Here is a 57325-nt window from a genome sequence, read left to right as displayed (position 1 = left end):
GGGTGCCCGACGAGCGGCACCTGGACTATCTGGCCTTTCCGCGCGCCTGCGCTCTCGCCGAGGTCCTGTGGTCGGGTGGTGTCCCCGACCCTGCCGACTTCGACGCCAGGCTCGTACGCCACCTGCGGCGGCTCGACGCGATGGGCGTGGAGTACCGGCCGATCGCCGGTCCCCACCCGTGGCAGACCGGCGGCACCGGCGTATGGAAACGCTCCGAGCCCGGCAGAATCGCGGAGACCCGCAAGTGGCTCGACTCGATCTCCAACCAGCCGTGAGCGACCACCAGCCCGGAGGGATCCCCGTGACGAAGATCCTTGTCAGCCACATCGGCTACAACACGGCCGCCTCCAAGGGCGCGATCGTCATGCTCAACTCCCCGCAGGGGAGCGGCGAGCCGGCCGCCACGGCCACACTGGTCGGCGAGGGCACCCGGCGGGAACTTCCGGTCGGTCCGGTGGAGCGCGTCGACCGCTGGTCCATCGGCTCCTTCCGCCGAATCGACTTCTCCGATCTGCGCAAAGCGGGCGTGTACCGCATCGAGTACGGCACCGAGCGCTCCGCCGACTTCCGCGTCGACGCGACTCTCCTCCAGCGGAGCACGCTCTCGGACGTCCTGTACTACTTCCGCTCGGTGCGCTCCAGCGGCGCCATCGACCGCAAGGACCGCCACGCCCGCTTCTACGGGGACGACTCCGGCCGCACGGTCGACGCACGCGGCGGATGGCTCGACGCCTCGGGCGACTTCAGCAAGTTCCTCAGCCATCTCAACTACACGCGCATGATGAACCCGCAGCAACTCCCCCTCTGTGCCTGGGCGTTCATGGAGGTCAGCGACACTCTTGCGGACCGTCACCCGCGCCTGCACCGGGCACTCGGCGACCGCCTGCGTGACGAGGCGCTGTTCGGGGCCGACTTCCTGGTCCGCTTTCAGTCGCCGGAAGGCTACTTCTACACCGCGATCTTCGACGCCCTCACCAAGGACCTCGACGAACGCGTCATCAACGCCCCGCTCCAGGAGTGCGTGCGCACCCAGCGCTGGCAGGCGGCCTACCGTCAGGGAGGCGGCCTCGCGATCGCCGCCCTGGCCCGCGCCGCCACTCTGAACGACCATGGCGACTTCGACAGCTCCGCGTACCTGACCGCCGCCCGCCGGGGATTCGAGCATCTTGAGCTGCACAACAAGGAATACCTGTACGACGGCGAGGAGTCCGTCATCGACGACTACTGTGCGCTGCTCGCGGCCGTGGAGCTGCTGCGGGCCGGCGCCGGGGAGCCCGATCCCGTCGTCCTGGCCGCCGCCGAGCGCCGTACAGCCGCACTCACCGACCGCTACACCGACTCGGGCCACGGATTCGGTTATCTCCTGGGCGATGTGACAGGGCGTCCGTTCTTCCACGCCGCTGAATCCGGCCTCCCGGCCGTCGCCCTCCTGCGCTTCGCCGGCCTCTGCCCCGACTCCCCGCTCGCCCCGACCGCCCGTACGACGGCACTCTCCCTGATGCGCGACGCGGCCGCTCTCGCGGACGAGGTGGCCAACCCCTTCGGCTGTGTACGCCAGTATGTGCAGCCGACGGAATCCGCCCCGCGCACCAGCTTCTTCTACCCGCACGACAACGAGACCGGCTACTGGTGGCAGGGCGAGAACGCCAACATCTGCTCGGTGGCCTATGCGGCCCAACTCGCTGCCGAACTCCCCGACTGCCCAACCGAGTTGCGTTCCCGACTGCTGCGCCTGGCGGAGGACCAGCTGCACTGGGTGACCGGCCTCAACCCCTTCGACTCCTCCATGATCAAGGGAATCGGGCGGAACACTGTCGAATACCACCCGGACTATCCCAACGTCCCCGGAGGCATCCTCAACGGCATCACCTCCGGCTTCGAGGACGAGCACGACATCGCATTCATGCCCGACCACCACAAGGACACCGGCAACAGCTGGCGCTGGACCGAACAGTGGATCCCGCATTCGGCCTGGTTCCTGCTGGCCGCGGCGGCGGCCCGGTGACCGCTGCCGTGCCCTCCTCCGGTCCAGCCGTCGTACGCCCTTTTCATCCGGCCGACCTGCCCGGCATGTACCGGGTGTGCCTCAGGACCGGTGACTCGGGACGGGACGCGACACCGCTCTACCGCGACCCCGATCTGCTCGGCCACATCTATACCGCGCCCTATCCGGCCGCGGACCCCGCACTCACCTTTGTCGCCACCGACGACCTGGGCCCCCTCGGGTTCATCGTCGCCACCGCCGACACGTACTCCTTCGAGATGTGGCAGGAAGAGAACTGGTGGCCCGGTCTGCGCGCTCGTTACCCTTCCGCGCTCGCCGTGGATCCGGGGGACGGCACTCATGACTGGCGCCGCGTGGACCATCTCCACCGCACCCGGCCGCACCGTGACGACCTTTACGTCCGCCACCCGGCGCACCTGCACATCGACATTCTCCCCCGCGGACAGGGCAGCGGACTCGGTCGCCGTCTGATGAGCACGCTGACCGCAGCCCTGCGTGACAGGGGCGTACCAGGGCTGCACCTCGGCGTGGGCAGCGGGAACCCCGGGGCACGCGCCTTCTACCTGGCGGTCGGCTTCACCGAGCTCAGCCGCCAGGAGTGGGGCTCGCAGATGGTGATGACGCTGGACTGAACGGTGTGGCTGTGCACCGTGACGGCCCGCGTGTGGCCCTTCCTTCGGACCCGCGTTCCATCGAGATTCTGGCTACGAGCACGACCGCGGCCAGGATCTCCCGTTCACCATGACTCCACTCGACAGTTACGCAAAATCACGTACAGCGAACGGATCGTTGCGTCAGGCGTAGGAGTTGAACAGAATTCCCGAAGGCAACGCGTAGGCGAGGTTCTCGTAGAACGGGCCGTCCTTGATTTTGATCGTGGCGTCGCCGAAATTGGCGCCGCTCCACAGCGCGCCGCCTGGGAGACGAAGGCGTCGTGGAGTTCGAGGCGTCGTTCCCGTCGGATAACGGGGCGTTTGAACTGGTGGAGGAGGGCGAGCGCCTGCTCGACGACGTAGCGGAGTTTGTGAAGCTCCGCCTGTCGTTCGTAAAGTTCAGCTGTGTGGCGTGCCTGCTACCGGTTGGCCACGAGGAAGTCCTCCAGGATCTCGACAAACCGCGCCGGCTGCTCCTCGGCCGGGTAATGGCCGCAGTCGTCGAGGACGACCCCCGTGACGTCGTCGGCCGCCAGCCGCATCGTCTGGGCGGCATTCGCACCGCTCCACAGCGCGCCGCCGAGGGCGAGCACCGGCAGCGTCAGCCGGGTCTTGCTGCGCTGCTCGTTCTGCGCGATCGTCTCGTCCAGCGCCCGGTAGTACGCGAAGCTCGCCCGCAGCGCGCGAGGATCCGCGGTGATCGCGTCGACGTAGACATCGACTGCGTACGCGGGTATCGCGGTCGGGGTGGCGGCCTTGGTGGCGAACTGCCAGCCGAAGAAGAGCCGTTCCCGTCCCCGGACCAGTGCCTCGTTGAGGTCGGTGAGCCGGTTGAAGCCGAACTGCCAGAGCTTCAGGTTGGCCGCGGCCGGGCCGAAGAACGGCGGGGACGGCGTGAGGCCGGGGATCACTGCTTCGAGGATGGCGAGCCGGCCCACCTGCTCGGGGTGATCGGCGGCGAGAGCGTATGCGGTCCACGTACCGATGTCGTGGCCGACCACGTCGAACCGGTCGTGCCCGAGCCCGGCCATCAACGCGACCAGATCGGCGGACAGCGTGCCGGCGTCGTACCCGTCGTCGGGCTTGTCGGAGAGCCCGGCCCCGCGCGAGTCGACGGCGACGACGGTGTGCTGGCGGGCGAGCGCGGGCATCACCTCCCGCCAGGCGTACCAGGTCTGGGGCCACCCGCCGATCAGCAGCAGCGCCGGGCCGTCCCCACCGGTGACCGCGTGCAGCCGCAGCCCGTTCACCTCCACGAGCCGGCTGGTGAAGGCGTCGGTGAACCCGTCGGGCAGCCGCAGCGAACTCAAGCTTGTCGTGCCGTCGGCCGTACTCATCATGGAACGATCAGTGCAACTTGTCATGCCGACGACGATACGCATCTTGAAACGATCGGTGCAAGATGTGTAAGCTGACGAACCATGGCGGGCCGCAAGCAATTCGACGTGGACGAGGCGCTACGACGCGCGATGCACGTCTTCTGGCGCTGGGGCTACTCGGAGGCCTCGATCGACCGCCTGACCGAGGGCACGGGCCTGGGCCGGAGCTCCCTCTACGGCACCTTCGGCGACAAGAGCACCCTCTTCCGGAAAAGCCTCCAACGGTACGCGCAGACCTACCACCCGCTGTACGAGAAGGCACTGTCCGGCCCCCACCCGAGCCCGGGCGCCGTTGTGGCCGCCTACCTGCAGGTCACCCTGAACCGCATCGCCGACCCGACGGTCCCGGATGGCTGCCTGCTCACGGTGTCGGCAACACAGTTCCCGGCCCTCGACGCGGAGGGCCGGGCGATAGTCCGCGCCATGATCGACGGTTTGCGGGCGATGCTGGAGCAGGCGTTGCTGACGGCGGGGGCCGGTGAGCAGGAGGCGGCAGAGCTGGCGTTGTGCACGCTGGCGACGAACAAATCTCTGGCAGTGCTGAGCCGCGCCGGCTTCTCGGGCGAAGACCTGGCAACCGTCGCGGCAGCCGCCGCAAAGAATGCCAAGGCTCCGCCGAACCGGCCGGCCGAACCGTCGGGGCCGCGATAGGCGGGAACGACTCCGTCGCCAATGGATCTGCAGAGACCTTGGGGCAGCCGGCGGCTCGGCAGGAAGTGACTCGGCCCAGCTGTAGCCGCCCCGCTGCCCGACGATGCTCAGGTCACGAGCACAACGGCTTCATTGATGTCCATCGAACGTGTCTCCTTGCCTTTCTCAGAGGTCTTCCTTGTGTGAAGCATGCGCCCGCAGGAGGGGAGGAGCGGCAAGCTGACGCTCACCGGCCGCCGCCGGGCAGCCATTCGACCGCGACCGGCTCCTGCGGCCCAAAACAGACCTCGGGAACGCAACGGGACCACTGCCGTTCGAACCGTGAACCTCGCGACCCGTCCCGCGTGAACGGACCGCGTTTCCCCCGAGTGCCCGCGGCCGGACAGAGGACACACCGCCGGTTCGGTGATTCCTCATGCGGCCGGTCAAGGCCTGAGGGCACGGGGAGCGGGGTGAGCTCGTAGCACCGCCCGTCGCGTAGGAGCGCCCAGAGGGCGTAGACGCGGCGACGGACCAGCGCGAGGACGGCCTGGGTGCGAAGCCGCGATCGACCGGTGCCCGCGCTGCGGACACGCAGTTGGCGCGCTCACAGACGCCGTAGATGTCCCGGGTGACCTTGTTGTACGTCTGCTAGGGCGCAAGTGGTGTCGTGCTCCCTTCCCGGACGGACCGGTGAGACCCAGATCGGCCAGCCGTCCGAGGTGGCGATGACCTGTACGTCCCCACCGTGATGCTTGTGTTTTCCGGACCACCAGAGGTCTGCGCCGTTGAGGCCGGGGGCGGCGACGCGGTCGGTGTGGATGACGGTGCCGTCGCGGTTCAGGTGCGTCAGTCCGGCCGCTTTCGCGCGCCTCAGCGCGGTCGCGAGGTCCGGCGCCCCAGCCGCCAGAACGGTCAGCCCCTCGTGGAGGTAGCGGTAGGCGGTGGAGGTGGACAGGCGGTTGTCGCGGGCGAGTTGGGACATGCGGGTGCCGTCGCTGAACCAGCGCAGGATGAGCACCGCCTGGCGCAAGCAGCCCAGCGCGCGCCTGCCCTTGCGGGTTTTGGCCGCGATGCAGTGATCGCGCAGCAGTCGGGCCAGGTGCTCGGCGGTGGACCGCTTCACATCGAACGCGGCGGTGTATGTGACGCTGGTCGACACGTGAGGCCCCCGGTCGGATCTTTCCGTCGCAAGATCGTTCCTACCAGGGGCCGTACGACTGCCCTGACTTGGGGATCGCACGGGTCGCAGCCCCGAGGTGACGATCACAGCGACCGATGCGCGCTTACCGGGAAGGACTCAGCCTATGAATTTCTTTTGTGGGTACGCTTTGCAGCTGAGGCGTATGTCGTAGCTTGGGCACCAGCTCCACAGGTTTTAAGGCGCATTTCTGCCGTTCCCTCAGCGGGCGAGCCCGTTCTGCCCTCACCCCCTGAACCCCTGCCGGGTAACGCGTCGACCGCGAAGCGACGCCGCCCGTCGCACCGGGCGCAGGCCACGCCGAGGAGTGGCCTGGCCCACATGGGCCAGGATGCTCGTCAGCGAGATGCGCCTCAGTGGCACGCGGGCCCCTCGCCGTGCCCGCGTCCGTTGCTGCTGCGCGGCACGTCCAGGGTGGGATTGCGGTCGAAGAAGCCGACCGGCTTGAGCGTGAAGCCCGTGTAGTCGACGGGCATGACGGGCCAGTCCTCGGGGCGCGGGAAGTGAGTGAGCCCGAAGGTGTGCCAGAGCACGATGTCCTCGCCGTCCACGCTGCGGTCGGCTGCCGTCCAGGACGGCAGACCGGCGCCGCCCGGGTGCTGGTTGACGAGGTCGCCGGCCGGGTAGCGCTCGTCGTCGGCATGCCGGGTGACCCAGAGGTGCTTGGTCGCGAAGGCCGCGCGCAGAGTGACGGACGCCGAGTCGTCGGCGAGCAGGTTGGGCAGGGCTTCGGGCACAAGGGCGTAACCGACCGGCTGGCCCAGGCGGTTGGTTACCTCAGGGTTGACGATGTGCCAGACCCGGCCCTTGCTGCCGTCCGCCTGCCGCTGGGCCTGGCTCTCTCCGGTGAGGCGGGTGACCTGGCGGGCGAAGGCGTTGCCGTACGGGTTCTTCTCGCTGATGGGGATACGGACGGCGTCGACCTCGTCGACCGCGTTGCGCTGCCCGTCGACCGCCATGTCGAGGCGGGCCGAGAAGAGGTGCTGGTGGAAGGGGGCGCCAAGGCCGGGGGCGATCTCGGTGGCGAACTCCCGTCCCTCCTCGGAGTATCCGGAGGTGAAGACGACGCCGGTCGCCTTGGCCTCGCACTCGATGGTGCCGTCCAGGTAGAGGTACCAGTAGAAGCCGTAGTCGTAGTTGCCGACGGTGGTGAAGAAGGAGATGACCATTCGGCGTTGGCGACGGGTCTCGTTGGAACCCGCGAAGAGGTCGCTGTGCTTCCACAGCACCCCGTAGTCCTCCTCGTGCATGCAGATCGCGTTGCGGATGACGGAGGGCTCGCCGAGCTCGTCGGCGATGGTCACATCCGTGTAGTGGATCTCGCCCAGACAGTCGCAGCCCAGCTCCAGGGAGTTGGTGTAGCGGCCGAAGAGGTACTCGCCCTGGTCGAAGTAGTTCTGCCAGAACCGGACGGGTGAGGCGTCGGCGTACGGGACCACCATCTCGGCGATCGAGGCACGGTGCACCACGGAGCGATCTCGCCCCAACTCCCGGTCGTAGAAGGAGATCTGGTGAAGCGTCAGTCCTTCGCGGACGTTGAACCCGATGCGCAGCGACCAGTTCTCCCACCGCAGCAGCCCGTCCTCGACCGTGAAGGACGCGCCCTCGGGCTGGGTGATCTCGATGGGCTTGAGGGTGGTGCGGGCGGGGCCGGTGTACTCCGGGTCCTGGAAGTTCCCCGACTCCCGTGGCACGGCGAGGAGTTCGTGGTCGATGATCTCCATGACGGTGCGCGCGGTGAGGTCGACGTACGCCACCAGACCGTCCACGGGGTGGGCCCACGGGTGGTCCCGCTCATGGTCCTGGTGGAAGCCGAAGCTGCGGACGATCCGCCGGCCCGCCTCACCCTCGTATCCGTAGTGACCGGCCGAGAGCGGGCACGCACGCACGCTCTCCGGGACAAGCCCGCGCCGGGCGAGCGCCGCCCGCCACCCCTCGTCGGCGTCGAGGATCTCCTGACAGGTCTCGAATTCCGAGTCGAGGATAGGGAGTTGACCGGCGACAGACGTGTCGATCTTCTCGAAGGTGTCGATGGTCTCGCGGGTCACCGAAACGGTCAGGTCGTACGAGTCGCCGTTCGCCCGGTCGAGCAACATCACCCGCAGCCGCCGGTCGACGGGGCCACCCGGGGTGAACCCGAGCAGCTCGGCCTTGGCCGGCTCCTCGGGGCCGACAAAGACGAACCGTATGTCGCCGCCGAGATGTCCGGCCTCCTCCAGTACGGCACGGGCGGTGCGTATCTCCTCGGCGGTGAGCATCGCGAGGGGGTGGGTGGGCGTCATGTGCGTACTCCTCGAACGGGGACCCGGAAACAGCGGATCAGGCGGAGGCGGGCAGTTCGGCAGTCGCGGGCACGCGGTGCCTGCGAACCCAGCCGAGGACGAAAGCGGCGGGGAGCAGACCGAGCAGCAGCGTGGCGAGAGCCGCCGAACCACCGATCAGCAAAGGGAAGTTGAGTACGGTCAACACCAGCAGCGTGATCAGTCCGAGGCCGCCGAGCGCCGGCGCCCAGAGCGTCTGCCAGGAGCGGGTGTCGCCGGCGGAGCGCCGGAAGAAGACCAGGACGGCCGCGCAGGTCAGCAGCATCAGCACATCGACACCCGCGCTGGCGAGGCCGCCCATCCAGGTGAAGACCTCGGTGATCGGGTCCAGCCCCGCGAGGGCGAACAACGTGATCAGCACGGCCGCGCTTACCGACTGGGCCAGGGACGCGAGGTGCGGCGAGTGGTGGCGGGCATGGGCACGGCCGAGGCCAGCGGGCAGCGCGCCGCGGTCGGCGAGCGAGTGCAGATAGCGGGCGATCACCTGGTGGAAGGAGAGGACGCAGGCGAACAGGCTGGTCACGAAGAGCACTTGGGCGAGGTGTTCGGCGGACGAGCCGAGGTATCGGTGCACGGTGGCCATCAGCATGTTCTCCGGATCGCGTCCCGCCTCGGCGACGGCCTCCTCGTCTCCCCAGGCGGAGATCAGCGCCCAGCTGGACAGCGCGTAGAAGGCTCCGACGAGGACGAGGGCAAGATAGGTGGCGCGCGGGATGGTGCGGTCCGGGTCGCGGGCCTCGTCGCGGAAGACGGCGGTGGCCTCGAAGCCCAGGAACCCGGCGATGGCGAAGGTGACGGCGAGTCCCGGTGCTCCCGAGGTGAGCCGGTCGGGGCTGACCAGTGCGGTGGACAGGCCGTGGTCCCCACCGCGCACCAGGACCGCCGCGTTGAGCACGAGGACGATTCCGACCTCGCCGACCATCAGCACGCCGAGGACCTTCCCGCTGAGGTCCACCTGGCGCCAGCCGAGCACTCCGACCACCACGACGACCGCTCCGGCCCAGGTCCACCAGGGCAGATGAGGCCCGCCGTACGACTGGACGAGGCTGTCGAGCGCCACCCCGATGTATCCGTACACCGCCGCCTGGATCGCGGTGTACGTGACCAGCGCGAGGTAGGCGGACCCGAGCCCCGCGCGTCGGCCGAGGCCCTTGTCGACGTACGCGTAGAACGCTCCCGCTTCCTTGACGTACCGCGCCATCGCGCAGAAGCCGACCGCGAAGAGCAGCAGGACCACGCAGCAGACGACGAAGGCGGCGGGGAAGGCGGCACCATTGCCGAGAGCGATGCCGAGCGGAACGCTGCCACCGACGACGGACAGCGGGGCGGCGGCGGCGAGAACCATCAGCACGATGGAAGCCGTGCCGAGGGAACCGCGGAGGGCGGGCGGGGCGGTCGTGGTGGGCGGGCTCGCCGTGCTGGTCATCGCGGGCTCCTCTGCGATCGCGGTAGCCGGAAGCGGCCTGTGCCGCAGTCTCAACAGCGCGCGTTGCCGAGCCGTCACGCGTCGGTGAAAGCCCCCGGCGCGCCGAACGGGAGAGCTCCCCGCCCGCTTTCCCGTTCGGGAACACGCCCCGGCGATCTGCCGCTCATCCGGCCGAAACAGAGCGGTCCTACCGTGCGGTTCGGCACCACGGGTACGGAAGGGGCGGTTGATGAGCGTCCAGGGCACGGCTCCTTCTCCCCTCCTGCGCGGCCACTCCCCCGTCGGCGGCCTTGACCGGCGTTCCCTCGGCCCGCTGCCGGTGCTCGCCCAGTCCGTCTCCGCCGTCGCGCCGACCGCCGCGATGGCCACCACGCCAGGCCTGGTCAGGGCGGACACAGGGGTCTTCGCTGTGTGGTCGGTGGCGCTGGCGACGGTTCTCGCGCTGCTGGTGGCCACGTGCGTACGGACCTTCTCGCGCCGGATGGCTGCGCCGGGCGCCCTCTACTCCTTCACCGCCAAGGGGCTCGGCCCGGCCGCCGCGTTCTGCTGCGGTTGTGCGCTTCTGATCGGGTACGGGGTCCTCGCCATGGGCGCGCTGACCGGCTCGGGCCTGTACGCACAACAGTTCCTGGCCCGTCTGGACCTGTCACTCGGGCCACCCCAACTCACAGTGGCGGCGGTGGTGTTGGCAACGGGGACTCTCGTCGCGTACTTCCTCCTACGGGGAGTGCGGCTGTCCGCCGGGCTGACGCTGTGCCTGGAGGCGGCGTCGATCCTCCTGGCACTGACGTTCTTCGTGGTACTGCTGGTGCGACACGGCGCCCGTCCCGATATGCGGCAGCTCACCCCGCCGACCTCCGCGCTCGGCCCGGTGATGGCCGGTGCACTGCCCGCCTTCGCCGCCTTCATCGGCTTCGAGAGCGCCGCCGCGCTCGGCGCCGAGACCCGGCGGCCCTTCCTGACCGTGGGGCGGGCAGTGCGGTGGACCGTGGTCTGCTCCGCCGCACTGTTCCTGCTCGCCGTCTACGCCCAGGTCCTCCCCACGGCCGGGTCGACCTCCGTCCGGCTGCCCGCCCTGCTCGATCTGGGCGTCTCCCTCTCCTTCTTCGCCTGCGCCCTTGCGTCGGGCACCGCGCTCGTGCGGCTGCTGTTCTCGATGGGACGCGAACGGATGACCCCGCACCGCCTGGGCCGTACCCATCCCACCCACCGCACCCCGCACATCGCCGTCGCCCTGGTGCTTCCGGTACTTGTCCTCGTCCCGCTGGCACTGATCGCGGCAGGGACGGCGCCGCACGTGCTGTTCGCGCGCCTGGTGAACCTCTGTGTGTACGGATTCCTCACCGCGTACGCCCTGGTGTGCCTGGCCGCCCCTGTCTTCCTGCACCGCATCGGCGAGCTGACTCACGGTCCGGTGGCCGTCGCGGTGCTCTGCGTGCCGTCGCTGCTCGCCGTCCTGCTCGCCCATGCGGCGACCGGCGGTGCCCTCATCCCCTCACTCTTCGTGGCACTGATGGCGGCGGGCACGGCCTGGTTCCTTTGGATGAGCAGACGCGATCCGGCGAGCGTCGGGGCGATCGGCGTCTATGACGAGACGAGCGCCGCCGACGTGTTCCCCGGACCGCCACGGTGAGCGGAGAGGCGCTGCCACTCAGCGGCCGCCAACCCCGCGCCGTACGCAACGCGCTTTCGGTGCTCCAGCAGGTGGCACAGGCCGGGCCCGGAGTCACCGCGAAGGAGATCTCGGCGAGGCTGCGACTCGCACCCGCCACGACCTACCGGCTGCTGAATGTGCTCGTCGAGGAGGAGTACTTGGTGCGGATGCCGGATCTGCGGGGTTTCGCGCTGGGCCGCAGGGTCTCAAGCCTGGCGCCACCTCGCCCTGTACCACCCGAAGTCCCCGCCGCCGCGCATGCCGTGGTCGCCCGGCTGCGGGACCGGGTGCGCTTCGGCGTCCACCTGGCAGGTCTCACGGATGGCCGGGTCCACCTCACCGACCCGGATCCGGACCATCCGCCGGCCGACAACGGGCTGCTGAGGGAGCTGGCACGCATACGCGACGACGACGGAGCGGTCGTACGCCGCTTCGCGCTGGGCCCGCACCAGGCGTGTCTGGTTCGCCCGGTCCACAGCGCCGCGAACGGACGGCTGGCCGCCGCGCTCGCGGTGTGCGGGACGGCCGGCCGCATCGAAGCGCCCGACGACGTGCTCATCCACCACCTGAACGGCTCCGCAGAGGAGTTGACGCTCCTCGTGGTGTGAATCCCCCGACGTCTCGATCAGCAAAGTCCGGCGCAGCTTCTCCCTTGCCCGCAAAGGGAGTTGAAGCCGCTCGGCACGGCCGTCCGGCAGGAGGGCATCTCGCCGCCTGGACCTGTATGCCAAGAGCGGTCCAGCCTTCACGAATCAAGCACAAGCACCCCTGCCAGCAACGCCATGCCTTCACTATCTGAAGATATCCAACTCCCTTGAGCCACAATGATGTTCAATGGTGCAGACCTATTGACTGGACTCCTTCAAGTCCCGAAACATAGCGTCCTGATACCGGCCGCGTCCTTCCGGCCGGAAGCTGCAGGTGCGGGCTTCGCCGGCGAACGCCGACTGGCACACGCCGCCTGGGCCCGCCCGCGTTTCAGGAAGGCATCCCCCCACATGAATCACCGTAAGCATCTGCTAATTCATCGCCCGGACGGACATACGGACACCCCACGTCACCGTATGCGCCACCGCACTCGGTGGACGGCGCTCGCCGTGGCGGTCGCGGCATCCGCGACCGGCATGACCGCGGCCGCCTGGGCCGACGGCACAGACGGGAGCCCAGCAGCCGCGGCGGCCCCCGCCGCGGTCGCCCCCTACCTGTACAACGGCTGGGGCAGTCCCCCCGACCCCGCCGAGGTCATGGACGCCACGGGCGTCAGCTGGTTCACGCTCGCCTTCGTCCTCGACGCCGGCGGCTGCTCCCCGCAGTGGGACGGCAGCCGCCCCCTCACCGGCGGAGTCGACGAACAGACCGTGGACGCGATTCGTGCCAAGGGCGGCGACGTCGTCCCGTCGTTCGGAGGTGCGAGCGGCGCCAAGCTGGAACAGTCCTGCGCCGACGCCACGGCTCTGGCGGGCGCATACCAGAAGGTGATCGACGCCTACGGCCTCAAGGCGATCGACATCGACATCGAGGGCGACGCCTACAACGATCCGGCCACCCAGCAGAAGACCATCGACGCCTTGAAGCAGGTCAAGGCCGACAATCCGGGGTTCCTCACCTACGTCACCTTCCCCAGCAATCAGAGCGGCCCCGACGGCAGCATGATCCAGCTCGCCGCCGACTCCGGTCTGGAAGTGGACGGTTGGACGATCATGCCGTTCGACTTCGGCGGCGCCGGACAGGACATGGGCCAACTGACCATCCAGGCCACCGACGGACTCAAGAACGCCGTCAAGACCGCCTACGGCTACAGCGACGACGCCGCCTACCGGCACAGCGGCCTCTCCTCGATGAACGGCATCACCGACGTCAACGAGACCGTCAGCACAGGGGACTTCGAGACGATCCTCTCCTACGCCTCCGAACACCACCTGGCACGGCTCGCCTTCTGGTCCGTCAACCGGGACCGTCCATGCCCGGGTGCCTACCCCAACGACGACACCTGCTCCGGAGTCGCCCAGGAGCCCTGGCAGTTCACCGGCATCTTCGCCCGGTTCACGGGATGAAGGGGAGTACGACGATGTTCTTCGGCAGGAATCACGGGCCTCGCACCGGACACCGCAGAAGCCGACGCACCGCACGTTTCGCCCTCGCCCTGGCCGTCCTCGCGGGAACGGGCACTGCGGCATTCGCCCTGCAGAGCGCCGGTGCGGCCGCGGCCGAGCCCGACCTCGGCCCCAACGTCCAGATCTTCGACCCGTCGATGTCCAGCAGCGACATCCAGGGCAAGCTCGACTCGGTCTTCAGCCAGCAGGAGACCAACCAGTTCGGCGAGGCCCGGCAGGCGCTGCTCTTCAAGCCCGGCTCGTACGACGTCGACGCCAACGTCGGCTTCTACACCCAGGTCGCGGGGCTCGGCCTGTCCCCCGACGACGTCACCATCAACGGCGCCGTGCACGCGGAGGCCGACTGGTTCCAGGGCAACGCCACCCAGAACTTCTGGCGATCGGCGGAGAACCTCGCCGTCAATCCCACGGGCGGCGCGGACCGTTGGGCGGTCTCGCAGGCAGCCCCGTACCGCCGCATACACCTGAAGGGAGACCTGCAGCTCGACGACGGCGGCTGGTCCAGCGGTGGTCTGCTCGCCGACACCAAGGTCGACGGACAGGTCAAGTCCGGCTCGCAGCAGCAGTGGCTGTCCCGCAACTCCGAGTGGGGCAGCTGGAGCGGCTCCAACTGGAACATGGTGTACGTCGGCGACCAGAACGCCCCCGCCAACAGCTTCCCCAGCCCGCCGTACACCACGGTCGACCAGACGCCCGTTTCCCGGGAGAAGCCGTTCCTGTACATCGACGACCAGGGCGCCTACAAGGTGTTCGTGCCCGCGCTGCGCAAGGACTCCAGCGGCACGTCCTGGTCGTCCGGCACCCCAGACGGTACGTCGATCACGCTGGACGACTTCTTCATCGCCAAACCGGGCACGACGGCCGCCGAGATGAACGTGGCGCTGGACGCGGGCAAGCACCTCCTCATCACCCCGGGCGTCTACCATCTCGACGAGACGCTGAAGGTGACGAAGCCCGACACCGTCGTCCTCGGTCTGGGCCTGGCAACCCTCATACCCGACAACGGAGTTACGGCGATGTCCGTGGCGGACGTCGACGGGGTCAAGCTCGCCGGGCTGCTCGTCGACGCGGGCACGCAGAACTCCGCCACACTGATGGAGGTCGGCCCGCAGGGGGCGTCCGCCTCGCACTCCGCCGATCCGACGTCCTTGCACGACGTGTACTTCCGCGTGGGCGGCGCCGCCGTGGGCAAGGCGTCACAGAGCCTCGTGGTCAACAGCTCCGACGTGATCGGCGACCACCTGTGGATCTGGCGGGCCGACCACGGCGACGGTGTCGGCTGGGACACCAACACGGCCGACACCGGACTGGTCGTCAACGGCGACGACGTCACCATGTACGGCCTGTTCGTCGAGCACTACCAGAAGAACCAGACCATCTGGAACGGCGAGAACGGCCGCACGTACTTCTACCAGAACGAAATGCCCTACGACCCACCCAACCAGGACGCCTGGATGAACGGCTCGACCCAGGGCTACGCCGCCTACAAGGTCGCCGACTCCGTTCAGCACCACGAGGCATGGGGACTCGGCAGCTACTGCTTCTTCAGTGCCAACAACTCCATAGCCGCCGAACACGCCTTCGAGGTGCCGCAGACAGCCGGGGTGACGTTCCACGACATGGTCACCGTCTCACTCGGAGGCACCGGCACGATCCGCCACGTCATCAATGACACAGGAGGCCCCTCGAACTCGTCGAGCAATGTCGCCAATCTGGTCAACTATCCCTGAACAACGGTGAGTTGAAGGGGAAGTTCAGCGCCGGAGGGCGGGCGGGGCGAGGATCGCCCCGCCCGCCCTCTGCCGCACGAGCACAGAGCGCGAGTCCACGACGTCGCAGGACGCCCTCTGCGAACTCGTAGAGGAACCCCACCTTGCGAAACCGTTCGAATCCGTCGGCCTCGGCCACCGACCGCCGGGTCACCGAGCTCTTGCAGAGTGGCCACTGATCGGGTGATGATCACCCGGTAGTCAATCGGCATCCGCTTGACCAGCAGGACATCCATGATGAACCTCGACCGATCCCGCGCCCGACTTCGCCTCGACGCCGCAATGGATGGCCTGTCAGTCACCTTCCAGGGATGACCGCCCACCCCGACGAGCACAACTGCGAATGCCACTGGGGCAGCACGGAAGATCTTGCCCAGCTCAAGGTGGCGGACACAGCGAGGTCTACGACGGGACGGTCTCGCACAGAACCCGCAGGTCGTCGGCACCGTGGCCCCGGCGATCTCCAGACGTCCCAGGACCTCACCACGTATGCTCGGCCGATGACCGAACAGAAGATCACACAGGGGAGCCACGAGGGCCTGCTGGCAGGGCAGGTGGCGATGATCACGGGGGCGTCCAGCGGTATCGGTGAGGCCGCTGCACGGCTGTTCGCGCAGGAAGGCGCCGCGGTCGTCCTGATGGCGCGCCGTGGAGACCGGCTGCGAGCTCTCGCCGAGGAGATCACCGGCGCGGGCGGCCACGCACTGGCTGTCCCGGGTGATGTCACTCAGTCCGGTGATGTCCGCCGGGTGGTCGAGGCGAGCGTGGAGCGGTTCGGGAGCCTCGACTGCGCCTTCAACAATGCCGGTTACGCCACCGTCGAGGCTTCGCTCCACGAGACCGACGACGAGGTCTACGACCGCACGATGGACATCAACGTCCGTGGTGTCTGGAACTGCATGAAGCACCAACTGCCCGTGATGCTGGCCTCGGGCAAGGGCGGCTCCATCGTCAACACCAGCAGTACGGCAGGCCGTTACGCGACGGGCGCCTCGGTTCCCTACGTCGCCGCCAAACACGCCGTCCTCGGCATCACCCGTGCGTCGGCAGCCGAGTACGGGGACAAGGGCATCCGCGTGAACGCACTCGTCGTCGGCACCACCCGCAGCGAGATGATCGACGGAGCCGTGGCTCAGTTCCCGCACCTGGAGCAGGCGTTCATCGCCCCGCAGATCCAGAAGCGCATGGCGGCACCGCGGGAGATCGCGGAAGCCGCGGCCTGGCTGTGCAGCCCCCGCGCGTCCTTCGTCACAGGGGTGGCCATGCCGGTCGACGGAGGCATATCCGCTCAGGCGAAAGCCGGCTGAGCCGGACACAGACACCGTTGACCACCCGATCGCTCCCCGCAACCCACAAGAACAGCCGCTACAGACCTCACGGCAGCCCAGAGAGGTGGAGTAGCGTTGGCGGGCGACGGCTCCGGTCTCACATGGCGCCACGGAGCGCGGCGCGGGCGCGGCTCCCTAGTAGAGCTAGCCACGCGCGACGCTGCGCCTCGGTCAGCGGGAACCGAGCGCCGGCGACCGACCACAGGCCGACGTCCGTCGAGGATGCGATCCCCGATGCAAACGCCATCACCGACGGCCAGCGCCAGCCGAGCGGTGTTGCGAGCCGGGCTTATTCGAATAGAGCCTCGGCGCATTCGTCGACGAACGCGCAAAGCCGGCGAATAAGACTCAAGTAGAAGGGGGTGGGGTCCGACTCGCCCTGCATGTGAGGTGCATCCCTGAAGCCACTGCTGCCACAGGCCACCCGGTTCCCGGAAGCGGTCGGCTTGACCACCCCCAAGGTTCAGGTCGATGAACTGGAGAGCGCCCATGACGACGGTCTGGTCGTATCCGAGGTCAGGGCGACGGAGGTAGCGATCAAGGTAGGCAGCGAGCAGATAAGCGTCGCGCGTCGTTCCGAAACTGGCCAGGGCCACGCAATAGGCCAGCCCAGCACAGCAGACCTCGCTAGCCAGCAGGAGTTCCCCGAGGCGCTCACGGAACTCGGTCCGGCGGGAGACAGCTACGAGCCAAGCCGCAGTTCGTCGTTCACGCCAGCCGCCCTCAAGAAGCTTGGCGATCTCATCTGCGGTGATGAGTCCCGCGTCCTCAGGGAGATCTCGCATGAATCGGTCGCACGCAGGACTTCGCATGCGCAGCAAGCTGGCGCCGAGCTTCAGATAACGCCGCTCGGGCGTAACATAGCGGCGAACCAGAGCCAGCAACTCGGCATCGTCACGAGGATCGCGTATCACACGGCTGATCTTGCCTTGCTGGTGCAAAACGAGGCCATCCCATTCTTGCGCTCCTAGTCCGCCGCCCTCACCGGCACCAGCGCGACGGACTGGACGAAATTCGTCAAGCGCGACTGGACCGGGCCGCATCAGCAGCCCGCGAAGTGACAGCTGAGAAGTCGGTTTCCCTCGGGGGTGAGCCCCGGCATCATGGTCGTCGGTAAGTCCATACGCGAGAGGGGCGAGTGCGGCGGGTGCCTGGAGACGGGCAGGCAGATTTGACGGAGCTGTGGCAGCAGAGTTGGCCTAGTTGCCCTCCGGTTGGGTACAAGCTCCGTGACCCGTATCGGGACGTTTGGGTACGTTTTCACAGCTTGCCAGAGTCGAAGCGGTACGCGGACGACGAGAGCGAGTACACCGTCGTCCTGGAGCGCTACAACACCGTCCTCGATGAGTTGTTCGCTGGTGCGGACGTGTATGTGATCACTCCGCTCTGGACAACCGAAGCCGAGGTTCCGTCATCGCAACCCGTCACGGGCTATTGGCAGAGCTTGCTGGTGGAGGACGATCCTGACCCTGAGTTCCGCACGTACTGCCACCTCTTCGCCGCCCGCCGGCCCTGGCGGCGAGGCTGCATCGACGAGTCGCTCCGAGACATCGCCGACGACAAGGTGGCGGGCGTTCTCATCACCGACACCCGGATGCAGCGCATCCATCACCCCTACGACGGTGGCGCCGACGTCTTCCTCGCCACGTCCGAGGAACGGGACCGGGTGCGCGATCGGCATGCCGACTGGCTTTCCCGTCATCCGTCGGGTCTCTGACCGGTTCGGATCACTGCTCCACTCGAAATGGTCCTCACCGCAAGTACCGGGTTGAGAGGCTCCACGAGTTCCTTGGTGGCGACGGCCACGAGGCGCGCGGGCGCATCACCGTCCAGCAGGGCGCTCACGTACTCGATGGCCTCCGCAGGCGAGAGCATCGGCAGCCTCTGGCGCAGTGTCCGCACAGCGTGCATGCGTCCGTGTGTAGTGGCGACTACGCAGAGCGCATCGTGCAGGTCGTCCACTGCAGTGTGGACCGGCAGCCCACGTATTCGGGTCCGGTAGTCGTTCTCCCACTCCCCGGTTACCGCGGAGACGACGCCGATCTGGTGTAGTCCCCCGTCGACGCGGTCGACCAGGTAAGGCCCATTGCCGACCAGCATGTACTTCGAGTTCCGATTGCTTGCGAACTCCTCGGACTGCCAGGAGACGATCCACACCAGCTCGTGCTCCTCGACACGGACCACAGCCATCCTCACCGCGTCCGTGCTCACAGCCCGCCATTGCTGATAGTCGCGCTCCAGCTGTTCTTCGACAGCCCGAACGGCGGCTTCTCGCTCGATCACGCGTGCAGCATCCCGTACGGGCCCGGTTTCGACCAGCGAATTCCCACGGCTCAGGGCCACGCAGAAGGGGCCAACGAACCTTCTCGCCCAGGAATACGGCAGCTGCGGAACAAGTGCTCTGCGCCAGTACGACGACGGACAGCGCGTACAGCACCCGCAGCCGCCGCAGCTGCAACTCCCCCGCTCCTGAAAGGGAGGAATCGCTCGGTGCCGCGCCACGGTGGCCAGTCCCGGAAAGCCGGGCTCCACGCTTCGTGCCGAGGTCGACGTACGACTCTCCCTGACCTCCCTTGCGTTCCGCGTGACTTCCCCGGGCGCGGCGCCCGGCTGAACCTCCGGAGCCGGTGTTGCGTATCAATTCCAGAGGGACAGCTCAGGTCTCTACCACGGGACGGAAGGACAGCACCGTGCCCACACCGCCCGCGTCCGACTCACCGGACGACCGCCCCGTGCTGGAGCCCATCCGCGTGCTGCGCCCGCGCCGCACCGACGCGCTGGCCCAGTTGCTCGAAGACATACGCCAGGACAAGAACTACCGCAGCCACGAGGCTGTGGCCGCGCCCGTCCCCCACACCTGGACCGACGGGGAGACAGAGGAACTTCCGCCTGTCCCCGACGACAGGACGGAGCAACTCCCCGCGCCCGGCGGCGACGCCCGCCCGCCGCGCCCCGGCGGCCGCCCGCGCCTCGGGCCCGGACAGCGCCGGACGGCCGCGCCGATCGCGGTCGTCGCGGCGGCCGTTGCCGGCTTCGGCTGCTCTCTGCTGATCCCCAGCCCTACCGACGCCACCCCGGCCGCGCCCCCGCCGATCGCCTCTGCCGCTCCGACGCCGGTCGCTCCGGGCGCGGTCGGGGCCGCCGACGTCCTGACCAACCCCGGCTTCGAGTCGGGCAGCCTCTCGCCCTGGAGCTGCACCGGCAACCCGGGCTCGATCGTCTCCTCCCCCGTCCACGGAGGGTCCAAGGCCCTCCAGGGGACGGTGAATTCGAGCGACACCGCGCAGTGCAATCAGACCGTCGCGGTACGGCCGAACACCACCTACTCACTCAGCGGCTGGTTCCGCGGCTCCAACGTCTACCTGGGCGTGAACGGCGGTGCCTCCACCTGGACCACTTCCCCCTCCCAATACAGCCCACTGACCGTCTCCTTCACCACAGGCCCTTCCCAGACCAACGCCACGATCTACGTCCACGGCTGGTACGCACAGGGCACCTACTACGCCGACGACATCACCCTGGACGAGCCCGGCGGCAGCGGCGGTGGCGGTGGCGGTGGCGGCGCCTAGAACTGGTCGTCAAGTGATCTTGCGAGTCGGATCATGATCGGGTGCTACGTCGCCATGAACTGTCCTATAAGGTCCGCCAGTTCCAGGTCACCCCGCACCTCGCTCGGCGCGGCACCGGGCACGGCTCCGGCCTGGGCGTCTACCGCTAGCTCGTGGAAGGAGCGGTCGCGCTGCTGCACTGGTTCCGCCGCCTGCGCATCCGCTGGGAGATGCGCGACGACATCCACCCCACCACGCGTTCGTCGCCCTCGCCTGCGGCGTAATCCGCTGAGCGACGACTCCGCACCGCATTTTGTCCGGATCGAGCACAGGCGATGAGCTTGAGCAGATGGACTGCTCGACGCGCCAGAACGCACCCGTAGCAGTCGGGCCCGCGCAGGCTCACATCCGGGACCTCAGCACGTCGACCTCACAGCCCGGTGCGAACGGGTCGAAGCCATGCTCGCTCAGCCAGCGAACTATCAGCAGGCTTCGCAACGACCACCACGCGTGGATCACGTCGAGGTCGATATCGGTGCCATAGCCGGCGACGACGTCGGCGAGGTGCTCCTCGTGTCCGAGCGTGAAGGTGGCGAGGTCGTACAGGGCATCGCCCTGACCCGCCTCGGACCAGTCGATGATGCCCGTGACCTCATCGCCGTCGACGAAGACGTGCGCGATCTGCAGATCGCCGTGTGTGAACGCCGGAGTCCACGGCCGAAGCGCGGCCTCGGCGACCTGACGGTTGCGGGTGATCAGGTCGGCGGGCAGAACGCCGTTCGTCACGAGCAACTCGCACTCGTCGTCGAGTTCCGCCGCCAGCGCGACGATGCTCCTGCCGGCCTGGCCCGGCAGGGGCGGCAGCGGCGCGTCGTGCAACCTCCGGATGGCGGCGCCCGCCGCGGCCCATGCCGCCGACGACCCGGTCGACGGCCCGCCGAGGCGCCCAAGCGTCCTCCCCGGGACCGCGGCGATCGCAAGCACGGGCGGCTTGCACCACAGGACCTCCGGGGTCGGGACCGGCGCGAGGGACATCATCTCGACCTCGACGTCGATGCGCGCCTGATCGGCGTCCACCTTCAAGAACACGTCACCGACGCGCAGAGTCGCGCGCTCGGAATGGGCGACGACGACTTTGACCTCATCCATGGGCGACCAGTATCCCGGGGATGATCGCCGACGTCGCCAGGTTTATCGCATGCGATTACGCGGCTTACCGCGTCCCTCTACCCACGGCCCTCGTCCACGACACCGCCCCCTGACCAGGCCGAGCGCCACTACTCCTAGTCCGGCGAGCTGGACGTATCCTTCGTACCGTGACGGCGATATACGTGCTGGACGGCACTCAGGTGAGGACCCTGGAGGACTTCTGGCGACTCATCGGCGAGGCGGTCAACGGCCCTGGAGGCTACTTCGGCAAGAACCTCGACGCCTTCGCCGACTGCCTCAGCGGTGGCTTCGGGCAGCCCGACGACGATGACTACGCTGTCGAATGGCGTGACCACCAGGCATCCCGCGAGTACCTGGGCTATCCGGAGACCGCTCGACAGCTGGAGATTCGCCTCTCACGGTGCCATCCCACGAACCGTCCTGCTGTCAGCAAGGATCTGGCTGCGGCGCGAACAGAGCACGGGCCGACCGTCTTCGAATGGCTGATCACGATCTTCGAGGATCGTGCCCCTGGCGTCCTGCGGCTTCCGTAGTCACCAATACCTCGTCTCCACCGCTCCGGCAGGCGGCATGTGATCGGTGACTCTGCGGGCCGGGTGTCAACGGTTGGCGCGAGGCTTTGTGCCGTGGGCGTTGGCCAAGGCGAGAACTGCTCAGAGCACCACGGTTGGCAGACGCCGAGGACCGCACCACCACCTACGGCGAAGGGGCGTGACTCGTGGCACCAACGGTGCAGTATGTCGACGCTGTTGAGCATGGACGCGATTTCGGTGACCCGTGGCAGAGGCGGGCGGGCCGCCGCCGCGCTGCGGGGGACGGTCGCGACGGCGGCCCTGGTGTCCGGCGGACGGGCGGGGGTTGGCCGCCGGACGTTTTGAGGGAACGGTTCAGTTGCTCGTAGGACGGCTTCGGCCGTGACGGGCAGAGCATGGATCCGGCGCCTGGTGACGTGGAAGACCGCGTTCGCGACAACGGGCGTCAAGCCGATGTGGACGGCCTCGCCGCGGCCCTTGGCGCAGATCGGATCGGCCTCGCGGGCCGCGCCGTCGAGGTAGGGGCTTGGCGGAGGGATGGGCAATCGAGTCATCGGGTTCGGCGGACATGCCCTGCCTTCGGTGGGCGGAAGGTGAGGTTGCCTGCTCCGTTCTGTGCGGGGCAGGCAACCCGCATGGGTCGTCAATGGGTCGTCAATGGGTGGACATGTGAGCGGGACTCCTCGGGCAGCGGTGTCGCGCGCGGTGTGCTGAGGTTCGTGGCCCGGGAGAGCAGGAGTTCGTCAGCCTCCGATGTACTCCTGGAGCCACGGCAGCGTCAGTGCCCGCGTGGCCTTGGTGCCGATGTCGGCGGCGACACTGTCGTAGGCGTGTTCCATGAAGGGGAGTTCGACGTAGCTGTGGGTGACACCTGCAGTCGTCAGCTTGTCCGCGAAGGCCTCGGTGTGGTCGGCGAAGACGAGGTGGTCCCGGGAGCCCTGGACGATCAGGGTCGGCGGGGCGTCCTTGCTGATCTGGTTCACGGAGTCGACGGCCTCGTAGCGCTCCGGGTACTGGGCGGGGTCACCGCCGACGTACCAGTCGCCGGACTCCTTGCCGTACGCGCCCTCGCCCACCGAGGTGGAGAGATCGACCACGGGATAGGCGCCGATCGCGGCGTTGACCTTGGGCAGTTGGTCAGCTTTACCACAACTGGGCTCCAAGGTACCCGCGTTGGCCTTGTAGGCGACATTGATGGCCAGGTTGCCGCCCGCGGATCCGCCGAAGGTGGCCACGCGGTCCATGTCCAGGCCGTATTCGGAGGCATGTGCGGTGGCCCAGGTCATGGCGCAGCCGACGTCGGCGTCGGCGGTGTTCCAGGTGTGCTCGGTGGCGGTGGCCAGCCGGTAGTCGACGTCGAGGACCGCGTATCCCTGGTCGGCCAGCCAGCTCGTATAGACGGTGGGGCCGCGGCTGCCGCTGATGAAGCCACCGCCGTGGATGCTGACGACCAGCGGGGCAGCCGACGCCGATGCGGTATCCGGCAGGTACAGATCAGCCTTCATCTGTTCGCCGCCGAGGGTGGCGTAGGTGACGGTCCGGTCGGGCTCCCGGCCGGTCGCGCTCGCGGGCGTGGCCGGCGAGAACAGGAACCACTGGCCGGTGGCACCGTGTACCGAGATGACCTGCACGGTGGTGGTGGCCAGGGCGAGCAGCAAAGCTGTTCCGCTGATCGCGGAGAGGGCGAGGGGCAGCCGTCGCCGGCCATGGCGGCGCAGTGCGAACACACCCGCGCCCAGGGCCAGGGCCGCCAGCACGAGGGCCCATGAGCCGAGCACGTCCCGGGCTATGGCGACGACGAGGAGAAAGAGCTCGATCGGCAGGACGTTCAGGAACGGCGACCACCAGCTGACCGGCAGCACCGCCTGGAGCTGGCCGAGCAGAAGGAACAGGGCGAGGAGCAGGGCGGCCACCAGGAGCGCGCCCCGGGCGATGCGACCGACGAGGCCGCCACGCGACCTCGCGCGGTCCCTCCGGCCTCGTCCTGGTACGGGGGGTGCGGCGGTGGTGGTTGCGGGACCTTCGAGGTCGTTGCGCATGGTGGATCGTGTCTCTCGTGGTGCTGATCAGGGCGGGGCTGACAGCGGATGGCTGGGGGTGATGATCAGCATGAGAGTCGACCGGTACGAGGGCAACGCGTCGTCTGTGTGCACCCCCCGAACGGGGGGTCAGCGCAGGCGTTCCGGGCAGAGGGCGACGGCCACCAGAGCAGCACGGTTGGGCACGCCGAGCTTGCGCATGCTGGAGGTGAGGCTCGACTTCACGGTTTCGGCGCCGATGCCGAGCTTCGCGGCGATCTCCCGGTTCGTCGCGCCGAGCGCGACCTCGGCCAGGATCTCCCGTTCGCGGACGGTCAGGCCCGGACGTGCCGGCCGTCGATCACCCGGCGCCGCGGCCGGATCGGGCGGTACGCCGTCGATGGCCTCGTCGGTCAAGCGCCGGACGAGGGCTTCGAGTTGCTGCCGCTGGGGTCCGTCCGGAATCGAGGACGCGATGTGTACGAGTTCCGAGCAGATGCCGACGAGCCGACGACGCTCGGCCACGCTCGCCATCGCGTCCCCGGCCGCACGCCCGCCCTCCGTGACCGTCCCTCCCACCGCTGCCCGCAGGTTCTCCAGGCGGCGGCTCACGGCCAGCTCCTCGGCCAGGTCCCGCTCCAGGGCCCGTACGACCGTCATGACGTCGCCGATGACCCGGTCGCCGAAGACGCACTCATGGCGCAGAGCACCCCAGAGAACGCCCCGAGGGCCCCGGGGCACCCGGATCGGAACGGCGAAGGAAGCGCGGATCCGTTCCCGGCGTACGGCGTCGTCGTAGTCGTGGCTGATCCCGCCAGCACTGCAGTAGTCCTGGACCTGTACCGGTTTCGCCAGGAGCGTCGCCTTGCCGCCCAGCCCCGCGCCGACGGAGACACGCAGGTCGCGCAGGCCCTCGGTGGTGACGCCCACGAGCCTGTCGATGACCAAGTGGTCGGCGTCGGGGGCCATGAGAGCGCCCACGGCGAGATCGACGCCCGCCACCCGGCGCACGTCGTGGAGCAGCATGGTGAACGCTGACGACTGGGCTGCCGTGACGGCGGGATCGGACATGTCCTACGCCTCCCGGAGGACGTCGCACGCGTGCTGCGTGACTGGTTCGCCGACCGCCCGCCCGAAGGGGGTCGACGAGCATGCCCGCCCGGTGGTGGACAGCTCGGTTCGGACCCCCTTCCGGCGGACGGTCCGGTTCACGCCGTCGTGTCGTCGTGGGTGACTGTGACGACGATCTTGCCGACATGGCCGTTGACTGCCATGTAGCGGTGGGCCTCGGCGATGTCCGCGAGGTCGAACGTGCGGTCCACGACCGGAGTGAAGGATCCCGACGTGAGACCGGCGTTGACGAACGCGACGGCGCGGCGCAGGCGTTCGGGATCTGTGGTGATCTCGAAGAGAGTGTAGGTGCTGCTGGTCAGCGCCGGGTAGGACTGTGCGTTGGGCAGCGGGGTGGTGCGCTGGTCGAGGGCGCCGTAGACGACCAGGAAGCCGCCGGGGGCGATGCCCTGGGCGATGGTCTCGACGCCGGGGCCGGCGACCGGGTCGAAGGCGAGGCGGACGCCCACGCCGTCGGTGATCTCCTTGATTCGGGCGGGCAGGTCCTCGTCGTCGGTCACGATGACATGGGCCGCGCCGGCGTCCAGGAGACGCTGCTTCTTGGCTGCGCCGCGCGTGGTGGCGATCGGGATCGCGCCGACGTGGCGGGCGATCTGGATGGCGGCCAGGCCGACACTGCTGGAGGCCGCCGTGATCAGGACGTGGTCCCCGGGACGCACCCGGCCGCTCTCGGCAAGGGGGCCATAGGCGGTGATGTAGGCCATCCACACAGCCGCCGCCCGGTCGGGGGCGACGTCCGCGGCGCGCGGCACCACGGCCGAGGCCGGGACGATGACGTGATCGCCATAGGTGCCGTACTCGCTCTGCAGAAACGCCGGCACGACCGCGACCGGGTCGCCCTCGGCGAAACCGTCCACGCCCTCGCCGACCGCGTCGACCACGCCGGCGGCCTCATAGCCGAGCGAGGAAGGGAAGACCGGCTGGTCGAAGTAGCTGCCTTCGCGGAACATGATCTCGGCCCGGTTCAGGCCGATCGCGTCGACGCGGATCCGCACCTCTCCAGCGCCCGGGGCACTCACTTCTACTTCGTGGAGAGTCAGTACCTCGGGGCCGCCGAGCCGGTCGAACTGTACGAGTCGTGCCATGGCGCATCCATCCTGGGGACGGGAATGGGGGAAGTGCACCGAACTTGCCCGGTGCCGAGACTCACCTTGCCCCAAGCTTCGATGGCCGTCAAATCTCGACCGTCATCGAAATAATCATTCGGTGGAGGCGGCCATCACCGCCGACAGCAGGCCGGGGAACCGTTCCTCCATCTCGTCCGCACGCAGCGTGTTCATCTTCGACGTCCCGATGTAGTACTGCCGGACCACGCCTGCCTCGCGCAGCACGTTGAAGTGGTGCGTGAGCGTCGAGGGCGACACCGGAGCCACGAAGGTGCCGCAGCTCAGGTCCTCACCGGCCCGAACCAGCTGTGACACCACCATCCGCCGCACCGGATCCACCAGCGCCTCCAGGACCTGCTGAAGCGAGACCTCCGAAAGGTCGGGGTGCTCCACTGTCCGGACGGCGGTACGAGGGCGGGCCACGGTGACTCCTTGCGATGACGTCGATGCGCTCAGCCCATCGTACGACCGCCATCGAAAAGGACCCTTCGTCCAGGGCCCGCCCTCGGTCGGACTGCGATCGCCTACGAGCCCGATGTCGCCGGTGTCGCGCTCGGGTCCACCCCTACGACCAGGCTGCCGTGGACCCCGCGCTCGATCGCGTCCGGACGGTACGACAGATCGAGCAGGCCGTCCACGGCGCCGCCCCCGCCGTAGAACCGGTCCTCGTCGAGCGTCGTGCGCGTGAGGGTATTGGTGTTGTACGGGGCGACGTCGCCGCTGGCAAGGACCGCGTCTTCGGGGAAGTACAGCTGGCCCGTGTGGGCGACCTCTCCGCTTTCGTAGCCGTCCGGCGTCAGCTCACCGCCGACGTGCACCTTCACGTGGACGTGGACGGTACGGCCGATGTACCAACCCGGGAAGATGGTGCGGAACTCGACCTTGCCGTGGCCGTTGGTGATCTGTGAGCCCCGCAGGTACGTGAGGTCGTCGGTGGGAGGTATGTGCGCGCCGCCGGCCGGCGGTGGCGTGTCGTTGCCGATCTCGGTGTAGCCGGAGTAGACGCCCGTCGCGTCACAGCTCCATATGTCGATGGCGGCACCTCGCAGCGGCTCACAGGTGACCACGTCGATGAACGTGAGCCCGAGGGTGAACGGGATGCCGGTGCGGTCTTCCGTCAGGTCTCGCCGGAACAGGTCGTAGTCGAGGAAGTACGGGCCCTCGATGGCCTCGGGAGCGAGCGAGTAACAGGCCGGCGCGGTGGTCTCGGCCGACGCAACCGCCGAGGCCGATGCAGACGCCGAGGGCGCGGAGGCGGAGGCCGCGAGTCCGGCCACCGCGAGGCCCGCGCCGCCCGCGAGCAGCACCCGGCGCCTCGACGGGCCGAGCGGGTGGGGGGAGGAATCGGAGGACTGGGGGTGGGGTGTGTCCTGTGTCATGCGGCGGGACTGTAGTTGTCAACGGGATCAACGGGGCCTGTCCTCACGCCATTTGGTGGTCCTCGACCGCGGCATGTTTTCCCGGGTGCGACGGCGGAGCGCTTTCTGGGGCAGGGCAGCCGCAGGATCCGCGGGCGAGCAGTTCGGCGGGCAGCACGTCGCGTCCGGGCGGCAGGTCCGGGTCCCGCATCAGGCCGGTGAGTCGCATCATCGCGGTACGGGCCAGCTGTTCGACGGGCTGGCGCATCGTCGACAGGGCAGGGGTGCTGTACGCGCCGGCGGTGGTGCCGTCGAAGGAGACCACCGCGAGGTCGTCCGGGATCCGGATGCCCAGCTCGTGCGCGGCGCGCAGTACCCCGGCGGCCTGTTCGTCGGAGGTGACGAACAGCGCGTCCACCGAGCGGTCGTGAGCCAGCAGAGCGAGTGCGGCGCGGTATCCCTCCAGGCGTCCGTAGGAGCCGTGCAGCAGCGGGGCCGCGGCGGGCCGGGCCTGCCAGCCGGTGCGGCCTCCCGAGCCCGAGCCCGCCCGGAGGCCGGCCGCCTCCAGCGCGGTGCGCCAGCCGGTCACCCGGTCCGTGGTGGGGCGCAGGCCCAGCTGCCCGGCGATGCAGCCGATCCGGCGGCGTCCGTGACGGAGCAGATGCTCGGTGGCCTGATGGGCGCCACGTACGTTGTCCACCAGTACGTGGGAGATCGACGCCGCCCGTACCTCGCGGTCGACAGCCACACTGGGCACTCCGGTACGGGCGAGGCGTGCGTGCCACGGCTGGCCGCGGTGGGCCGGGGTCAGCAGCAGCCCGTCGACCTGGCGGTCCAGGAAGGTCTGGACGTATCCGGCCTCACGGTCCGCGCTGCCGGCCGAGTTGCCGACCAGCAGGGCGTATCCGGCTGCCCAGGCCTGGTCCTCAAGCGCCGTGGCCAGCTCCGCGAAGTACGAGTTGGCCAAGTCCGGGATGACCAGGCCGAGCGTCATGGTGTGGCTCAGGCGCAGTGCACGGGCCGCGCTCTTGGGACGGTAGCCGAGCTCGCGCACCGCCGCGAGGACGCGTTCCCTGGTGGCCGGCGCCACCGGGCGTGGGCCCTTGTTGAGTACGTAGCTGACGACCGAGGGGGAGACTTCGGCGAGTCGTGCCACGTCCTCGCGCGACGTCATGCGGCGTGCTCCTGACGGAACCGCCGGGCCTGTTCGACGTACCAGTCGATCACTTCGGGATTGGCCAGGGAGCCGCGGTTGACGGCGGAGTCCGGGTCGTGTCCGACGAAGAGTCTCTTCACCGGAATCTCGGTCCTCTTCTGCGCGTGGGTCACCGGCACGGCGGGCGCCACGATGATGTCGTCCGGGACGTGCCGGTGCGAAGTGCGCCCCCGGATCGTCGCGTTGACCCTCGCCTTGAGTTCGTCGGTGAGCCGGACGCTGTCGTCGAGGACCACGAAGAGCGGCATCCAGTAACCGCCGTCCGGCCGCTCCACTCCGATGACCAGGGCGTCGCGGACCTCGGGAACATGCTGCAGCGCGGCGTATATGTCGCCGCTGCCGAGGCGGACCCCTTGCCGGTTGAGGGTGGCGTCCGACCGTCCGTGCACGATGAACTCGCCCTCGGGCGTCTCGGTTATCCAGTCGCCCTGGGTCCACACGCCTGGAAACTTCTCGAAGTACGAGCCGCGGTACCGCGCGCCGTCCTCATCTCCCCAGAAGAACAGCGGCATTGAGGGCATGGGGCGGGTGACGACCATCTCCCCCACCTCTCCGACGACCCGCTCCCCTGCCTCGGACCAGGCCTCGACCGCCACACCGAGCAGCGGTCCCTGGAGCCGGCCCAGGTGCACCGGTTCCAGCGGGTTCGAGCCGATGAACCCGCTGCAGATGTCGGTACCGCCCGTGTCGGAGCCGAGGTGCACGTCGTGCTTGACGTGGTCGTGCACCCATCGCCAGGTCGAGTCCGGCAGCGGCGAACCGGTGGACAGGACGGAACGGAGCCTGGACAGGTCCCACTCCTTGCCGGGCTCCAGCGCCGCCTTCTCCACCAGGGACAGATAAGCGGCGCCGGTGGCGAACATCGTCGCGCCGGTCAGCGCGATGATCTCGAACTGCCGGTCCTTGCGGCGGAAAGTGGGCGACCCGGCGTAGGTGACCACGGAAGCGCCGGACATGAGGTTGTTGACCAGGGTGTTCCACACCATCCAGGAGGTGTTCGCGGCGACGTAGTAACGGTCGCCCGGACCCATGTCCTGGTTCAGGCCGGTCCCCTTGAGCGCCTCCAGGGTCATGCCGCCGTGTCCGTGGACGATCCCCTTGGGCGCGCCGGTGGTACCGGAGGAGAAGAGGACCCAGAGCGGGTGGTCGAAGGGCAACCGGGCGAAGTCGGGTTCGACGTCGTCCGCCACGAGGGCGGCGAAGTCCAGGTGGCCGGAGTCCGTAGCCTCGCCCTCGGGCTCCAGGTGCCGCACGAGAATGGTGTGCCGCAGACCCGGCAGCCCGGCCTCGACCTCGGCCAGGTGGTCCAGCCGGCGGAACTCCCTGCCGTTGAACCGGTAGCCGTCCACGCCGATCAGGATCTTCGGTTCAAGCTGGCGCAGCCGGTCCAGGGTGGCCTGGGCGGACAGGTCGGGCGAACTGATCGTCCAGACCGCCCCGATGCTCGCGGAGGCCAACAGCCCGACGACGGCCTCGGGCAGATTCGGCAGTACGGCCGCCACCCGGTCCCCCGGTTCGACGCCCAAGCGCTTGAGGTGTGCCGCCAACGACGCGACCTGGGAGGCGAGTTGGTGCCAGGTGAGCTCGGAGACGGTGTCGTCCTCGTCGACGGTCAGCACGGCCGTGGTGTCCGCGAGATGCGGATCGCGCGCGTGGCGCAGGACGTTCTCGGCGAAGTTCAGCCGTGCGTGCGGGTACCAGACCGCTCCGGGCATGCGTTCCTCGGCCAGCGCCGGCCCTTGGAAACCCTCGCCCACCACTCCGAAGTACTCCCGCACCGCGCCCCAGAACTCGGCCGGTTCCCGGACCGACCACCGCCAGGCCTCGCGGTAGTCCGTCAGCCGGACGTCGCGGTGCTCGGCCACCCAGGACATGAAGTCCCACAGACGGGTCAACTCCCGTTGTTGCGCGGTGGGTTGCCAGGTGATCTGTCGGTCGTCCGCCGTACTGTCATGAACCGCGTTGCCGTTGGCCGACATCGTCGCCTTCCTCTCCTGTGCTGGTCGTCCGTCCCCGGCCCTGCCGAGACGCGAGCGCGAGCAGGTCCAGTACCTCCGTCAGGCCATCCGCCACGAAGTCCGGACGCCGGTCCGGCGAGGCCGCCGCGGCGTCGGCGGCGGAACTCGTGCCGGTGGTGACCAGGAATCCCAGGGCACCGGCGGACCTGGCCATCGCGCACTCCAGGTCGAGGTCGTCGCCGATGATGAGCATCTGCTCCGGCCTGACCCGCAGCCGTCCGGCCAGCAGGTCCAGGGCTTCTCGCGACGGTTTCCCGAGGACGCGGTAGGGGCGGCCCGTGACGTGGCTGAGGCCGCTGGCGATGAACCCGGACACGCCCACGTTCAGGCGGTGTTCGGAGGCGAACGACGGAGCGTCGGACGTGCAGTAGATCGTCGCGCCGGCCAGCACGGCCTCGGCGGCCACCTGGAGCTTGTCCCGGCCGAATCCGGTGTCCCAGCCGATGACCACGGCGGCCGCGCCCGTCGGTTCCCCGGCGATGGCCCGGTCCAGGTCCACCATGGGGATGCCGCGCTGCCGGAACTCCCCTTGCACGCCGGGGCCGCCGAAGACCAGCACGGGCCGCCCGGGGTGCCGGGCCCGTATCGTCTCCGCCGCGACCACGGCCGGTGTGAGCACTTCTTCGTCGCGCACATCCAGGCCGAGCGAGCGCAGGGTCTCGGCTATCCGGCCGGTGGTCTGCATGGAGCCGTTGGTGAACACGGCCATGCTCCGTCCAGTGGCCCGCACCAGGTCGATGACCTCACGGGCGCCGCTCAGGACCCGGCCTCCGTGGCCACTGGGACCGTCGGAGAGCACCAGGCAGCCGTCGATGTCGAACATCACGCCGCGCACCTCGGCGAGCCTGGCGAGCAGCTCCGCCCGCCGCTCCTCCTGGTGCACCATGTCCATCGCGCTCACCGGTCGCCTCCGGTCCCCGTACGGCGCAGCTCCACACGCTCCGTGCCCCGGGTCACCGCGAGGTACTTCCACCGCGGGAGCCGATGCGCGGCCCTGATGAAGTCCGCGACGCCCGTCACCGGGGCGGTGGCGTGGCCGACGCCGGTCGGGGACCAGCGCAGGGCCGGTCCGGCGGCGAGCATCGCGTCCACCTGGTCCTGCGGAAGGACCAGGCGCAACAGCAGCTCCTCCTCGGGCAGTTCACGGCCGGCCCGGCGGCCGTACTCCTCGCGCAGCTCGGCCAGGGACCTCTCGGCCGGGGGCACGGCCAGCTCTTGGGTGCGGGGCAGAGCGGCGACCCTCTCAGCGACCTCCGGCGCGATCTCTCCCTGCGGAGTGCCGAAGTGACCGAGGACGAAGCGCACCACCTCGTCGGGGACACGGCTGTAGCGTTCCTGGCCGGAGCCGGTGGCCAGTACGTTCATCAGCGCCTGGCTGCCCACGAACTGGCTGAACGGCGTGACCATGATCGGATGACCGAGCTCCGCGCGGACCCGCCCGACCTCCTCGATGACGGCGGGCAGCCGGTCCAGCATGCGCAGTTCGCCGAGCTGGCGTCTGAGGGTGGACATCATCCCGCCGGGGACCTGGTGCACGTGGAAGCTCAGGTCGTACTCGGTGGGCTCCCCTGCCGCCAGCCCCTGGGAGTCGGCGATGGCGTGGAGGATCTCGGCGGCGGCGGAGGCCGCGTCGCGGTCCGCGCGCACCGGGATACCGAGGGCGTCGAGGTTGCCCAGCAGGTTCTCCAGGCTGGGCTGGGCGGTGCCGTTGGCCAGTGGCCCGAGCCCGGTATGCAGTACGTCCACGCCGAGCTCGGCGGCCGCCAGGTACAGGTGGGAGGCGGCGCCGGTGGTGCAATGGCTGTGCAGCTCAAGGGACTTGTCACCTGCGGCGCGGCGGATGTCCGGGATCAGCTGCCGGGTGCGTTCCACGGTGAGCAGTCCGCCGGGGTCCTTGACGTAGACGGAGTCGACGTACGAACTGGCTTGATACGCGCGGACGTTGCGGGCGTAGCTTTCGTCGGTGTGGACTGGGCTCTCGGTGAATGTCACCGCCGCCACCACCCGCTCCACCCCCTCCTCCTTGGCCCAACGGGCCACCCGGAGCAGGGAGTCGACGTCGTTCATAGGCTCGGCGATCTGCAGCCGACGCAGCCCGTGCCGGGCCAGCAGCCGCAGCGCCATGCGCATCACGGTCTCGGAGGCCTTCTCCCAGGACATGAAGCGCATGCCCGTCGTGATGGCCGACAACGGGGTGTCGGGCATGACCGCGCGCATGCGCGAGATGCGCTCCCAGGGGTTCTCGCGGTGGAACTTCACGCCCATGGCGAGGTGGGTCGAACTGGTGAAGTCGATCGCCTCGTACCCCACCCGGTCCAGGAAGGGGCCGACGGCCTCTACCATGCCCGTTGTCAGTCCGGTGGCGCCCCACAGGCTCTGGTTGCCGTCCCGCAGACTGGTGTCGACCAGGCGAATCGTCTTGTGCTGCCGGCCGGTCCTCGTCGCGGCCGGCGCGTCGGTGGGCGCGGTCATCGGGCGGCCTCCTTTCGCTGGTTCTGCCGCTGTTCCCAGACCGGCCCGAACCACGAGGTGCTCACCCGGCCGTGGACGAAGTCCGGGTGGGAGAGCACGAATTGATGCAGCGGCAAGGTGGTGCGCACGCCGTCAAGGACCACCGATCGCGCCGCGGAGCGCGCGGCCGCCAGCGCGGCGGGGCGGCTGTGGGCGCGGACGATCAACTTGGCCATCAGGCTGTCGTAGTACGGCGGGAAGGCGTAGCCGTCCTCGACATGGGTGTCCACACGGATGCCCGGCCCGGTGGGCCACCGCACGTGGTCGATGACTCCGGGGTTGGGCCGGAAGCCGTCGTCCGGGTCCTCGGCGTTGATGCGCAGTTCGATGGCGGTGGCCGGCGGGACCGGCGGGACGTCGGGCAACTCCGGGTCCCGGCCGAGGGCCAGGCGCAGCTGCGCCGCCACCAGGTCGATTCCGTACGCCTCTTCGGTCACCGGGTGCTCGACCTGGATACGGGCGTTCATCTCCAGGAAGACCACGTCCTCGGACTCGGTGTCCACGAGGAACTCGACGGTTCCGGCGCCCCGGTAGCGCAGGGCCCGTACCAGCGCCCGGGAGGAGTCGTGCAGCACCGCGCGCCTGGCCTCAGTGAGCCCTGGCGCGGGGCATTCCTCGATGAGCTTCTGGTGTCTGCGCTGCACCGAGCAGTCCCGGTCCCCGAAGATCTGCGCGCCGCCTCCGCCGTCCCCGAAGACCTGCACCTCGACGTGGCGGGCCGCCGGGTAGAAGCGCTCCAGATAGAGCGCGCCGTTGCCGAAGGCGGCCTGTGCCTCGGCCGCTGCCTGCGGGGCCAGCCGGGCGAGTTCGGCGTCGTCGGTCACCAGGCGGATACCGCGCCCGCCGCCGCCGTGGACGGCCTTGATCAGCAGCGGATAGCCGATGGACGCGGCGAGGTGGACCACCGCGTGCGGGTCGTCCACCTCGACGGCGGGGGCCACCGGGACACCGGCGGCCACGGCCACCTTCCGGGCGCTGCTCTTGTCCCCGACCGCGCGGAGCGTCTCGGGCCGCGGGCCGGCGAAGGCGATGCTCTCGGCGGCCAGCAGTTCGGCCAGCTCGGGCTGTTCGCTCAGGAATCCGTAGCCGGGGTGGACGACGTCCGCGCCGGCGTGCACGGCGGCCTGGGCGACGTACTCCGGCCGCAGGTAGGACTGGCCGGCCTGCGCCGGGCCGATGACGATGACGCGATCGGCCAGCCGTGCGGCACGGGAGCCGGTGTCCGCGGTGCTGGCGGCCAGCACCGGGAGGGCTCCGATACGCCGGGCGGCGGCGATGATCCGCGTCGCGATCTCACCCCGGTTGGCCACCAGGACCACGGGGGCCCGGTCGTCGCTCATGACCGGCCCGCCTCGGCGACGACGGCGAGCGGCTGGCCGAACTCGACCTGCTCCCCGTCCTTGACCAGGAAGTCGGTGAGCGTGCCGGCGACCCCGGCGGTCACCGGGTTCATCAGCTTCATCACCTCGACGATCCCGACGGTGGTGTCCGGTTCGACCGTCGTGCCGGGCTCCACGAAAGGCGGCGCGCTGGGCGAGGACGCGCGGTAGAAGACGCCGATCATCGGGGCGAGGACGGGCGTGCCCTCGACGGCGGGAGTCGGGGTCGGTTCGGCTTCGGGCGCCTGGAGTGGCGGTGCGGGCCGCTGGTCCGGCGGGAGTTCCGCCGAGCGGGACATCCGCACCCGTACGTCGCCGAACTCGACGTCGGCGAACTCGTAGCCGCCCTCGTCCAGTTGGGCCACAAGGTCCAGGATGTCCTGCCAGTTCGGTGAGGCGTCGGTACTCATCGGGCTCCTCCCTTCGCGGCGGAGGCGATGAAGCCGAGCAGGTCGGTCGTGGCCTTGGTGGTGCCGTGGCCCTTGTCCCGTTTACGTCTGCGCCAGTTGGTCTCCGGCCTGGCCTGGAGCAGCATCACCCGGCAGGTGCCGTCGGCGTCGTGTTCCAGTGCCCACTCGATATCCTGCGGACAGCCGTAGTGCCGCTCCACGCGCAATGCGATCTCCGCGAGCTGCATCAGGTCGCTCTCGCCGAGACAGGCGACCTCACGACGGGACTCCGCCACCTCGCGAAGGATCACACCGCTGCCGTCCGGGGCGGGCACGTATTCATGGAGCTTGGTGGCAATCCGGCGCTCGGTGACCTTGGGGCCGGCCTTGGTCAGCCAGTACTCGTCGGGGGTCACCTCGCCGGAGACCACCGCCTGTCCGAGCCCCCAGCTGGCGTTGACGGCAATGACCGAGCGGTCGCCGGTACGCGGACTGACCGTGAAGGTGACCCCTGCGACGTCCGCGTTCGCCATGAGCTGCACCGCGACCGAGATCCTGGACGCCTCGTTGCCGTCCGTGTCCGACATGCCGCAGCGGTAGGCGATCGCCTGGGGCGTGTACAGGCTCGCCCAGCACTCGCGCACCTTGGCGACTACGGCGTCCGCGCCCACCACCCACAGGTAGGTCTCCTGCTGACCGGCGAAGCTGGCGGCGTCGCCGTCCTCGTCGACGGAGGAGGAACGGACGGCGACCGGAGTGCGGTCCGGGTCGCCCGTGCCACGGCGACGGACGGTCTCCCGGGAGAGCTCCAGGTAGGTCGCGCGGATGTCCTCCTCGACGGCGGCCGGCAGGTCCCCCTCCAGGATCAGCACGGTGGCCCGCTCATGGGCGGCCTGCAGGGACTGCGGGCTGTCGGGGTCTGCGCCGCGGACCAGATGCTTCAGCCGCTCGCGCAGGTCGGAGGCGTCCCTGGCGTCCTCGTAGGCGTCGACCGTCACGGCGAACCCGTCCGGGACGGGCAGACCGGCCCGGACCAGCTCGCCGAGGCTCGCGCACTTGCCTCCGACCAACGACCGGTCCGCTGCGCCGAGTTGATGAAAACTTCTGGTGTACTTTCCCACTGTTCGTCCTTGTCAGCCGAAGTGCATCCCGCGGGGCCCGGGTCCTACGGGACCTCGACGGTCTCTTCCAGGACGGTCACGGTGCCGGTGTTGCCGTCGACCCGGATCAGCTGACCGGTCGTGATGGCCGTGGTGCCGAAGCCGGTGCCGACGACGGCGGGAAGCTCGTACTCGCGCGAGACGATCGCGGCGTGGCACATGATGCCGCCGATGTCGCTCACCGCTCCGCGGATCCGGCCGAACACCGGGGTCCAGCTCGGGCTGGTGACCGGGGCCACCAGGATCTCGCCGTCCTGCACGGTGTCGAGCTCGTCCGGCCGCAGTACGACACGGGCGCGGCCCTCGGCGATGCCGGGCGATCCGGCGAAGCCGGTGAGGGTGGTGCCGTTCGCGTCGCCGTCCTGGGCGGCCAGCCAGCGCTCGACGGTCTCCGGGGTGATGCCCCAGAGCATGATGGTCAGCGGCTCGTCGACCCGCTCCGGGACCGGCCCCAGGGCCGGCGGCGGGTTCCACGCGCTGAGCGCCGCGTAGATCTCCTTGCGCCGCGCGATGATCTCCGGCCAGTGGTAGCCGCCCTGCGGTCCGCCGCCGGCGCCCCAGGACATCTGCAGGTCGACGATCGCCTCTTCGACCTCGGCGCGGCGCAGGAAGAAGATGTCCTCCACGTCCTCCCACAGACCCCACTTGCGCAGCAGGGCGCTGAACTCCCGCACCTTGTTCCAGAAGTTGGTGAGGAACCAGTGCTCCACGTAGAAGTTGTGGTTCTCCACGTACGGGAAGACCGTCCGCGCCAGACCGAGCGCCTCGTCGAAGCCGGGGAGGTCCTCCTCGTCCAGCAGCGATCGGTACTGCTCGACCACGGCGTCGCGTTCCGCCTGGAGCTTCTTGATCGGGCGGACGAGGTCGTCGCCGCCGCGCAGGCGGTCGATGTAGTCCCCGATGGCGCGGATCGGCAGGGTCAGGTCATCGATCCAGCTGCGGTGGGAGTGGTACATGCCCGAGCCGTAGGAGAAGTTGAACCAGGGGTCCTTGCTCTCCTCCAGGGCGGCCAGCCACTGTCGGCCGGCGTCGCTCACGCTCAGGCCGGTGACCAGCTCCTCCTCGGTGCCGGCCGCGCGGACGACGTCCCCGACGGACAGCGCCTCGGCCTTGCGGGCCAGTGCGCGCAGCTCGTCGTCGGGGCGGAACAGCAGTACGTCGATACCGCTGACCATCCGGGAGATCGTCTGGTCGTCGATCTCGGGGAAGTGGTCCTTGCACAGGGTGAGGAACTGCAGGTAGGCGGCGTATCCGAGGTTCAGGAACTCCGAGTGCAGCGTCCAGATCCGGTCGCCGTGCTCCAGCAGCCGGTGGTAGGCGGCGAGCAATTCGTTGCCCTGGGTGGGACCGCGCTCCTCCAGTACGCGCTCGATCGGCTCGAACTCCGACAGCGGGGGCACCTTGAGGTCGCGCACGGCCCGAATGGCGTCCGTGACACGGCTCTCCCACTCCGTGTACAGCGTGTCCCAGTTCCGGAAGTAGTGGCCGGCCCGCCGGCCGAACTCCTCGGCCCGGCGCGCCTGTTCGGCCGCGTCCGGGCTGGGGATGGTGGACATGTACGTGTAGCCGTTGACGATGCGTACGTCCAGGCCCTTGGCCGGCGGCAGGGCGAACACGCGGGTGTTGGTGACGCCGGTGCCGGTGAAGGCGCCGTCGACCGTGAGCTGGTCGAAGGGGTAGGAGACCTCCGGGTAGTGCAGCGAGTTGCGGAACCAGGTCTTCGCGGAGTCCTCCGCGCGCCGGCCGTCCAGGAACCGGTTGTGGTAGGCGTACATCTCCTCCCAGCCCTCGGCGCCGTCCGGAGTGGCGATCTCGTAGGGGTCCGGGAATCCGCGCTCCGGAGCGGGCGGGCCCGAAGGCGGGCCCTGGCTCCGTTCGCCGTCCGTCGTGGTCATGGCGGCTCCTTCACGTCTTCGGGAGGGGCTGGCGGCTGGACCCCACCATGAGCGCGGGTGGCTCACACAACCAAGAGGCCTTTTCACTCAGTAAAAAGAAATGACCCCGCGGTCTCTGATCGAGCACCTCGAACCATGATCTCTTCGCGAACCTTTCCATTCAGTGAAGTGGTGGTTACGCTTGTTTTGTCGCAACGACGAGCGGTCGGGAGGAGCGATGGCGATGGACAACAGCAACCCGGGCAAGTCGGTGATCCACCGGGCCTTCGCCGTCCTCATGTCCTTCGACGCAGGCCACCGGTCCATGACGCTTTCGCAGCTTTCGCGACGCAGCGGTCTCCCGGTGGCCACCACCTTCCGGCTGCTCAACCACCTGGAGGCGATCGGCGCCGTCGAGCGTGACGCGGCGGGCCGCTACAGCATCGGCGCCAGGATCTGGGAACTGGGCATCCTGGCGCCCACCCATGACGTGATCGGCAAGGGCTCGCGCCCCCTGCTGGTCCGGCTGGCGGCCAGGACCGGCATGCTCGTGCGGGTATTCACCTACAACGGCCACAGCGCGCTGTGCGTGGAGGAGGTCCTGTCCAACGGCGCCAGCTCTCCCGGTGGCGGACCGGGACTGACGCTGCCCCCTGCCGACTCGGCCGCCGGCTGGGTTCTGCTCGCCCGTATGACGCCCGCGGCCAGGAAGTCCCTGCCGCTGACCCGGACCCAGTTCGACCAGGTGGAAAAGGGCATCGCCAGTTTCGGGAGACAGGGCTGGGTACGGTTCGTGCACTCCGACGGACAGGCCGAGTACGCCGTCTCGGTGGACGCCGTGGACCGCCCGCCCATGGCGCTCTCCGTCAGCCCGCCGCCGCCCCGGACGGCGGGAGCCACGGCCGATCCCTCACCCGCCGTGGTGAAGTGCCTGATACCGGAGCTGCACAACGCGGCTCATGCCCTCGCCACCATCCTGGCAGGACCCGCCGATCCGCCGGGATCGGAGAGTTCACCCCCGTGCACCAACTCGAAGGGCAACGCCGACCATGAGCAGTGAGTCCCCCAACCCCCCGAAGTCCGTCACCGCCAGGGCGCTCGCCGTGCTGGCGGCGTTCGACGTCGAGCATCCGCGGCTCACCCTCAGCCAGCTCGCACGGCGCTCAGGACTGCCGGTCGCCACCGTGTACCGCCTGGCCGGCGAGCTGGAGGACGGCCGCTTCCTCGAACGCGACGGCGCCGGCCGGTACGGACTCGGCGTACGTCTGTGGGAGATGGGGGTACTCACGCCCCTCCACGGCCGGCTCCGCGAGACCGCCCTGCCCTTCCTGCTCAACCTCCAGTACGACTGCCGGGAGACCGTCCAGCTCGCCGTCTGCGACGGCACGGCGGCCATCTACATCGAAAAGCTGACCTCCGAGGTGTCCGTCCCCGTGGAGAACCGCATCGGCGGCCGGATTCCGCTGCACGCCACCGGCATCGGAAAGGCGCTGCTGGCGTTCAGTCCCGAGGCCTTCACGGAGGCGATCCTGGCCATGCCCCTGCAGCGGTACACACCCGACACCGTCACGGACCGCCGCACGCTGTCCCGCCAGCTCACACAGATCAGGCAGCAGGGCCACGCCCGGACCCGGCAGGAGTACCACCCGGGCTCCGCCTCCATCGCCGCGCCGGTCCTGGTCGGCGGGACCGCCAAGGCCGCCATCGGCATCGTCAGCTACGCGCTGCGCGAGGATCTGGACCGCTATCTGCCCTCCCTCCTCCAGGCCACCAAAGGCCTGGCCAAACGGCTGGAGGAGACGGCGGGCACGGCCTATCCGAGCCTCAGCGGCCTGGACCGCGAGTGACCGCCCGCTGATCCCTTCTTTCTTCTTTCGGGCGCGCTCTGAGCCCCGTACGAGTCGGCCTCAGAGGCTTATCTCGTCGAGCACCGTTGCTGCCAGCTTGGCGGCGCCCCGGGCGATCTTGCGGTCGAGCCGTCGGAAGACCTGCTCGGCGCGGATCGCCGGCCACTGCTCGGGAAGGTGTTCGGCCGGCAGATGCGGGTCCCAGCGGACGACCTGCAGCCAGTCGGTGTGCAGGAGGATCTGGCAGGCGAGCTCGTCATCCGCCGCGGCGGGCGGCGCGCTGGTGTCCCACTGGTCCAGGAACGCCTGGTAGCGGGCGGCGATGCCGTCGATGTCGAAGGCGCGGCGGACCAGATCGGCGGAGCCGGTGAGCCCCATGGGCCGCGCCTGGAGGGTGGTGACGTGGTCGCCGAGTTCGAGGGGTTCGAGGGCCTCCGCGACGTCTTTTGTGCCCGGGGCGATCCACAGGCCTCCCTGGAGCGAGGCGAAGCCGGCCCAGGCCAGCCGGGAGCGTAGGTCGTGGCGTGCGTCTCCCCGGTCGTTGGGCAGTGAGAAGGCGACCACGGTCCAGGTTCCGTCCCAGTCCCGGTTGACCGCGCCGGTGTCCCGGACCCGTCGGCGGCCGTCCTGCAACACCTGGACGGCGCGCTCGGTGAGCCCGAAGTAGGCCTTGCGTCCCCTGCGATGCCGCGTCAGCAGGTCACGCCTGGCCATGCGGGACAGAGTGGAACGCACCGCGTCCTCGGACACCCCCAGGCGGGCGAAGACGTCGATGATGCTCCCGGAGTACACGGCCACGTCGCGGTCCAGCACGTAGATGCCCAGAAAGCTGAACATCAGCGATTGCGGCCGGGCCGAAGTTACCGCGAATTGTTCGCCCTCGTCTTCGAATGTCACGCCAAGAGGGTAGACGAGGCGAGCAATGTTGGTCACAATCCTGACGCAGAGAAAAAACCTGCCCTACATCTCGGGGACGGCCGGTCGGACACCGACGGCCGTGGCGGAGGACGACGGACACGGCTGGAGACCGGCCGGGCCTGCCGCGGCCCAGACATCCACCGGGCGTACCTCGTTGCCACTTGCTGCGAGCGCCCCGTACCGGACGGGCATCCCCGTCATCCACCACAGGAGTCACACCCCGTTTCGGGCTGACCCATCTCAGCGACAGCAAGGGAGCTCACGACATGCAGGCCGCTTCTCCAAAACAGGCAACGCAGGATCCCTCGCAGTTGCGCCGGGCGGTGACCTCCAGCTTCCTTGGGAGCGTCATCGAGTACTACGACTTCCTGCTGTACTCCACCGCATCGGCGGTGGTCTTCGCCCACGTCTTCTTCTCCAACCTCAGCCCCGTGGCCGGCACCCTCGCCAGCTTCACCACCTTCGCCACCGGCTACCTGGCCCGGCCGCTGGGCGGGATCATCTTCGGGCACTTCGGGGACCGGCTCGGCCGCAAGCGGATGCTTGTGGTGACGATGTCCCTCATGGGCGTCGCCAGCTTCCTCATCGGCGTCCTGCCCACGTACGGCCAGGCCGGCACGCTGGCACCGGTCCTGCTGCTGCTCCTGCGGATCGTCCAGGGCGTGGCGGTGGGCGGCGAGTGGGGCGGCGCCGTACTTCTCTCGGCCGAGCACGCCACCGAACGGCGAGGGCTGTGGGCGAGCTTCACCAACGCCGGGGCCCCGGCGGGCATGGCGCTCTCCACGGTCGTCCTGTCCGCGACGTCGGGGGCCGTCGGCGAAGAGGCCTTCCTCTCCTGGGGCTGGCGCATCCCCTTCCTGCTGAGCGTGGTCCTGCTGGCCGTCGGCCTGTTCGTCCGGCTGCGCGTCACCGAAACACCGGTGTTCGCCGAAGCGGAGAAGCAGGCGGAGAAGAAGCAGGAATCGACGCCGCGCCGGACCTTTCCCCTGTTCGACGTGGTCCGCAACCACCCCCGGGTGCTGCTGCTGGGCATCGGAGTCGGCCTGGCCGCGTTCGTCTTCCAGGGCACCATCACCACCTACATCATTTCGTACGCGGTCCAGGGCGGCTTCGCACGGCAGACGGTGCTCAACAGCCTGGCGGTGTCCTCGGCACTGGCGATGTTCGGCATCATCGGCTGGTCGGCGCTGTCGGACCGCCTGGGACGGCGTCCCGTGGTCATGGCGGGCGCGCTCGCGGTGGGCGCCTTCTCCTTCGCACTGTTCCCGCTCGTCGACACGGGCAGCACAGCACTGCTGGTGCTGGCGCTCGTGGTCGGGCAGTCGCTGGTGCACCCGATGATGTACGGCCCGCTCGCCGCGTTGTACACGGAACTGTTCTCCACCCGGAGCCGTTACACCGGCGCTTCCCTCGGCTACCAGATCGCGGGACTGGGGGCCGGCTTCGCCCCATTGATCTTCACCGAGGTGCAGGCCGACGCCGGTGAGGGAGCGACGCTGATCATTTCTGTGATCATCGCCGCGTTCTGCCTGGTGACAGTGGTGTGCCTCGCCCTGCTCGGGGAGACCAGCCGCACCGATCTCGCCGACGGGTCCGCGGACGCCCCGCTACGGCTGCCCGTCGAGGATCAGGCGGAGGCTGCACAGCCTTCGTGAGCTTCCGTCCACGGCATCTGATCGGGGGCCGGTCCACGGCCCCCGATCAGTGAGATCACGAACGGAAAAGTCAGGGCCGCAGGGAGCGGCCGATGATCTCCTTCATGATCTCTGTTGTGCCGGCGTACAGCGTGCTCGCGCGGGCGTCGAGGAAATCGCGGGCGACGTCGTACTCCTGCATGTAGCCGTAGCCGCCGTGCAGTTGCAGGCCGCGTGTGACGACACGCTGTTGGAGTTCGGTGGTCCACCACTTGGCCATGGCCGCGTCGACGGCGCCGAGCCGGCCGGCGACGAGTTCAATGACGCATCGGTCGACGAACACTCGGGCGACCCGCACCTCGGTGGCGATCTCGGCGAGGGTGAACCTGTTGGCCTGGAAGTCGGCGACGGACCGTCCGAACGCGGTGCGCTCCGCCGTGTACCGAAGGGTGTTCTCCAGGGTGCGTTCCATGGAGGCGACCGCGGTGGCGGCGACGCTCAGACGCTCCTGCGGAAGGTTGCGCATGAGATGGGCGAACCCGCGACCCTCGTCCCCCAGCAGGTTCGCGGCGGGCACCCGTACATCCGCGAACGACAGCTCAGCCGTGTCCTGGGCATGCAGACCGATCTTGGCGAGCTTGCGTCCCCGCTCGAAGCCGGGCATGCCGCGCTCGAGCACCAGTAGGCTGATGCCGTCGCGGCCCGCGGCCGGATCGGTGGAGACGACGGCGATGACGAGGTCGGCGAGGATGCCGTTGCTGATGAAGGTCTTGACTCCGTTGACGATGTACTCGTCCCCGTCGCGTACGGCGGTGGTCCGTACGGCCTTCAGGTCGCTGCCGGTACCGGGCTCGGTCATGGCGATGGCCGACACCTTCCTACCGCTGCACAGGTCCGGCAGCCAGCGCTGCCGCTGCTCCTCGGTGGCCAGGTCCCTCAGGTAGGGCGCCACGAGGTCGTTGAAGCCGCTCAGATTCATGGTCACCGCGGGCGCTCCGGCGCGGCACAGCTCTTCGATGACGACGAGGTTGTAGCGGAAGTCCGCGACACCGCCCCCGCCGTACGCCTCGTCGATGTCGAGCCCCAGCAGACCCACGGCACCGGCCTTCTCGTACAGTTCCCTGTCCACCTGCCCGGCCTCTTCCCATGCCGGCAGATGCGGCTGGACCTCCTTGGTGACGAAGTCCCGCACCATTGCACGGAAATCCTGGTGGGCGGTGTCGAACAGGTCGCGGTCCATGGCCGGCAGTCCTTCGGGAGACGTGAGCGGTGGTGCTCGTCAGGCGTAGTGGCGGTAGATGGCCTGCGCGACGCAGGCGGGCTTGTCGGCACCCTCGATCTCCACGGTGAAGGTGAGCCTCATCTCGACACCGTTGCCGCGGGCCTCCTCGACGGACTCCACCGTGCCGTGAAGGCGGATCTTCGCGCCGACCTTCACCGGATGGGGAAAGCGGACCTTGTCCAGGCCGTAGTTGATGCTCATGGAGGTGCCCTCGACGGCCAGCAGCTGTCCGAAGAGCGGGATGATCAGGGACAGGGTCAGGTATCCGTGGGCGATCGGCGCACCGAACGGTCCGGTGGCGGCGCGCTCGGGGTCGGTGTGGATCCACTGGTGGTCGTCAGTGGCGTCGGCGAAGGTGTTCACCCGGTCCTGGGTGATCTGCAGCCAGTCGGTGCGGCCGAGGTCCGCCCCGGCGAGGGCCTTGATCTCGTCGAGTCCGGTGGCGGTGCGGGATGCGGTCATGGCAGGTCTCCTTCAGACAGCGTGATTCAGGCAGGGGTGCCGAAGTTGTCGCGGATACGGGGCTTGAGCAGCTTCCCGGCGCCGGTGCGCGGCAGGGCATCGGTGAAGACGATCGACTTGGGGATCTTGTAGCGGGCCAGGCGCCCTTCGAGGAAGGCGAGGATGTCCTCGACGCTCGCCCGGGCGCCGGGTGCCAGGACCACGACGGCACGGGGGACCTCGCCCCACCGCTCGTCCGGGACACCGATGACGGCGCACTCGCCGACGGCGGGGTGCTCGTACAGAACGTTCTCGATCTCGGCCGGGTAGATGTTCTCGCCACCAGAGATGATCATGTCTTTGGCGCGGTCGACGATGGTGACGTACCCGTCCTCGTCGACGCCGGCGATGTCTCCTGAGCGGAACCAGCCGTCGTGGAAGGCGGCGGCCGTTTCCTCGGGGAGGTTCCAGTACCCGCTCATGACGTTCGGGCCCTCCACGAGCAGTTCGCCACGTGTGACGTCCTCGCCTGCGGGGTCGATGACGCGGATGTCGCTGAAGAAGTGGGGAAGACCGGCGCTGCCGAGCTTTTCGAGGGCGTGCTCGGCGTCCAGCAGGCACACGCCCGGCGACGCCTCGGTCATGCCGTACCCCTGGATGAAGCTCAGCCCGCGCCGCTGGTAGGTGCGGATCAGCGCTTCGGGCACCGGGGCGCCCCCGCACAACAGCATCCGCAGTGACGACAAGCCGGCGTCGGCGAACCGGGGCTCCGCGGCGATCTGCTGGAACATGGCCGGCACCCCGAACATCACCGTGACCCGGAAGCGCTCGACCAGGTCGAGGGTGCGGGCAGGCGAGAACGACTCCTCGAGGACGAGTGTTCCGCCCTTGAGAATGGTGGGCAGGCAGGTCATGTTCAGGGCGGCCGTGTGGAACAGCGGCGCGGACAGCAGGGCCACGTCTCCGGCGGCGAACTCCCCGTCGACCAAGGTGTTCAGGCTGTTCCAGATGAGGTTGCCGTGAGTGAGCACGGCGCCCTTGGCACGCCCGGTCGTCCCGGAGGTGTACATGATGACCGCGGTGTCGGCATGCGTCACAGGGACGTCGAGAGACACCGGTGTGCAGGCGGCGAGGTCCTTGTCCAGGCCGTCCCCGACGGTGACCGGGCGAAGGGCGGAGCAGGACAGGGCGAACTGCTCGAAGTCCGAGGTGTGCACCAGCACGCTCGCCCCGGCGTCCTGGAGGCAGTGCCGCAGTTCGGGTTCGGCGAGCCGGGTGTTGAGCGGCACGAATACGGCCCCGAGTTGACCGGCCGCGAAGAAGGTCTCCAGGAAGGAGGGGTGGTTGGGGCCGAGGTAGGCGACGCGGTCGCCGGGACGTACACCGAGGTGGCGCAGATGGTGGGCCAGGCGGTTGATGCGACCGTGCAGTTGGGCGTAGGTGATCAGGACACCGCCGTGAATGACGGCGGGGCGGTGGGGGTTGTTGCGGACGCGTCGTGCGATCCAGGATCCGACGCCGTGGTTGCGCATACGGATGCCGTGCCTTTCGGGATGTTCCGGTTTCGGACGCGGGCGCAGCGGAGGCCGGTACCTCCAGGAACGCGCGCATGCGCGGCAGGCAGCCGCAGAAGCCGGGCACCGCTCATGGGCTTCCCGCCGGGCCGGTCCTGGGGCCCGGCCATGGTCAGTCCTTGTCGAGACCGAGCAGGCGCGCCGCGTTGTCCTTGAGGATGCGTGGCCTGACCTCGGGCTTGATGTCCAGCTTCGCGAAGTCGCCCAGCCAGCGGTCCGGGGTGATGACCGGGTAGTCCGAGCCGAAGAGCACCTTGTCCTTGAGCAGCGTGTTGGCGTAGCGGACGAGCTGCGGCGGGAAGTATTTGGGAGACCAGCCGGAGAGGTCGATGTAGACGTTCGGCTTGTGGGTCGCCACCGCCAGTGCCTCGTCCTGCCAGGGGAAGGACGGGTGGGCCAGGATGATCCGCAGGTCGGGGAAGTCGGCCGCCACGTCGTCGATCAGCAGGGGGGCGGAGTGCTTCAGGCGGATGCCTCCGCCGCCCGGCACCCCCGCGCCGATGCCGGTCTGCCCGGTGTGGAAGAGCGCCGGCACACCGAGTTCCTCGATGGCTTCGTACAGCGGATAGGCCATCCGGTCGTCGGGCGAGAAGCCCTGCAGGCTGGGGTGGAACTTGAAGCCCTTCACGCCGTACTCCTCCACCAGCCGGCGCACCTGGCGTACCGCCGCGCGTCCGCGCCAGGGGTCGAGCGAGGCGAAGGGGATCAGGACGTCCGAGTGGGCGGCGCAGTCCTCGGCGACCTCTTCGTTCGGGATGGGCGGGTGGCCCAGGGCGTGCTCGGCGTCGACGGTGAAGACGACGGCGGCCATCCGGCGCTCGCGGTAGTACTCGGCCGTCTCGTCGATGGTGGGCTGCCGGTGGCCGTGCGCGGCGAAGTACTTCTCCGAGGCGGCCATCAGCTCCGGGCTGAGGGAGTGGTGGCCCGTGCGGGAGACCTCCGCGTGTGTGTGCACGTCGATCGCGGTCAGCCGGGCCAGGTCCATGGGGACGGGGGCGGCCATGTCAGCCTCCCACCGGCGCCTGGGGCGCGGGGATGCCGAAGGTCTCGGGTTGCGCCCCGACATCGTCACTCCAGGCGGCGGCGATCGCATCGGCGCTCCAGCCGCCGTCGCGGAAGGCGGACTTCTTCTCCTGCGGGTGGGACCACAGCGCCAGCCGGTCCCCGCCGATGCCGATCGCCTGACCGGTGACTGCGGCCGAGGCGTCGGAGCCGAGAAAGACGACCAGGCCGGCCGCGTCCTCCGCGGTGCCCAGGCCCTCCTGCTTGCGCATCCAGTCCGGCAGCGGAGCTCCGGTGCGCTCGGCCTCCTCGATGGCGGGTGCGAAGGCCGGGATCGTCCTGGTCATCTCGGTGGCCGCCACGGGGATGACGGCGTTCACCGTGATCCGCGCCCGGGCCAGTTCCAGGGCCCAGGTTCGGGCCATGGCCACGATGCCGGCCTTGGCCGCCGCATAGTTGGTCTGGCCGAAGTTTCCGCGCTGTCCGGCCGGCGACCCGACCAGGATGATGCGTCCTCCCTCGCCCTGCTCGCGCATCCGCACCGCGGCCGCCCGAACACAGGTGAAGGTGCCGCGCAGGTGGACGCGGACCACGTCGTCGAAGTCGTCGTCGGTCATCTTCCACAGGACCTTGTCCCGCAGGATGCCGGCGTTGGTCACCAGCACGTCGAGCCGGCCGAAGTGCTCCACCGCCGCCGAGATCAGCTCCTCCGCCGCGGCGGTGGTGCCGACGGCGGCGGTCACTCCGAACACCTTGCCGCCGGCCGACTCGACGCTCTCCACCGCCGCGTCGACGACCTGTTGGTCCACATCGTTGACGACAACGGATGCCCCGGCAGCGGCCAGTGCGCGGGCATAGGCGAGCCCGAGACCGCGGCCGCTGCCGGTGACGAGCGCCACCTTCCCCGACAGATCCATGGAACTCCACCCTTCATTGACAGGATTCCTGGCTATTAACGACAGTCTCACAACTATCAGGAATCCTGTCAATGGTGCGGAGCGGGCCTCGGCACGGACCGAGTCGGTCAGGCGGCGAAGGGAACGGTCACGACCGGGAGCCGTCCGGGTGCGCAAGGTCGTACGGCCGCGGGTACGAGGCGGGCCGATAGGTCACATAGCGCGGCTCGCTCGCCGGATCCGCCTGCTGCGCACGGGAGTTGAGCGTGGCCGGCGAGGAGTCCCAGCGGCCGGTGTCCAAGCGGTGCTCCAGGGTGTCCAGGGCTCCGGCGATCTCGCCCGTCGTGAAGGTGCAGTGCCCGGGGCTGTCGACGTAGGCCTGGCTCAGCAGCGCGCCCGAGCCGCCGGCGGTGGCGGCCCGGCGGTAGGCGCTCTCGGCCTCAACGGGGATCAGCGGGTCGCCGGTGGTGTGGATGTTCAGCTGGGGGTCGGTGAGCCGGCCGTTGAAGACGCTGGTGTCCTCCATCCACTGGACGGCGGCAGGGTCGGCGGAGATACGGGGTGCGCGGTCGAGCGTCTTGAGGTCGGTACTCAGCGACAGACCCGCCTCCTTGTACAGCTCCGTCACCTCCTTGAACAGCGGGGAGTCCCGGAGCATCGCCGTGTAGTCGACGCCCGTATTCCAGGACACGTTGCCTCCGGCGCGGCTCTCGGCCTCCTGCCGCCAGGTGAAAGCGGACGTCTGGAGAAGCCCTGCGACGGCGGTGTACTGGTTGGCCTGCTGGGCGTCCCAGTCGGTGGGGCCCGGCTCGGTCTGCGTGGAGCTGTTATAGCCGGGGATGTTGTACAGGGCTGCGGCAAGAGCGACGCGGGCACGACCTTCGGGGGTCTGCTGGGCTCCGGCGGTCTCGGCGGCAAGGGTCGCGGCGGCGCTCTGCGCCTGCGCCCGGTCGGCGAATCCGGTGAGCGGGATGTCCGCGTCCGGCGCCAGCAGCGCCTTGAGCGCGAACGCCGGGTCCAGCGTGCTGTTCCAGTTCGCGACACCACCCTGCACCAGACCGCACATGGCGAGCGAGCCGTCGAAACGGTCCGCGTGCTCCTCGGCCAGTGTCGTCGTGACGAATCCGCCGTACGAGGTACCCCAGGCGATGGTCCGCTTCGCCGTGCCGAACTTGTCGGTGAACAGGTCCAGGGTGGCGAGTTGGTCGGGCACGGCGTCCGTGACCGCCCAGCCGTTCGTCGCGTACGAGGACCCGATGAGTGCGTACCCCTTGCCGAGAAGGGAGTCGAGGGTGGCCTTGCTGGGCGCGTTCTGGGCGGAGTTGGGGAATCCGGCGGGGACGTAGCCGTGGCTGTAGAGGAGCACGGTGCCGTTCCAGGCGGCAGGGACGTCCACCAGGTATGCGGCGCCGGAGGCGAGGTGGCCCTCCAGGTGGGTGTCCGTGGCGGCCTGTGCGGGCAGGGGGGCCAGAGCGCACAGGCAGAGGGCCAGCAGGGCGACTGGAGTTCTCATCGTGGGGGGGGTCCTTCCGGTGTCGGTGCGACGGAGCGGGAGCGGATGGAACTGAAGGGGCGGGCGCGCGACTCGCGCGGCGAGCCCGCGCCGACGCCCGGCAGCGGGTGAACGCAGAGCCGCCACCGGCGTACGAGGCGAGCGGGCCGCGCGCGATCAGCGGGCGAATACCGCGCAGCCCTTGGCGGCCACCTCATCCGGGACGGGCGGGTGGCGCAGCGCGCACTCGGCGTCGGCGGTGGTGGCCGCCGTCTCACCGTCAGACCACGGAACTCCAGCCTCGATTGACAGGATTCCTGCTAATGGGCGACAGTCTGGCGACCAACAGGAATCCTGTCAACAGGTAGGATGGATCTATCTTCTGCGGGGCGCGCAGCCTCTGCGCGTCCCGCGGACAGCCGAATGGAGGGCACCGTGTCGGAAGCCGCCGCACAGCCGACCGGTCAAGGCGTGAAGGCGCACCCTTCATTGCTGTACATGGTCAAACGCGTCGAACTCGTCGTGCGGGCACGACTCGACGAGCTGCTCAAGCCGGCGGGTGTGACCGCTCTGCAGTACACCGCGCTGACCGTGCTGGAGCGGCATGACGGCCTCACCGCCGCGCAGCTCGCCCGTGACTCCTTCGTTACCGCCCAGTCGATGGCCGACATGGTCCGCACGCTCGAGACCCGGGGCTATGTCGTCCGCCGCCCCAACACGGCCAACCGTCGCGAGCTTCTCATCGCCCTGACCGACCTCGGGCACGAACTCCTTGCCGAGTACGCACAGCCCGTGCGGGACTTGGAGCGGCGCATGACCGACGGTCTCACCACCGGCGAGACCGTTCAGCTGCGCGGCGCGCTCGACCATGCCTGGCGGCAGCTCTCCTGACAGGAACGGCCCGCCCAGCCGCTGACGGTGCCTCACCCGGGACGGGATGACACCCGCCCTGTCGGCTCAGCGCGCCCTTTCCCAGACCGGCGGGACGCCCGGGGTCAGCACGGAGTAGTCGGGCAGCTCACGCAGCGCCTGCTCCGCACCGCCCGGCGTGTAGACCGCGATGAGGCGCAGCTGCCGCCAGCCGGTGTTGAAGGTCGAGTGCAGCGTCCCCTTCGGCACGAACACGAAGTCCCCCGCCTTCACCGGGAACTCCCCCGAATCACCGACGGTCTGGACGCCCTCGCCGTCGATGAAGTACAGGATCTCGTCGGACTCCGGGTGCACGTGCCGGTCGTGCCCCTTGGTGGGGTTGATGATCACCTCTCCCGCGGTGGTGGGCGCCCCCGCGAAGAGATCGGCACTCACACCCCACTTGATGCTTCCCCAGTCGAAGACCTCGGTCGACAGCTCCGAGGGCACGCTGTGGCCCCTCGCCTCGAATGCGTTCACGGTTCGTCTCCTCATCGGACGCTGATGGCCTTGAAGTCCTCGGTCTGCCTGCGAATACCGGTTTCCGTGGGCAGGCGTTCGATCGAACTCGCGCCGAAGAAGCCCACGACCCCATCCGTGTGGGTGAGTACGTACTGTGCGTCCGCGGGGTCCGCGATGGGGCCGCCGTGGCACAGCACGAGAATGTCCGGGTCGACCGCGACCGCGGCGTCCCGGATCGCCTGGATCCGCTCGACGCACTCGTCGAGCGTGAGCGCCGTATGCGCGCCGATGCTGCCCTTGGTGGTCAGACCCATGTGCGGGACGAGGACGTCGGCGCCGGCCTCGGCCATGGCGGTGGCCTGGGCGGCGTCGAACACGTAGGGCGCGGTCAGCAGTTCACGTTCGCGTGCGGCTGCGATCATCTCGATCTCCAGGTCGAAGCCCATCCCGGTCTCCTCCAGGTTCTGCCGGAAGACACCGTCGATCAGCCCCACCGTGGGGAAGTTCTGCACGCCGGCGAACCCGGCTTCCTTGACCTGGTCGAGGAAGCGGCCCATCACCCGGAACGGGTCGGTGCCGTTGACGCCCGCGAGCACGGGCGTGTCCCTGACCACGGGGAGCACCTCGTCCGCCATCTCCATGACGATGGCGTTCGCGTCGCCGTAGGCCAGCAGGCCCGCGAGGGATCCCCGGCCGGCCATCCGGTAGCGCCCCGAGTTGTAGACGATGAGCAGGTCGATGCCGCCCGCCTCGGCCGACTTCGCGGAGATGCCCGTTCCGGCACCGCCGCCGATGATCGGCCGGCCTGCCGCCACGGTCTTCTTCAACCGTCCGAGCGCCGTGCTCCGGTCCATGATCGCGTTCCTTTCCGCCCACTCGGGGGTGGGCATCAACTGCTCGGCCATGCAAGCCAGTTACATCGAGGCGGGCCGTCACCGAGGCGAGGTGATCAACCGGTGCAGATGCCGGGCGGCAGCACGCCCGAACCCGGGATCGTTGATGTGCTGATCCACCTCGACGATCTCGGCCGGCGAACCGGTGAGCGCACCGCGCAGCGCGGCGAACAGTTCCTCGTCGGCCGTGGCGTCCCGGAACGGGCCACCCTCCTTGTCGATGCCGCTCACCCCGCGCAGCGGAAGAAGCACCGCGACCGGCCCTCGGGCGCGGGACACCTTCACCCCGATACGCCGGCCGAGCTCGGCGTTCTCCTCCGGCGTGGTCCGCATCAGCGTGACCGTCGGATTGTGGATCAGGAAGGTCCGGTCGTCGAAACCGGCGGGCACGGTCTCCCTCGGCCCGAAGTTGACCATGTCGAGGGCGCCCAGCGAGACGACCTGGGGGATGCCCTTCTCACCGGCCGCCTCCAGCCGGTGCGGCCCGGCGCTGAGCACACCGCCCGCGAGATCGTCGGCGAGTTCCGTGGTGGTCAGGTCGAGCACTCCGACGAGCCGGCCGTCGCGCGCGAGCTTCTCCAGCGCGCGTCCGCCGGCGCCGGTGGCATGGAAGACCAGAGGTTCGTAACCAAGGCCGGACAGCTCCGCCCGCGCCTCGTCGGCGGCCGGCGTCGTCAGGCCGAACATCGTCACACCGACCAGCGGCCGCTGCTCCTCGGCCGGTGCGCCGCGGCGGGCTTCCTGCGCCCCGGCCATCGCGGCGATCGCCGCGGCGGCGTTGTCGAAGACCTGCTCGGACAGGGAGTTGATGCCGGCGACGTCGACCACCGAGTGCATGAGCGTCACGTCGCTCTCGCCGACGTAGGGCGAGACATCGCCCGAAGCCATCGTGGAGACCAGCAGCTTCGGCACCCCGACCGGCAGGGCGCGCATCGCGCGGGACGCGACCGACGAACCACCGGAGCCGCCCACGGCGAGTACGCCGTCCAGCCGGCCCTCCGCGTACAGCGCGAGCGCCACGGACGCGGCGCCGACGGCCATCGCTTCCATCGCCGCGCCCCGGTCACCCGCCTTCCGCAGCACCGTGAGATCGGCCTGTCCGGCTTCGGCGACCGTCGCGGCGGTGACGTCCGCGTCCGATTCCGAGAACACGCCGACGTCGACCGTGAGCGTGCTCGCGCCGTGGGCGCGAACCCGGTCGGCGATCCAGGCGTACTCCTCGCCCTTGGTGTCCATCGTGCCGATGAGAACGACCGTCGCCATCGTGCCTGCCTCCTGCTCTCCTTTGAGCCCTGTGCCAGGCATTGTTGTCACGCGGGAGCATCCCCGAATGGTCCACTTGGGACCGAGTGGACCAAGCGGAGAGGCGTGCGATCGATGCGGACGAGCGAGGACGCGGAGCGGGTGGCCCGACTGCTCGGTGTGTGGCGCGACGAGGCGCCCGTGAGTGTTCCCCTCCGGGACGCGCTGGCCGAACTGATCGACGGCTCGTATCTGCCCGCCGGGTGGCGCATGCCCGGCCAGCGGGCGCTGGCGACCGCGCTCGGCGTGGCCAGGGGTACGGTCTCGCGGGCGTACGCCGAGCTCACGGCGAGCGGTCGCCTGACCGCGACACGGGGTTCGGGCACCTACGTCCGCGGAGCCGTCGGCCTGGTACGGCCCGACGAAGGGCGGCTGACCTCGTTCGGTGACGGAGAGGTGGTCGTCGATCTCTCCTCCGGGGCGCTTCCAGGCTCCGAGCTGGTCGCAGGCGTGATGCCGGAGGTCGGCAGGCAGCTGCGCGAGCGCCACCTCCAGGACACCGGCTACCACCCCGCGGGCCTGCCGGAGCTGCGGGCCGCGCTCGCCGCCCGCTTCACGGCGCAGGGTCTGCCCACGCGGGCGGAGCAGGTGCTGGTCACCGGGGGTTCCCAACAGGGCGTCTGGCTGATCGCGACCGCCCTTGCCGGGCCCGGCACGTCGACCGTCGTCGAGGACCCCAGCTACCGAGGCGCCCTGGAAGCGTTTGCCGCGGCGGGCGGACGCCTGCGGGGCGTCCCTTTCACCCCGGCGGGCATGGACCTGAACCTTCTCGAGGCCGCGGTCACCGACGCGGATCTGCTCTACGTACAGACCGCACTGCACAACCCGACCGGCATCCACCTGCCGGAGGCACAGCGCAGAGTCCTCGCCGACATCGCGGCCAGGCACGGCACTCTCGTCGTCGACGACCAGTCGCAGTCGGAGCTCGGCTGGTTCCGCTCCGACCCGCTGCCGGGGCTGGAACGGATGGCCGATCCCGAACGGCTGCTGATCGTGGGCACCCTGTCGAAGCTGTTCTGGGGCGGTCTGCGCGTGGGATGGGTACGAGGCCCCCGGGAGATCATCGGACGACTCGCGGCGCTGCGCGGCAGCATCGACCTGGGCGGACCGATCGCCGACCAATTGGCGGCACTGCAGCTGCTGCCCCAGGCGGACCGGCAACGGGAACTGCGCCGCGAGTTCCTGGCACGTCAGTTCGCGGTCACCGCGGAGGTCCTCCGGGCCGCCCTGCCCGGCTGGCAGTGGAGCACCCCTGTAGGCGGCTCGGGCCTCTGGACCGACACCGGTCAGGACGCCGTGGCCCTCACGCAGCGCGCCCTGGCACGCGGAATCCGGCTCACCGCGGGCCCGGCGTTCTCTCCGCACGGCGGGCACCGCACCTTCGTACGGCTGCCGGTATGGCACCCGCAAGGCCGGTTCGCCGACGCGGCCCAGGTCATCGCCGACCTGCAGAGCACCCGGTCTCCGTGACGGTCGGGATGCTCCGCATACTCTCCGCCACTGCACCTGCAGACAAGGCTGGAGATGGTCCCCTCGCCGGCCGCGGGGCCGGCGACGCGGTACCGCGCACACCTCCCCGAGAGTTCAAGCTCCCGGCACCCGGTCCAGGTCGATGGTGGTCCTGGCCACCCAGCCCGGCTCGGCGACCAGCAGGCTGATGTCCGCCTGCCCGAGGTCGACGTCGACGACGTAGCGGAAACCGGCGGACTCCGCCGCCGCGATCTCGCTCAGCTGCCCCGCCCGCACCGCGTGGACGACGCGGCGGCAGGCGGGGTCCGCCGACTGCAGGGCAGCCGTCAGCGTGTGCAGCAGGCGGGGCAGAACGGCAACCGGACAATCGTCGGCGATTCGCACCTCCACGTCGTGTGCGCCGACGGGATAGCTGTCGCGCAGGCGTCCCGCGGCGCAGCGCTCCAGGCGTACCTCCACGGTCACATCGTCGCCGCGCACGAGAAGGTCGGCCGAGTAACGCGTGCGGGTCTCCCGGACCAACTCCCACACCGGCCCCAGGGCAAGTCCTGTGGGAATCGCGGGTATCGAGATCATGTCAGTTCGCCTCGGTCGCGAGACGTCGTACGGCGGTCTTGTCCAGCTTCCCGGAGGCGTTCCTGGGCACGCCCGGAACGAGCGTGAGCCGCCTGGGGAGCTTGTAGCGGGCCAGCTGCCGGGCCGCGTACTCACGTACGTCCTCCAGGCTGATCGTCGCGTCCTCGGCGACGGTGAGCACCGCCGTGACGGACTCGCCCCACTGTTCGTCGGCGACCCCCACCACGGCGACGTCCACAACGCCCGGCATCGAGGCGAGGACGACTTCCACCTCGGCCGGGTAGACGTTCTCACCACCACTGATGATCATGTCCTTGAGGCGGTCGACGATGTAGAGGTAGCCGTCCTCGTCGAGGTGGCCGATGTCACCCGAGTGGAACCAGCCCTCCTCGTCGAATGCGGCGGCCGTGGCCTCCGGGTTGTTCCAGTATCCGACGGTGACGTTGGGGCCGCGCACGACGATCTCGCCGAACTGCCCTGGTTTCAAAGGCTCGTTGGTGACAATGTCGACAACATGGACCTCGGTGTAAGGCATGGCGATGCCCGCCGAACCGAGCTTGTCCAGAGTGTGCTCGGCCGGCAGGTGCGTGGCGAAGGGCGCGGTCTCGGTCAGGCCCCACGCCTGTTGCAGGATCACGTCGCGCCGCGCGTAGTGCTCGATCAGGGACGGGGGTACCGGCGCACCCGCGACCACGACCGCCCGCAGATGGCTGAGGTCCTGATCGGCGAAGCCCGGGACGCGGGCCAGCGCGGCGAACATCTGCGGCACCCCGAACATCGAGTTGACCCGGTGGGTGACCAGGTCGTCGAGACACTCCTGCGGGTCGAAGGCGCGGCGTACAACAACCGTTCCGCCGCGGACGAGGGCGCGCAGCGCGAAGCTGTTGAGGGCGCCGATGTGGAAGAGCGGCGCGGCGGCGTACGTCACGTCGCCGCGACGGGTGTCCAGACGCATGTCGACGTTCACGGAGTTCCACCAGGTGTTGCCGTGGGTCACGACGACTCCCTTGGGTGTCCCTGTGGTTCCCGAGGTGAACATCAGGATCGCCGGGTCGTCGGCGTACTTCGGTGTGATGACGGGACTCGGCCGGGCGTCCGCGATGAGCGACGACCAGGGCTCCCACCCCTCGGCCTCCCCGGCCGGTGCTTCCGGGTCGTCGTCCACCAGGAGGAAACGCGTCAACGCCGTTGCCCCACGCACCTTTTCCAGGCCGGCGCGGTGGCCCTCCTCGCAGACGACCACCTCGGCACCGCTGCTCGCCAGGACGCGCTCCAGTTCGGGTTCGGCGAGGCGGAAGTTGACCGGGACGAACACGGCGCCGAGCCGGAAGGCGGCCAGCATCGTCACCAGGAACGCAGAGCTGTTGAGACCGAGATAGGCGACGCGGTCGCCGTCGGTGACGCGGCTCTGTGCGAACACGCTGGCCAGACGGGCCGATCTGTCGTCGAGTTGGGCGTAGGTCAGGTCGCCTCCCGCGTAGCGGATCACCACGCTGTCGCCCTGGTGGGAGGCGTTGCGCGCCACCGCGGCGGCCGGGTTGAGGTCCACCCGGAGGCCGGAGTTGTGCGGGTGTGGTCTCGTCACGGTCGGCTCCTCGTTGAGCAGTGGTCTGAGCGTCGGTCGTCAGAGGTCGTCGCCACCGGCCGCGTTCGCGAATCCGCGGACGCCGATACCGCCGTCGACGGAGATCGCCTGGCCGGTGATGGGGCCGCTCTGTTCGCGGGCCGCGAGCAGAACGTAAGGTCCGGTGAAGTCGCGCGGATCCGTGCTGGAGTCGTGCAGCGGAATGGGCGGGGGCGGTGTGTCCGGACCGCGCCTGGCGAACGACGCCGAGATCGTGCGGTCGCCCAGGGCCAGGGACTCGGGGCCGCGGAGGTCGGTGTTCATCCCCCCACAGGCGACGCCGTTCACACGGACCTTGGGAGCGAGTTCGTAGGCGAGTTCTCGCATGAGGCCCAGGCAGGCGTGCTTGCTCGCCGTGTAGAGGGGGCCGCCGCCATTGACGTGGAAGGAGGCGTTGGAGAGGGTCATGACGATGCTGCCCCTGCTCTTCACCAGCTCGGGCCACGCCGCCTGGGCGGCCAGCAGATAGCCCTTGACGTTGATGGAGAAGATCTCGTCGAAGGCCGTGTCGAGTTCAGCGGCGCCGAGGCGGGTCAGCCCGCGCTGGTAGTCCCACACACCGGCGTTGGCGACGAGCGTGTCCAGCTTGCCGAACCGCTCGACGGTCTCGACGACGGCACGGTGCAGGGCTTCGGAGTCGCGCACGTCGGCCGTGACGGCGTGGATGCGGGACGGGTCCGGGGCCGCGCCTGCGACGTCGTCGAGCTGCGCCTTGTCCCGGCCGAGGATCGTGACCGAGGCTCCCTCGGCGAGGAAGCGCTCGGTGACCGCCCGGCCGATGCCCGAGCCGCCCCCGGTTATCAGGACGGCGTACCCGGTCAGCCAGCCCCCGGTCACGGCTGCTCCGTGAGGAAGCCGGAGACCAGCTCTTCGAACTCGCGTCGCCGCTCCAGCTGCACCCAGTGGCCGCAGCGGCCGAACACGTGCAGTTGCACGTCGCGGATCTGCTTGAGCATCAGCTGCGCCCCGTCGAGTGTGATCGTGCGGTCGTCGCGGCCCCAGAGCAGCAGGGTGGCCGCCTTGATCTTGTGGAGGTCGCGCCAGAGCGGGTCCATGCCACCGCGCTTCGCGAAGGACGCGTTGTAGCGGTGGTAGAAGGCGATGTGGCTCTC

At 69.3% G+C, this 57325-nt stretch carries 48 protein-coding genes and 3 pseudogenes (2 of these 51 cut by a window edge); 17 read left to right on the top strand and 34 right to left on the bottom strand.

Going from position 1 to position 57325, the window contains the following annotated elements:
- The 3 genes in view from ACFVKT_RS05885 to ACFVKT_RS05875 are tightly spaced (at most 26 nt apart) and all read left to right on the top strand, a layout consistent with a single transcriptional unit that may run on beyond the window.
- A protein-coding gene (locus tag ACFVKT_RS05885) for a beta-N-acetylhexosaminidase (protein WP_385727888.1) crosses the window boundary here: on the top strand, positions 1 to 275 show its end. Its footprint begins 1402 nt before the window's first position; the window shows 275 of its 1677 coding nt (coding positions 1403-1677); its start codon lies off the left edge, out of view; its stop codon occupies positions 273 to 275.
- A 26-nt stretch (positions 276 to 301) separates the two neighbouring features.
- Entirely contained in the window at positions 302 to 2005 is a 1704-nt protein-coding gene (locus ACFVKT_RS05880; RefSeq protein ID WP_385727886.1) for a glycoside hydrolase family 9 protein, read from the top strand.
- Positions 2002 to 2637, top strand: coding sequence for a GNAT family N-acetyltransferase (locus tag ACFVKT_RS05875; protein WP_385727884.1), 636 nt, complete (start codon positions 2002 to 2004; stop codon positions 2635 to 2637). The genes ACFVKT_RS05880 and ACFVKT_RS05875 overlap by 4 nt, the downstream gene beginning before the upstream one ends.
- A gap of 440 nt (positions 2638 to 3077) precedes the next feature.
- On the opposite strand, the gene ACFVKT_RS05870 is transcribed toward ACFVKT_RS05875, so the two are convergent.
- On the bottom strand, positions 3078 to 4022 hold the full coding sequence (locus tag ACFVKT_RS05870; protein WP_385727882.1) for an alpha/beta fold hydrolase: 945 nt from the start codon (positions 4020 to 4022) through the stop codon (positions 3078 to 3080).
- A gap of 57 nt (positions 4023 to 4079) precedes the next feature.
- Between ACFVKT_RS05870 and ACFVKT_RS05865 the strand changes: the two genes are divergently transcribed.
- Positions 4080 to 4688, top strand: coding sequence for a TetR/AcrR family transcriptional regulator (locus tag ACFVKT_RS05865; protein ID WP_385727881.1), 609 nt, complete (start codon positions 4080 to 4082; stop codon positions 4686 to 4688).
- 498 nt (positions 4689 to 5186) lie between these two features.
- Here ACFVKT_RS05865 and ACFVKT_RS05860 read toward each other — a convergent pair.
- The 3 genes and pseudogenes from ACFVKT_RS05860 to ACFVKT_RS05850 form a co-directional block, all read right to left on the bottom strand.
- Positions 5187 to 5829, bottom strand: a pseudogene (locus tag ACFVKT_RS05860) (transposase family protein); the annotation flags it as partial.
- A 392-nt stretch (positions 5830 to 6221) separates the two neighbouring features.
- Complete coding sequence (locus ACFVKT_RS05855; protein ID WP_385727879.1) at positions 6222 to 8150, bottom strand: primary-amine oxidase; 1929 nt, start codon at positions 8148 to 8150, stop codon at positions 6222 to 6224.
- Positions 8151 to 8187: 37 nt separating this feature from the next.
- Positions 8188 to 9615 (bottom strand): APC family permease, encoded by a 1428-nt coding sequence (locus ACFVKT_RS05850; protein WP_385727876.1) that lies wholly within the window; start codon positions 9613 to 9615, stop codon positions 8188 to 8190.
- A 229-nt stretch (positions 9616 to 9844) separates the two neighbouring features.
- Here ACFVKT_RS05850 and ACFVKT_RS05845 point away from each other — a divergent pair, with 229 nt between their 5' ends.
- The 5 genes from ACFVKT_RS05845 (at position 9845) to ACFVKT_RS05825 (ending at position 16459) form a co-directional block, all read left to right on the top strand.
- Positions 9845 to 11248 (top strand): APC family permease, encoded by a 1404-nt coding sequence (locus ACFVKT_RS05845; protein WP_385727874.1) that lies wholly within the window; start codon positions 9845 to 9847, stop codon positions 11246 to 11248.
- Positions 11245 to 11877, top strand: a complete 633-nt coding sequence (locus ACFVKT_RS05840; protein WP_385727872.1) for a helix-turn-helix domain-containing protein — start codon at positions 11245 to 11247, stop codon at positions 11875 to 11877. Before ACFVKT_RS05845 ends, ACFVKT_RS05840 begins: the two co-directional genes overlap by 4 nt.
- A gap of 456 nt (positions 11878 to 12333) precedes the next feature.
- Entirely contained in the window at positions 12334 to 13323 is a 990-nt protein-coding gene (locus ACFVKT_RS05835) for a chitinase (protein WP_385727870.1), read from the top strand.
- Between the two features lie 14 nt (positions 13324 to 13337).
- Entirely contained in the window at positions 13338 to 15113 is a 1776-nt protein-coding gene (locus ACFVKT_RS05830) for a coagulation factor 5/8 type domain-containing protein (RefSeq protein ID WP_385727868.1), read from the top strand.
- A 539-nt stretch (positions 15114 to 15652) separates the two neighbouring features.
- Positions 15653 to 16459, top strand: coding sequence for an SDR family NAD(P)-dependent oxidoreductase (locus tag ACFVKT_RS05825; RefSeq protein WP_385727867.1), 807 nt, complete (start codon positions 15653 to 15655; stop codon positions 16457 to 16459).
- A 310-nt stretch (positions 16460 to 16769) separates the two neighbouring features.
- Here ACFVKT_RS05825 and ACFVKT_RS05820 read toward each other — a convergent pair.
- Positions 16770 to 17394: pseudogene (locus ACFVKT_RS05820) on the bottom strand (DUF6000 family protein).
- A gap of 353 nt (positions 17395 to 17747) precedes the next feature.
- On the opposite strand from ACFVKT_RS05820, the gene ACFVKT_RS05815 reads away from it, so the two are divergent.
- Positions 17748 to 18197, top strand: a complete 450-nt coding sequence (locus ACFVKT_RS05815; RefSeq protein ID WP_385727865.1) for a hypothetical protein — start codon at positions 17748 to 17750, stop codon at positions 18195 to 18197.
- On the opposite strand, the gene ACFVKT_RS05810 is transcribed toward ACFVKT_RS05815, so the two are convergent.
- Positions 18179 to 18763 (bottom strand): YrhB domain-containing protein, encoded by a 585-nt coding sequence (locus tag ACFVKT_RS05810; protein ID WP_385727863.1) that lies wholly within the window; start codon positions 18761 to 18763, stop codon positions 18179 to 18181. The two genes, ACFVKT_RS05815 and ACFVKT_RS05810, sit on opposite strands and share 19 nt — an antisense overlap.
- 839 nt (positions 18764 to 19602) lie before the next feature.
- Between ACFVKT_RS05810 and ACFVKT_RS05805 the strand changes: the two are divergent.
- Positions 19603 to 20028 (top strand): annotated as a pseudogene (locus ACFVKT_RS05805) (carbohydrate binding domain-containing protein); the annotation flags it as partial.
- Between the two features lie 402 nt (positions 20029 to 20430).
- Here ACFVKT_RS05805 and ACFVKT_RS05800 read toward each other — a convergent pair.
- Complete coding sequence (locus tag ACFVKT_RS05800; RefSeq protein ID WP_385727861.1) at positions 20431 to 21177, bottom strand: phosphotransferase family protein; 747 nt, start codon at positions 21175 to 21177, stop codon at positions 20431 to 20433.
- 167 nt (positions 21178 to 21344) lie between these two features.
- Here ACFVKT_RS05800 and ACFVKT_RS05795 point away from each other — a divergent pair, with 167 nt between their 5' ends.
- Complete coding sequence (locus ACFVKT_RS05795; protein ID WP_385727859.1) at positions 21345 to 21731, top strand: barstar family protein; 387 nt, start codon at positions 21345 to 21347, stop codon at positions 21729 to 21731.
- 743 nt (positions 21732 to 22474) lie between these two features.
- Here the strand turns inward: ACFVKT_RS05795 and ACFVKT_RS05790 are convergent.
- The 13 genes from ACFVKT_RS05790 to ACFVKT_RS05730 all read right to left on the bottom strand — a co-directional run bounded on the left by ACFVKT_RS05790 (position 22475) and on the right by ACFVKT_RS05730 (position 37912).
- Positions 22475 to 23770: an alpha/beta hydrolase fold domain-containing protein gene (locus ACFVKT_RS05790; protein WP_385727857.1), complete on the bottom strand. Its 1296-nt coding sequence runs from the start codon at positions 23768 to 23770 to the stop codon at positions 22475 to 22477.
- Between the two features lie 129 nt (positions 23771 to 23899).
- Positions 23900 to 24820: a LuxR C-terminal-related transcriptional regulator gene (locus ACFVKT_RS05785; protein WP_385727855.1), complete on the bottom strand. Its 921-nt coding sequence runs from the start codon at positions 24818 to 24820 to the stop codon at positions 23900 to 23902.
- A 137-nt stretch (positions 24821 to 24957) separates the two neighbouring features.
- Positions 24958 to 25965 carry a zinc-dependent alcohol dehydrogenase family protein gene (locus ACFVKT_RS05780; protein WP_385727853.1) on the bottom strand — a complete coding sequence of 336 codons (1008 nt, stop codon included), beginning with the start codon at positions 25963 to 25965 and terminating at the stop codon, positions 24958 to 24960.
- 114 nt (positions 25966 to 26079) lie between these two features.
- Positions 26080 to 26409, bottom strand: coding sequence for an ArsR/SmtB family transcription factor (locus tag ACFVKT_RS05775; RefSeq protein WP_385727851.1), 330 nt, complete (start codon positions 26407 to 26409; stop codon positions 26080 to 26082).
- 101 nt (positions 26410 to 26510) lie between these two features.
- Positions 26511 to 27365, bottom strand: a complete 855-nt coding sequence (locus ACFVKT_RS05770) for a dioxygenase (RefSeq protein ID WP_385727849.1) — start codon at positions 27363 to 27365, stop codon at positions 26511 to 26513.
- A gap of 43 nt (positions 27366 to 27408) precedes the next feature.
- Positions 27409 to 28518 carry a LacI family DNA-binding transcriptional regulator gene (locus ACFVKT_RS05765; RefSeq protein ID WP_385727846.1) on the bottom strand — a complete coding sequence of 370 codons (1110 nt, stop codon included), beginning with the start codon at positions 28516 to 28518 and terminating at the stop codon, positions 27409 to 27411.
- Positions 28515 to 30539, bottom strand: coding sequence for an acetoacetate--CoA ligase (locus ACFVKT_RS05760; protein WP_385727845.1), 2025 nt, complete (start codon positions 30537 to 30539; stop codon positions 28515 to 28517). Before ACFVKT_RS05760 ends, ACFVKT_RS05765 begins: the two co-directional genes overlap by 4 nt.
- Positions 30511 to 31470: an HAD-IIA family hydrolase gene (locus ACFVKT_RS05755; RefSeq protein ID WP_385728185.1), complete on the bottom strand. Its 960-nt coding sequence runs from the start codon at positions 31468 to 31470 to the stop codon at positions 30511 to 30513. Before ACFVKT_RS05755 ends, ACFVKT_RS05760 begins: the two co-directional genes overlap by 29 nt.
- A 5-nt stretch (positions 31471 to 31475) precedes the next feature.
- Entirely contained in the window at positions 31476 to 33050 is a 1575-nt protein-coding gene (locus tag ACFVKT_RS05750) for a biotin carboxyl carrier protein (protein WP_385727843.1), read from the bottom strand.
- A complete protein-coding gene (locus tag ACFVKT_RS05745; protein ID WP_385727841.1) occupies positions 33047 to 34429 on the bottom strand; it encodes a biotin carboxylase N-terminal domain-containing protein in 1383 nt (460 codons plus the stop codon). Before ACFVKT_RS05745 ends, ACFVKT_RS05750 begins: the two co-directional genes overlap by 4 nt.
- Positions 34426 to 34878, bottom strand: coding sequence for an acetyl-CoA carboxylase biotin carboxyl carrier protein (locus ACFVKT_RS05740; RefSeq protein ID WP_385727839.1), 453 nt, complete (start codon positions 34876 to 34878; stop codon positions 34426 to 34428). The genes ACFVKT_RS05745 and ACFVKT_RS05740 overlap by 4 nt, the downstream gene beginning before the upstream one ends.
- The gene (locus ACFVKT_RS05735) at positions 34875 to 35927 is read right to left on the bottom strand and encodes a PEP/pyruvate-binding domain-containing protein (RefSeq protein ID WP_385727837.1); all 1053 of its coding nucleotides are present in this window, start codon (positions 35925 to 35927) and stop codon (positions 34875 to 34877) included. The genes ACFVKT_RS05740 and ACFVKT_RS05735 overlap by 4 nt, the downstream gene beginning before the upstream one ends.
- 95 nt (positions 35928 to 36022) lie before the next feature.
- Complete coding sequence (locus ACFVKT_RS05730; protein WP_385727835.1) at positions 36023 to 37912, bottom strand: PEP-utilizing enzyme; 1890 nt, start codon at positions 37910 to 37912, stop codon at positions 36023 to 36025.
- A 223-nt stretch (positions 37913 to 38135) separates the two neighbouring features.
- Between ACFVKT_RS05730 and ACFVKT_RS05725 the strand changes: the two genes are divergently transcribed.
- Together ACFVKT_RS05725 and ACFVKT_RS05720 are read left to right on the top strand one after the other, a co-directional pair.
- Positions 38136 to 38951, top strand: coding sequence for an IclR family transcriptional regulator (locus ACFVKT_RS05725; RefSeq protein WP_385727833.1), 816 nt, complete (start codon positions 38136 to 38138; stop codon positions 38949 to 38951).
- Complete coding sequence (locus tag ACFVKT_RS05720) at positions 38941 to 39738, top strand: IclR family transcriptional regulator (protein WP_385727831.1); 798 nt, start codon at positions 38941 to 38943, stop codon at positions 39736 to 39738. The genes ACFVKT_RS05725 and ACFVKT_RS05720 overlap by 11 nt, the downstream gene beginning before the upstream one ends.
- 60 nt (positions 39739 to 39798) lie before the next feature.
- On the opposite strand, the gene ACFVKT_RS05715 is transcribed toward ACFVKT_RS05720, so the two are convergent.
- Positions 39799 to 40635 (bottom strand): PaaX family transcriptional regulator C-terminal domain-containing protein, encoded by an 837-nt coding sequence (locus tag ACFVKT_RS05715; RefSeq protein ID WP_385727829.1) that lies wholly within the window; start codon positions 40633 to 40635, stop codon positions 39799 to 39801.
- Between the two features lie 287 nt (positions 40636 to 40922).
- Between ACFVKT_RS05715 and ACFVKT_RS05710 the strand changes: the two genes are divergently transcribed.
- Entirely contained in the window at positions 40923 to 42311 is a 1389-nt protein-coding gene (locus ACFVKT_RS05710) for an MFS transporter (RefSeq protein ID WP_385727827.1), read from the top strand.
- A gap of 70 nt (positions 42312 to 42381) precedes the next feature.
- On the opposite strand, the gene ACFVKT_RS05705 is transcribed toward ACFVKT_RS05710, so the two are convergent.
- From ACFVKT_RS05705 to ACFVKT_RS05680, 6 genes are all read right to left on the bottom strand, one after another.
- Positions 42382 to 43530, bottom strand: a complete 1149-nt coding sequence (locus ACFVKT_RS05705; protein ID WP_385727826.1) for an acyl-CoA dehydrogenase family protein — start codon at positions 43528 to 43530, stop codon at positions 42382 to 42384.
- Between the two features lie 39 nt (positions 43531 to 43569).
- Positions 43570 to 44034, bottom strand: a complete 465-nt coding sequence (locus ACFVKT_RS05700; RefSeq protein ID WP_385727824.1) for a MaoC family dehydratase — start codon at positions 44032 to 44034, stop codon at positions 43570 to 43572.
- 26 nt (positions 44035 to 44060) lie between these two features.
- The gene (menE, locus tag ACFVKT_RS05695; protein WP_385727822.1) at positions 44061 to 45545 is read right to left on the bottom strand and encodes an o-succinylbenzoate--CoA ligase; all 1485 of its coding nucleotides are present in this window, start codon (positions 45543 to 45545) and stop codon (positions 44061 to 44063) included.
- A gap of 154 nt (positions 45546 to 45699) precedes the next feature.
- Positions 45700 to 46572, bottom strand: a complete 873-nt coding sequence (locus ACFVKT_RS05690) for an amidohydrolase family protein (RefSeq protein WP_385728183.1) — start codon at positions 46570 to 46572, stop codon at positions 45700 to 45702.
- Between the two features lie 19 nt (positions 46573 to 46591).
- On the bottom strand, positions 46592 to 47506 hold the full coding sequence (locus tag ACFVKT_RS05685; protein WP_385727820.1) for an SDR family NAD(P)-dependent oxidoreductase: 915 nt from the start codon (positions 47504 to 47506) through the stop codon (positions 46592 to 46594).
- Positions 47507 to 47633: 127 nt separating this feature from the next.
- The gene (locus tag ACFVKT_RS05680; protein WP_385727818.1) at positions 47634 to 48998 is read right to left on the bottom strand and encodes an alpha/beta hydrolase family protein; all 1365 of its coding nucleotides are present in this window, start codon (positions 48996 to 48998) and stop codon (positions 47634 to 47636) included.
- A 477-nt stretch (positions 48999 to 49475) separates the two neighbouring features.
- Here ACFVKT_RS05680 and ACFVKT_RS05675 point away from each other — a divergent pair, with 477 nt between their 5' ends.
- On the top strand, positions 49476 to 49868 hold the full coding sequence (locus tag ACFVKT_RS05675; protein WP_385728181.1) for a MarR family winged helix-turn-helix transcriptional regulator: 393 nt from the start codon (positions 49476 to 49478) through the stop codon (positions 49866 to 49868).
- A 66-nt stretch (positions 49869 to 49934) separates the two neighbouring features.
- On the opposite strand, the gene ACFVKT_RS05670 is transcribed toward ACFVKT_RS05675, so the two are convergent.
- From ACFVKT_RS05670 to ACFVKT_RS05660, 3 genes are read right to left on the bottom strand one after another with little or no spacing between them, the layout of a single operon-like run.
- Positions 49935 to 50366 (bottom strand): cupin domain-containing protein, encoded by a 432-nt coding sequence (locus ACFVKT_RS05670; protein ID WP_385727816.1) that lies wholly within the window; start codon positions 50364 to 50366, stop codon positions 49935 to 49937.
- A gap of 11 nt (positions 50367 to 50377) precedes the next feature.
- Positions 50378 to 51253, bottom strand: coding sequence for a phosphoenolpyruvate hydrolase family protein (locus ACFVKT_RS05665; RefSeq protein WP_385727814.1), 876 nt, complete (start codon positions 51251 to 51253; stop codon positions 50378 to 50380).
- 27 nt (positions 51254 to 51280) lie between these two features.
- Entirely contained in the window at positions 51281 to 52504 is a 1224-nt protein-coding gene (locus ACFVKT_RS05660; RefSeq protein WP_385727812.1) for a Tm-1-like ATP-binding domain-containing protein, read from the bottom strand.
- A 114-nt stretch (positions 52505 to 52618) separates the two neighbouring features.
- Between ACFVKT_RS05660 and ACFVKT_RS05655 the strand changes: the two genes are divergently transcribed.
- Positions 52619 to 54013 (top strand): PLP-dependent aminotransferase family protein, encoded by a 1395-nt coding sequence (locus tag ACFVKT_RS05655; protein WP_385727810.1) that lies wholly within the window; start codon positions 52619 to 52621, stop codon positions 54011 to 54013.
- Between the two features lie 114 nt (positions 54014 to 54127).
- Here ACFVKT_RS05655 and ACFVKT_RS05650 read toward each other — a convergent pair whose 3' ends face one another.
- The 4 genes in view from ACFVKT_RS05650 to ACFVKT_RS05635 are tightly spaced (at most 39 nt apart) and all read right to left on the bottom strand, a layout consistent with a single transcriptional unit that may run on beyond the window.
- Positions 54128 to 54589, bottom strand: a complete 462-nt coding sequence (locus ACFVKT_RS05650; RefSeq protein ID WP_385727808.1) for a hypothetical protein — start codon at positions 54587 to 54589, stop codon at positions 54128 to 54130.
- 1 nt (position 54590) lies between these two features.
- Positions 54591 to 56174 carry a long-chain-fatty-acid--CoA ligase gene (locus ACFVKT_RS05645; protein WP_385727806.1) on the bottom strand — a complete coding sequence of 528 codons (1584 nt, stop codon included), beginning with the start codon at positions 56172 to 56174 and terminating at the stop codon, positions 54591 to 54593.
- A gap of 39 nt (positions 56175 to 56213) precedes the next feature.
- A complete protein-coding gene (locus tag ACFVKT_RS05640; RefSeq protein WP_385727804.1) occupies positions 56214 to 57050 on the bottom strand; it encodes an SDR family NAD(P)-dependent oxidoreductase in 837 nt (278 codons plus the stop codon).
- Positions 57047 to 57325: the final stretch of an alpha/beta fold hydrolase gene (locus ACFVKT_RS05635; protein ID WP_385727802.1), read on the bottom strand. Its footprint extends 579 nt past the window's final position; the window shows 279 of its 858 coding nt (coding positions 580-858); its start codon lies off the right edge, out of view; its stop codon occupies positions 57047 to 57049. Before ACFVKT_RS05635 ends, ACFVKT_RS05640 begins: the two co-directional genes overlap by 4 nt.

This window comes from Streptomyces sp. NPDC127595 (assembly GCF_042671685.1).
In the GTDB taxonomy this organism is placed as follows: Bacteria; Actinomycetota; Actinomycetes; order Streptomycetales; family Streptomycetaceae; genus Streptomyces.
Note: the sequence above shows the minus strand (reverse complement) of the source record. Positions and strands in the feature narration are given on the sequence as shown.

Coding starts and splice junctions, on each gene's coding strand:
- ACFVKT_RS05740 (WP_385727839.1), bottom strand. CDS start 34,878: ATGAGTACCGACGCCTCACCGAACTGGCAGGACATCCTGGACCTTGTG.
- ACFVKT_RS05720 (WP_385727831.1), top strand. CDS start 38,941: ATGAGCAGTGAGTCCCCCAACCCCCCGAAGTCCGTCACCGCCAGGGCG.
- ACFVKT_RS05760 (WP_385727845.1), bottom strand. CDS start 30,539: ATGTCGGCCAACGGCAACGCGGTTCATGACAGTACGGCGGACGACCGA.
- ACFVKT_RS05690 (WP_385728183.1), bottom strand. CDS start 46,572: ATGGACCTGGCCCGGCTGACCGCGATCGACGTGCACACACACGCGGAG.
- ACFVKT_RS05725 (WP_385727833.1), top strand. CDS start 38,136: ATGGACAACAGCAACCCGGGCAAGTCGGTGATCCACCGGGCCTTCGCC.
- menE (WP_385727822.1), bottom strand. CDS start 45,545: ATGCGCAACCACGGCGTCGGATCCTGGATCGCACGACGCGTCCGCAAC.
- ACFVKT_RS05680 (WP_385727818.1), bottom strand. CDS start 48,998: ATGAGAACTCCAGTCGCCCTGCTGGCCCTCTGCCTGTGCGCTCTGGCC.
- ACFVKT_RS05800 (WP_385727861.1), bottom strand. CDS start 21,177: ATGGATGAGGTCAAAGTCGTCGTCGCCCATTCCGAGCGCGCGACTCTG.
- ACFVKT_RS05865 (WP_385727881.1), top strand. CDS start 4,080: ATGGCGGGCCGCAAGCAATTCGACGTGGACGAGGCGCTACGACGCGCG.
- ACFVKT_RS05745 (WP_385727841.1), bottom strand. CDS start 34,429: ATGAGCGACGACCGGGCCCCCGTGGTCCTGGTGGCCAACCGGGGTGAG.
- ACFVKT_RS05730 (WP_385727835.1), bottom strand. CDS start 37,912: ATGACCACGACGGACGGCGAACGGAGCCAGGGCCCGCCTTCGGGCCCG.
- ACFVKT_RS05870 (WP_385727882.1), bottom strand. CDS start 4,022: ATGACAAGTTGCACTGATCGTTCCATGATGAGTACGGCCGACGGCACG.
- ACFVKT_RS05755 (WP_385728185.1), bottom strand. CDS start 31,470: ATGGACATGGTGCACCAGGAGGAGCGGCGGGCGGAGCTGCTCGCCAGG.
- ACFVKT_RS05750 (WP_385727843.1), bottom strand. CDS start 33,050: ATGACCGCGCCCACCGACGCGCCGGCCGCGACGAGGACCGGCCGGCAG.
- ACFVKT_RS05660 (WP_385727812.1), bottom strand. CDS start 52,504: ATGGCGACGGTCGTTCTCATCGGCACGATGGACACCAAGGGCGAGGAG.
- ACFVKT_RS05830 (WP_385727868.1), top strand. CDS start 13,338: ATGTTCTTCGGCAGGAATCACGGGCCTCGCACCGGACACCGCAGAAGC.
- ACFVKT_RS05850 (WP_385727876.1), bottom strand. CDS start 9,615: ATGACCAGCACGGCGAGCCCGCCCACCACGACCGCCCCGCCCGCCCTC.
- ACFVKT_RS05675 (WP_385728181.1), top strand. CDS start 49,476: ATGGTCAAACGCGTCGAACTCGTCGTGCGGGCACGACTCGACGAGCTG.
- ACFVKT_RS05855 (WP_385727879.1), bottom strand. CDS start 8,150: ATGACGCCCACCCACCCCCTCGCGATGCTCACCGCCGAGGAGATACGC.
- ACFVKT_RS05655 (WP_385727810.1), top strand. CDS start 52,619: ATGCGGACGAGCGAGGACGCGGAGCGGGTGGCCCGACTGCTCGGTGTG.
- ACFVKT_RS05665 (WP_385727814.1), bottom strand. CDS start 51,253: ATGGCCGAGCAGTTGATGCCCACCCCCGAGTGGGCGGAAAGGAACGCG.
- ACFVKT_RS05770 (WP_385727849.1), bottom strand. CDS start 27,365: ATGACACAGGACACACCCCACCCCCAGTCCTCCGATTCCTCCCCCCAC.
- ACFVKT_RS05705 (WP_385727826.1), bottom strand. CDS start 43,530: ATGGACCGCGACCTGTTCGACACCGCCCACCAGGATTTCCGTGCAATG.
- ACFVKT_RS05780 (WP_385727853.1), bottom strand. CDS start 25,965: ATGGCACGACTCGTACAGTTCGACCGGCTCGGCGGCCCCGAGGTACTG.
- ACFVKT_RS05685 (WP_385727820.1), bottom strand. CDS start 47,506: ATGGATCTGTCGGGGAAGGTGGCGCTCGTCACCGGCAGCGGCCGCGGT.
- ACFVKT_RS05710 (WP_385727827.1), top strand. CDS start 40,923: ATGCAGGCCGCTTCTCCAAAACAGGCAACGCAGGATCCCTCGCAGTTG.
- ACFVKT_RS05845 (WP_385727874.1), top strand. CDS start 9,845: ATGAGCGTCCAGGGCACGGCTCCTTCTCCCCTCCTGCGCGGCCACTCC.
- ACFVKT_RS05790 (WP_385727857.1), bottom strand. CDS start 23,770: ATGCGCAACGACCTCGAAGGTCCCGCAACCACCACCGCCGCACCCCCC.
- ACFVKT_RS05825 (WP_385727867.1), top strand. CDS start 15,653: ATGACCGAACAGAAGATCACACAGGGGAGCCACGAGGGCCTGCTGGCA.
- ACFVKT_RS05835 (WP_385727870.1), top strand. CDS start 12,334: ATGCGCCACCGCACTCGGTGGACGGCGCTCGCCGTGGCGGTCGCGGCA.
- ACFVKT_RS05700 (WP_385727824.1), bottom strand. CDS start 44,034: ATGACCGCATCCCGCACCGCCACCGGACTCGACGAGATCAAGGCCCTC.
- ACFVKT_RS05765 (WP_385727846.1), bottom strand. CDS start 28,518: ATGACGTCGCGCGAGGACGTGGCACGACTCGCCGAAGTCTCCCCCTCG.
- ACFVKT_RS05650 (WP_385727808.1), bottom strand. CDS start 54,589: ATGATCTCGATACCCGCGATTCCCACAGGACTTGCCCTGGGGCCGGTG.
- ACFVKT_RS05785 (WP_385727855.1), bottom strand. CDS start 24,820: ATGTCCGATCCCGCCGTCACGGCAGCCCAGTCGTCAGCGTTCACCATG.